Origin of the sequence: Dactylosporangium sp. NPDC006015 (assembly GCF_040614215.1) — a bacterium.
Taxonomy (GTDB): domain Bacteria; phylum Actinomycetota; class Actinomycetes; order Mycobacteriales; family Micromonosporaceae; genus Dactylosporangium; species Dactylosporangium maewongense.
Genome location: NZ_JBEXUD010000050.1, coordinates 1 through 56,164 on the forward strand (window position 1 = coordinate 1; position 56,164 = coordinate 56,164).

The following is a 56,164-nucleotide window of genomic DNA, read 5'->3' on the forward strand; positions in this document are numbered from 1 at the left end:
ACACCAACTACCAGCAGCTGGCCCAGGCGATCGCTACCGCGCTGCTGACCATCGTCGACGGCGGCGCGTACGCACCGCTCGTCGACGCCATCCTCACCGCGCTGCCGAGCTCGTGGTACACCGACGATCCTGACTACGTCGACTCCTGGTACACGCTGTCCACCGCCAGCAGCGGCCGCCTCACCGGCGCGGCCGGCAACGGCTGGATGGACGTCACGCCGTACTTTGTGCAGCCGCTGTAACCACCTGCGCTGCGGTACAGCATCATGCCGACATCGTGACAGGACGTCACGTCCACCCAGGTCAGACACCGTTGCCGAGTACAGACGGCCCACACCAACGCGTCAAAGGGCGCGCTGGTCGGCGGTCTGATCAACAATCGTCGCGTGACCGGCCGGCCCGGGAGTGAGCGGCTCCCGGGCCGGCCGGGCCTCACGTGCCGTACACCTGGAACGTGAACAGCGAGTACCCCGCCTTTCTGGTGCCGCGGGCGGTGCCGTAGACGCGCACGTACTGCGCCGAGGCGTTCAGGCCGGTGTTGTCGTCCTCACCGCCGTTGCTGTTGGTGATGGTCCGGATCGTGGTCCAGGTGTTCCCGTCGGCCGAGGTCTGGATCTGGTAGTTCTTGCCGTACGTGGTCGCCCACACCAGCCGGACCCGGTTGATGGTGTGCGTGGCGCCGAGGTCGACCCGGATCCACTGCGGGTCGGAGAACGCGCTCGACCACCGAGTGGTGGAGGAGGCGTCCACGGCGTTCGAGGCAGGGAAGGAGGCGTTCTCCACGCTGGACGCCGTGGCGGGGTGGTTCAGCGCCAGGTCTGGTGGCGGAGCGCTGACCGAGCAGTCGCCGGTGCCCTGCGCGGCGTAGCGGATGCCGCCGAGCAGGTGCGTGCGGTAGTTCGCCTCGGTGTAGCTGGCCTGGGTGTGGCCCATGCCGGTGTAGAAGGATCGGCCGCCGTCGTAGGCCCGGCACCACGAGATGGGATGGTCGCCGCCCATGGCGCCGCCGCTGTAGGTGGACTCGTCCAGCGTCGCCAGGACGTGCACCTCCGAGCGGGGGTTGGACTGGTAGTTGTACCACTCGTCGGTGCGGCTCCACGCGGCCGGCAAGCCGACCGTCGACGGGTGGGTGGTGTCGGCGATGCGGACCGTCGCGGTCTGGATCGCCGGGTGGCTGGCGAAGTACGCCCCGACGAGGCCGCCGTACCAGGCCCAGCCGTACTCCGTGTCGGCCGCCGCGTGCACGCCGACGTAGCCGCCGCCGGCGCGGATGTAGTTCTCGAACGCGGTCTGCTGGGTCGCGTCGAGTACGTCGCCGGTGGTCGACAGCCAGATGACGGCTTTGAACCGGGCGAGGTTGGTCGCGTTGAACTGGGTGGCGTCCTCGGTGGCCTCGACGGCGAAGTTGTTCGCTGTGCCCAGGTCGCGGATCGCCTGGATGCCCGTGGGGATGGAGTCGTGGCGGAATCCGGCGGTCTTGCTGAAGACGAGCACGGTGAAGTCCGGCGCCGCGTGGGCCGGCACGGCGGTGAGGCCGAGCGCGGCGACCACGATGGCGACGCAGAAAGCGAGTCTGCGCAACATGATCGGTGGTCTCCCTTCTAACCGGTGACGAACGTGAAGCTGTCCAGGTCGAACAGCGCGCGCTTGCCGTTGCCGGCGAACGTGACGTACAGCGAGGTCGTGCCCGCCGGCGCGCCGCTGATCGTGCCGGTGACGGTGGTGAACGTCTCCCACGACCCGGTCACCGGGACGGTGGCCGAGCCGATGATCGTGCCGGTCGCCGAACCCGTCCGGAACTGCAGCCTGCCGCCCGCCCCGGCGGACGACACCCGGGCGGTGAACGAGATGACGTTGTTGAGCTTGTACGGGTCGAACTCGATCCAGTCGCCGTTGTTGATGTCGCCGACGGTCATGCCGCCCTCGGCCGTGGTCCTGCTGAACTTGTTGATGCCCGACGAGGTCTTGTGGTGCTCGGCCTGCCGGTGTTTCGGCTGCAGGATGTTCTGCGCGTGGGTGGTCAGGCCGCCCGTGTCGGTGTACGACGCGTCGAAGATCGGGAAGATGTTCGCCGCGTCATCGTGCTCGCCGTCCACCGGGATCGTGATCGTGCCGGAGCAGCCGTTCTGCGAGGTGATCTGGTGGGCGTGCTGGTCGTGGCCGAGCACGTACGCCATCGTCACCTTGGCGCAGTCGATGGTGCCGTCCTCCGGGTCGGTGACCGTGACGCTCCACGGAACGCTCTCGCCGAAGTCAGCCAGCTGCCCGGAAGCGGGGCTGTTGACGATGACCGTCGGGGCGGTGTTGCCGACACTGATCGGCACGCTGGCCGTGCCGGTGGCGCCCTGCGGGTCGCGCACCGTCAGGGTCGCGACGTAGTTGCCGTTGGCGGTGTACGTGTGTGCCGGGTTGGCGGCGGTCGAGGTACCACCGTCACCGAACGCCCACGAGTAGGTCAGCGCCCCGCCGTCGGGGTCGCTGGAGCCCGCCGACGAGAACGTCACGGCGAGGGGTGCCGCGCCGGATGTCTTGTTGGCGCCGGCCACGGCGATCGGCGCCCGGTTGCCGCCGGTGCCGACGTAGTCGTAGCGGTACACCGCCGAGTTCGCGTCCCCGTTGAAGTAACCGGTGCCGTAGTCCAGGACGTACAGCGACCCGTCCGGGCCGAAGGCCATGTCCATGACCTGCTTGCCGTTCCAAGGGAAGTTGTCGATCGCGCCCGGCGAGCCGTCCGCGTTGACCACGATGGGCTTGATCCAGCCGCGCCCGAACTCGCCGGCGAAGTACTGCCCGTCCAGGCTGGCGGGGAACTTCGTGGTCAATGGGTTTGCGGCGTCGTACCGGTAGACCGGGCCGCCCATCGGCGACTCGGAGCCGCTACCGAAGGCCGCAGGGGAACCGGCGTCGCCGGCGTAGCGGATCCAGGCAGGCTTGGCCGCCGGCAGGGTGGTCAGGCCCGTGTTACGGAAGGAGTTGTTCGTCGGGCCGCCGCCGCAGTTGTACTTAGGGCCAGTGGCGTTGGTCGCGAAGTTCCACTCGTTGTACGTCTCGGTGGTGGTGTTCGTGCCGGTGCAGTACGGCCAGCCGTAGAAGCCGGGCCCCGTGATCCGGTCGAACTCCACCTGACCGGACGGGCCCCGGTTGGCGTCGGTCCTACCCGCGTCCGGCCCGTAGTCGCCGAGGTAGACGATGCCGGTCGCCTTGTCGACGCTCATCCGGAACGGGTTGCGGAAGCCCATGGCGTAGATCTCGGGCCGGGTGTTGGCGGTCCCCGGCGCGAACATGTTGCCGGCCGGGATCGAGTACGTCCCGTTGGCGTTGACCTTGATCCGTAGCACCTTGCCGCGCAGGTCGTTGGTGTTGCCGGCGGAGCGCTGAGCGTCGTAGGCGGGGTTGCGGTTGGTCCGCTCGTCGATCGGCGCGTAGCCGGCCGACTCGAACGGGTTGGAGTCGTCCCCCGTGGACAGATAGAGGTTCCCGGCCGCGTCGAAGTCGATGTCGCCGCCGACATGGCAGCAGATGCCGCGGCTGGTCGTCACCTCCAGGACGGTGACCTGGCTGGCCATGTTCACTGTGTAGTCGGCGTTGAGCGTGAACCGGGAAAGGCGGTTGACCCCGGTCCAGGTGGTCCAGTCGGTGGCGGTACCGGTGGCGGGCGCGTCGCCGGCGGGAGTGCTCAGCGGCGGTGCGTAGTAGAGGTAGATGTAGCGGTTGCTGGCGAAGTTCGGGTCCGCGGCGACGCCCTGCAAGCCTTCCTCGTCGTGCGTGTACACGGCGATGTTCGCGATCACCGATGTGTTGCCGGCGGCGTCGGTGCGGCGCAGGGTGCCGTCGCGTGCGGTGTGCAGGACCGAGCGGTCCGGCAACACCGTGATGGCCATGGGTTCGCCGGTCTCCGCCACGCCCTTGGCGAGCGTGACCTGCTGGAAGTCGGCGGGGTTGATCGCCGCCGCAGCCGGGGTCGCCGCCGCGGCGAGGACGCTGAGTCCCGAGGTGACCAGAAGCAGGGCGGCTGCCATTGGCCGCCATCGAACGATGGGCTGATTTCGTTTCACTTGTGTCCCTTCCTGGCCGAACTAGCCAGGCAGGGCGCGCGCCGACGCGCCGCAGCCGAGGGTGCCGCGATGTCGGCCTATGTCATCGAGCACGCCTTGACGTCCGCGCCGACGGATCATCGAGAGAGCTTTCTCAAGCCGTCCGTCCACATTATGGGACTTTGATCAACGTGTCCAGATGTTTCGATCCAGCTGGCCGAACTTCTGCCGTTTCGGCCCAAAGGTCCAGCCGGGGTTGTGCGCAGCCGGGGACGACGGTTGCGGATCAATCAGGTGTGCTTCGCGCGGCCTTCTCGCGTGCCTTCCCCGGCGGCAGGCCGCGGGAATCCGGACGCGCCGACCGGCGGAAGGTCGTGGCAAGGTGCCGCTCGTAGTTCCGGCGCCGTCACCGCGGGCCGGTCCACTGACTGACGGACACCCACAGCCCGGTCCCGGTTTCGGAGAGGACGACAGTGACCACCATGCTCCGACGAGAGCCGCGCAACAGTGTCGACACCCCGACGTTGTTCGCCACCCCCGATGCGGTCAAGGGGCGCCGGAACTGGCCAAGTTCCAGTTCCGCGCCACCAACCGCTGGATCCGCGGTTCGCACAACCGCAGCACGATCCGCGGCTTCCGCGGCGCCGGCCAGGAGGCCGCGACGCGGACGCAGGACTTCACCTTCGACGCCGACCACCCGGCGGACTTCCCGTACGGCGACGGGCGGTTCGGGGTACCGCTGCGTGACGACCTGGCGTTCGAGACGCTGACGAAGAAGCTCGGCTTACCGGCCTTCCGCGCGGCTTCAGTGGCGTCTCAGCGGGCGCGGCCAACCTCCAGGGACACCAGCCGAGCACGTCGACTCAGACACCCAGGAGACAAGTCATCATGAAAACTCAGCGCAGATTCGGATGGCGGTTCCTTGCCACGCTCGCGGCTGCGGCCGCCATCCTGCTGACCTCGGCCAACGCGGCGTCGGCCGCGACGGCAGGCGGCGCCGACCGAATACCGCTGCTCGCCGCACTGCAGCCGGCGCGGCTCGTGATCGTGTCCCAGGGCGGCGGCCCGCGGCTGCTCGACGCCCACGAGATCTCGTCCATGAGATCGGGAGCAAGGGCCACGTGCTGCACTTGACCGGGCAGGTGAGTGCTCCCGGTTCAACCCGTCCGATGAGTTAGCGGGGCGGGCGATCCTGAGTCGCCGGGTCGGCGGCGATCATCGCCTCCAGAGGTAGCAGCGCGGAGCCGGTCGCCACCGCGTCGCCGCCGAAGGCGGCGTCCAGCAGGCGGAACTGGCCGGCCGGGCGGGACAGGCTGTGCCGGCGGATGGCGGACTCGATGCGATCGCCCAGCGATTCCATCAGCCGGAGGCCTACCCAGCCGCCGATCACGATCCGCTCCGGGCCCGTCAGGTTCACCATGCCGCCCAGTGCCACGCCCAAGCAGTCGACGACGTCGTCGACGATCGCCGCCGCGGACGGGTCGCCGGTGCCGGCGGCCGTGAGCAGCTCACCAATCGCGCGCCAGCCGGTGCCCTCGAACGTGGCGCCGGTGCTGCGCCAGGCGTCGAGGATCGCGTCGGCGCCGAGGTACGCCTCCACGCAGCCGCGGTTGCCGCAGCGGCACAGCCGGCCACCGCGTTCGATGACCGTGTGCCCCCACTCGCCGGCGCTGGAGTGGGAGCCCTGCAGCAACCGGCCTTCGGTGACGACGCCGATGCCGACACCCCGGCCGAACAGCGCGACGAGGGCGTGCGACGCGCCGCGCGCGTTGCCGAACCACAGCTCCGCCCGGGTCTGCATCTTCGCGCCGTTCTCGGCCAGCACCGGCACCCCGACGTCGCACAGCGACGCGACGGGGACCGGCGGCCAGCCGAGGCTCTGCGCGTAGAGCATCTGGCGGCCGTCGGCGCCGACCTCGACCAGACCGGGCAGCCCAAGGCCGATGCCGAGCAGGGTCGGCCACCGGCCGGCGTTGCGGTCGCGCAGCGCCTCGATGGCGTCCTGCAGGTCGACGCCGATCTTTTCCGGCGACTCTTCCTCGGCGCCGCCGCGGAACTCCCGGTCGATGCGGTTCATCGCCAGGTCGAACATCTCCACAGCGACACCGCGCTCGCCGATGTCGGCCCCGATCGTCACGGCGCTCTCGGCGCGCGGGCCGATGAGGGCGATCGGTCGGCCGCCTTTGGACGACACCGAGCCGCGCTCCTCGACCAGGCCGTCGCCGATGAGGTCGGCGACGAGGTTGGCGGCGGAGGCCGTGGACAGCCCGCTGTCCCTGGCGATCGCCGCGCGGGTGGTCTGCTGGGCGAGGATGACGTGCTTGAGCACCAGGGCACGGTTGCGCTGCCGCAGGGTCGTGACCGTAGACACCTCGGGCAGGCTGGTGGTGTGCCGACCGGCGGCGGGCTCGGCGCTCATGGTTGCCCGATCATACTCGGCCTGCATGCGGTCAGTTCGCGGTCAGATCGATCGCCCGCAGCTGCGCGGCGATGTTCGCGCGTGCGATGAGGCGGTCACCGTTCCAGCGGACCTCGAACGCCCCAGGATCGTCGCTGTCCACCCGCCAGCCGGCCGGTCTGCGTTCGAGTGGGAAGTGCAGTTCGTCGCCGGCCTGCACGCTCATCGGCATGATCTCTTCGGCACGGTACGGCTGGCCAGCGTCGTGATGCCAGACGTGCTCGGTGTCGAACCCGGCGAACCGGTCCCGGAACCGCGCCCGCTGGTCGATGAATCCCCACCCGGGCAGGCGCAACGGTGCGCGGCCGAACATGGCGTTGATGACGTCCGGGCGTCGTTCGCAGGCGTGCAGCGCGATCGCGTCGAGGAAGCGCAGCAGGATGCGCCAGGCGGTGTCGGCGTCGACGCCGGCCGACGGGTCGGCGATCAGCGCCCAGTCGTCGGGCACTCGCGCGGAGACCGGCGAGGTGTGAGTGTCGAGCTTCTTCCACGGCCAGAAGTTCCAGCTGATGCCGTGCTGCTCGTAGAGCCGGTGCGCGGTGTAGATCCACTCGGAGGTGTTCTCGCCGCCCTCCCCCATGTAGATCGGCAGCCCGAGCCGATACCGGACGTCGAGGTACTGCTGGATGCTGGAGCGGTCCGGCGGGCACCAGTAGCGGTGGAACTGCAGCGCCGAGTTCGGATCGATGACGTCGGTGAAGATCGACCAGTTCGTAGCCCAGTGCGAGCCCTCGTAGACCAGCAGATGATCGGGGTCGACCGCCCGGATCGCGGCGGTGAGCTCCCGGTACAACTCGACCAGCTCGGCGGGGTACACGTGCTGCCACTCGTTGGGCAAGGGCTCATTGAGCAGGTCGTAGCCGAGCACGACGGTGCTGTGCCGGTAGCGGCGGGCGATCTCCTGCCACAGCGCGACGGTCATCCAGCGGTACCGCTCGTCCATGAACAGCTCCGGCTGCCCGTTGGGTGAGTCGTCGATGTTGGTGCCGGTCTGCCCGCCGGGCGCGCCGTGCAGGTCGAGCAGCACCCACAGGTCGTGCCGCTCGCACCAGTGCAGAAGGTTGTCGATGTGCGCGAAGCCGTCGGGCAGGAATTGTCCGGCGTCGTCGATCAGGCCGCGGGAGTTGAGCGGCAGCCGGACGTGGTCGAAGCCGAGCGCGGCGATCTCGGCGATGTCGGCCTCGGTGATGAACGCGGCCCGGAAGCGGGCCCAGAACTCGGCGGCGCGGTCCGGCCCGACGAGCTTCTCGATGCGGTGCTCGATCTGCCGCGGTGAGCTCATCTCGTCGCCGAATTTCCACATGTACCCTTCGGCGAGCAGCCAGTTGCCGAGGCCGATGCCCCGCAGCAGCAGCGGGTTGCCCGCGCCGTCGAGCAGCCGGGCGCCGTCGGCGTGGACGAAGCCGGTGAGTCGCTTGCGCATAGAGAGACTGCCTTTACTTGAGGCCGGACATGGTGAAGCCCTGCACGATGAAACGCTGGAAGACGACGAACACGGCGAGGATCGGCACGACCATGAGGGTCGCGGCGGCCATCTGCAGGGACGGGTTGGTGGCGATCTGCCGGTTCAGCAGCGACACCCCGACCGAGAGGGTGTAGAGCTTCTCGTCGTTGGCGATGATCAGCGGCCACAGGAAGCTGTTCCACCCGGCGATGAACGTCAGCACGACCTGCACCGCCAGGATCGGCTTGGACAGCGGCAGGATGATGCGGAAGAAGATCCGCGCCTCGCCAGCGCCGTCGATGCGGGCCGCCTCGAGCATCTCGGTGGGAATGGCGGACATGAACTGCCGGAACAGGAACACGCTGAACCCGGAGACCAGGCCGGGCAGCGCGATGCCGACCAGCGTGTTGGTCAGCCGCAGCCCGTTGAGGATCAGGTAGGTGGGGATCATCGTCACCTGGACCGGGATCATCATCGTGACGAGCACCAGGAAGAACAGTGGCTCGCGGCCCCGGAACCGGAACTTCGAGAAGCCGTACCCGGCCATTGCCATCAGGATGACGCCGGCCATGCCGATGAGTACGACGGCGATGGTGTTGGCGAGGTATCGGCCGAAATCGAGCTCGTCGAAGAGCTGCCGGAAGAAGTCCAGCGTGGGCTGCTCCGGAAGGACCCGCGGCGGGTAGGCGACCGACTCGCGGCGCGGCTTCACCGAGCCGAAGACCATCCACGCGAACGGGAACGCGGTCGCCAGCGCGCCGACGCCGAGCACGGCACCGATCGCGAAGGTCAGGCCCCTACGCCTCGGCATCGGCCCTCCCGACCCGCAGCTGGAACAGCGTCACTGCGCCGATGACCGCAAAGAGCACCACCGAGCCGGCGCTGGCGTAGCCGAACTGGCTGGTGGAGAAGCCCTTCTGGTACAGGAACAGAGAGATGCTCGTCGACTCGCCCAGCGGGCCGCCCTTGGTGAGCACGAACGGCTCGTCGAAGAACTGCAGCCAGGCGATGACGGTCGTGATCATGACGAAGAAGATCGCGAAGCGCAGGAGCGGGATGACGATCGAGATTGTTCTGCGCAGCTCACCCGCGCCGTCGAGCGCCGCGGCCTCGAGGTACTCCTTCGGCACGCTCTGCAGCGCCGCCAGGAAGATGATGATGTTCAGCCCGGTACCGCGCCAGACGGCGACCAGCGCGACCGAGAACTTCACCCACACCGGGTCACTGAGCCACCGCACCTCGGGCAGTCCCACCGCCGACAGCAGGTAGTTGAACAACCCGAACTGAGTGTTGTAGAGGTACCCCCAGACGAGCGAGATCGCCACGATGGCGGTGATTGCGGGTACGAAGTAGAACGCGCGCAGTGCCCGGAAGTACCGATTGTCGGCACGGTTCAGCAGCAGCGCGACGATCAGGGACAGGACGATGACCGAGGGCACGCCGACGGCGGCGAAGAGGCCGGTGTTGGTCAGCGACTGCCAGAACTCGTGGTCGGTGAACAGCCGGCGGTAGTTGTCGGCGCCGACGAAGCTGATCCGGGACCAGTCGCCGAGGCCGGCGAGGTTCATGTCGGTGAGGCTGACCAGCAGCGCGACCAGGATCGGCAGCACGCCGAAGGCCAGCAGCAGGACCATCGCCGGTGCGATGAACGCGTACGGTGCGAGACGAGGTTTCAATGCGGGCTCCTGTTGTGGGCGGGACGGCGGGCATCCCGCCCACGGTGGTGGGGTCAGTTGACCGAGGTGCCGTCGGTGGCGCTGTACAGGCCCTTGAGGGTGGTGTCGCGGTTCGCGCCGGTCAGGACGATGGAGTTCAGGGCGTCCAGCAGCGCCTTGCCGGTCTCGTTGTCCCAGTTCGGGACCAGCGGCAGCAGCTTGGCGGTGGACAGCTGTTTGGAGTAGACCGTCACCAGCGGGTCGGCGGTGAGCGCCGGGTCGCTGAGCGCGGCCTTGACGGTCGGCAGATCACCGTTGAGCTTGTACCAGGTGAGCTGGGTCTGCGGCTCCGAAAGGTAGTCGAGCAGCCGCAGAGCGCCGTCACGGTTGCCCGTGTTGCCCCACACGCCGAGGTTCGACCCGGCAAGGAGCGAGGTGTTCGCGGTACCGCTGGGAATCGGGGCGACAGCCCACTTGCCCTTGAGGTCCGGCGCGGCGGCGGTGACCGCGCTGGCGAGATAGGGTCCGGACACGAGCATTGGCGCGGTGCCCGAGGTGAAGCCCTGGACCTGGTCGAAGTCCGCGTTCGTGGGCACGCTCTTGTCCGCGTACAGGCCGGTGTAGATGTCGACGGCCTTGCCGAACTCCGGGGTGTTGAAGCCGATCTTGCCCGCGCCGTCGACGATCTGGCCACCCTCGCCCCAGGTCATGATGACCGGCAGTGCGCTGTCCCACTGCGGGATGTAGTAGCCGTACTGCCCCTTGCCGCGCCCGGCGAGGGTCTTGGCGTCGGCTCGCAGCTCGTCCCAGGTCGCCGGCGGTGCGGTGATGCCCTGCGCGGCGAGGATGTCGGTGCGGTAGAACAGCACCCGCGTGTCGCTGATCCACGGGACGCTGACCACGTCGCCGCCGATCGCGGTGGCCTTGCCCGCAACGCCGTCGAGGAACTTGTCCGCGGCTAGGTTCGGGTGGTCCGCCAGGGTCTTGTCGTCGAACTTGAGCAGGGCGCCGGAGCTCGCGAACGTGCGCAGCTTGGAGATGCCGATCTGCACGATGTCCGGCCCCTTGCCGGACGCGACGGCGGTGGTCATCTTCTGGTCGATCGAGTCCCACGGGATCGCGACCGTGTCCACGGCGATGCCGGACTTGTCGGCGAACGGCTTGACCAGCTCCTCGAAGTGAGCGGAGCTGTCGCCCATGATCCAGACGGTGAGCTTCTTGGGGTCGGCGGCGGCCTCGCCGCCGGAGCCGGAGCAGCCGGCTAGAGCCAGCAGCCCGATCGCCAGGACGGATGCGAGCCAGGGTCGTCTCATCGCGGGGTGTTCCTTTCGGGCGGGAGGAAGCGGGGCGGGCCGGTGTTCGTGCCACGGGCAGCCCGGCGCTCGAGTGAGGGTGATGACATTCGTCCGTTAATCCGGGGCTTAGGCTAAGCCATAGAAAAAGGGTCCGCAAGAGACGCGGAGGCGCCAATGCCCGAGTTTGTCAAGCGGTTCGTGGGGTTTGCCTTGCTGACCGGCGGGTCTACCTGCCCGCGTATGGACCGCCGACGCGGACCGCTGCCGCGACGCTGGCGTGCCCGACGGCATCGGGTTCGCGACCCGGTCCGAACTCGCCGCAGACATGATCACCGCCGCGGTCGCAGCGGACGTCCCGGTCCGCTGAGCCGCCGCGGACGAGGCCTACGGCAACACCACCGCGTTCCGCGCCCGACTGCGCGACCTCGGACTGGGCTACGTCCTGGCAGTCTCCTGCATGGTCATGGTGGCCGGGACCCGTTGGAGCATCGAGGAATCGTTCCAGGCCGGCAAGAGCCAGGTCGGCCTGGACCAGCATCAGGTCCGCCGCTGGAACTCCTGGCACCGGTTCACCACCTGGCCATGGCCGCCCTCGCCGTGCTGACGATCTGCGCCGCCGACGCCGCAACCCGCGCACCCGCTACCGATCTGATCGACCTCACCGTCGACGAGATCCGCCGCCTGCTCAACGCGTTGGCCATCCACCCGACCCGCGACCTCGCCCACCGTCTGCGCTGGTCACAATGGCGACGTCGACACCGAGCCCGAGCCCGACGAGCCCACTACGCACGACGACTCAGTGCCGACCTTCAGCCATGATCCCGATCGGTGGCTGCCGTACTAGGACCTTTCGTCCTTTGTGGAGGATGATCTGTTCTCTCTTGGGCCGTGAGGCGTGGTGAGCAGCTTCCGGGGGTGACGAGTCCGGTTTCGTAGGCGATGACGACGAGCTGGGCGCGGTCGCGGGCGTCCAGCTTAGTCAGCAGGCGGCTCACGTAGGTGCGGGCGGTGTCCGGGCTGAGGTGCAGCGCGGCGCCGATCTCCGCGTTGGACCGTCCGGTGCCGACCTGTGCGAGGACGTCGCGTTCGCGGTCGGTGAGCCCGGCGAGCCGCCGGAGGTCCGGCACGGGGGAGCGGGCCGCGGCGGCCAGGACGCGCCGGGTGACGGCGGGGGAGAGCAGCGCGTCGCCGCCGGCCACGGTGCGCACAGCGGCCCGCAGGGCGTCGGGCGGGGTGTCCTTGAGCAGGAAGCCGGCCGCGCCGGCCCGGATGGCCTCGAAGAGGTACTCGTCGTCGTCGAAGGTGGTCAGCATGACGACCTGGACGTCGGTGAGGCCCGGGTCGGCCAGTATGTGGCGGGTGGCCTCGATGCCGTCCGTGCCGGGCATGCGGACGTCCATGAGCACCACGTCCGGTCGCGCGGCGCGCACGATGCGCAGACCCGCGGCGCCGTCACCGGCCTCGCCGACGACGGTGATGTCCGGTGCGCGGTCGAGCAGCGCGCGCAGCCCGGCGCGGACGAGGTGCTGGTCGTCGACGATGACGACCTGGATGTCCGTCATGCGCCGCTCCCGGCCAGCGGCAGGCGTGCGTGGACCCGGAACCCGCCGCGCTCGCCGTTGCCGGCCTCGACGGTGCCGCCGAGCAGGCAGACCCGCTCGACCATGCCCCGCAGTCCATGGCCGTTGCCGTCCAGCGGTGCGCCGGGCGGTGCGCCGTGGCCGTCGTCGACGACCTCGAGCGACAGCCCGGGTCCTGTCGCCCGCACCGTGACGTGCACCTGGCTGGCGTGTGCGTGGCGCAGGGTGTTGGTGAGCGCCTCCTGGACGATTCGGTAGGCGGTCGTGCCCACGACGGCGGGCAGCGCATCGACCCGGCCGGTGACGGTCAGCTCGACGGGCAGGCCGCTGCGGCGCACCCCGTCGACGAGGGTGTGCAGTCGGTCGAAGCCTGGTGCGGGTTCGCGGGTACCGGAGTCGCGGCGCAGGGTGTGCAAGGTGGCGCGCAGCTCACCCATCGCGCTGCCACCGGCCGAGCTGATCGCGGCGAGCGCGGTCCTGGCCTGGTCCGGTGCGTTGTCGGCGAGAGCCTCCTGCGCCACCGCCGACTGCAGCGTGATGACCGACATCGTGTGGCCGAGGGTGTCGTGCACCTCCCTGGCGATCCGCAGCCGCTCCGCCTCGACCTGCCGGGCGGTCTCCCGGCGGCGGTCCTCGACGGCGGCGACCGCCTGCCGGGCCATCTCGGCGCGCAGCGACCTCCTGCTGCGCACGGCGTCGCCGAGGGCGATGACGGCGAGCATCAGCGCGGCCTCGGAGCCAAGGTCGAAGCCCACGACGATCGAGACGGCGTCGCCCTCCGCCAGCCGCATGGCCACCGACAGCGCCAGCAGCCCGCCGCCGACGAGGGTCGCCGGCACCACCCGGCCGCGCCCCGCCGCCGTGTACAGCACGGCGGCGGTCGGCGCCGCCAGGCCGATCGCCGGGAGGTCCAGCCAGTAGTACACGACGATGCCGGCCGCGGTCGCCAGCAGCGCCGGGACCGGCCACTGCCGGCTGCACAGCAGCAGCCCGCCGAAGCCGACCGCGAAGCCGTAGGCGAGCACCGCCCGGCCGGGTGGCCCGCCGTCGGTGATCACGGCCGCCGCGACCAGGCAGAAGGTGGCGACACCGAGCAGCGCGTCGGTGCGGGTGGGTCGGCAACGCACACCAGCAGCGTAAACGGCATGCCGGGCGGCCGCTGTCGCCGTGGAGCGTCAGGCCCGCGCCGCCGCGTACGTCAGGAAGCGACGCCGGTCCGCTCCCGCAGGCGGCAGACGGCGACGCCGGCGCACCACAGCATGGTGGACGACCACCGGGGACCGCCCGGCAACGGCGCGACGACACAGGAGGACCCGAACGTGTCCCGTACCAAACTGACCTGGATCACACTCGTGGTGCTGGTGTGGACCGCGATGCTGTCGTTCGGTGGCGTGGCCGCCGAGACGGTGATGCTCTACCCGAACATCTTCGGCGACGCCCCGGCGTCGCTGGAACGGGCCCGGGAGTTCATGGTCGCGGGCGGCCCGAGCGACTACTTCCCGCCGCTGGGCGCCACAGTGGTGCTCAGCAGCCTCGCCGCGGTGCTGCTCACCTGGCGCGACCCGCGGTTGCGGTGGTGGATCGCCGGCGCGGCCGGGGCCTTCATCGCCTGCGAGTTCCTGTTCTCCGCGGTGTTTTTCTGGCCCCGCAACGAGATCATGTTCGTCGACCCGGTCGGTACCCACTCCCCGCAGTACCTGCGGCAGGTGGCCGACGAGTTCGTCGCCGGGCACCGGGTCCGTCTCGCCGGCGGCGCGGTCACCGCCGTGCTCGCCTTCACCGCGCTGCTGCGCTTCGCCCGCGACACGGCTCGCGCGAGCGTCGCCGCGGAGACCGCGCGATGAGCCGGCCGCGCCGGATGCTCGGGTTCTCCTGGCCGGTGCTGGTCGGCCTGGCCGCACTGGCCGCGCCCCGGCTCGTGCTGCACGACCTCGGCGTCGTCGAGGAGGACAGCCTCGTCAACGGACTGCTGGTCTTCCTCCCCCCGCTGTGCTGGATCGCAGCGGTGCTGTGGCAGCGGCCGCCGCGCCCGTTCGTGACCGTCCTGGTCATCGGCGCGCTCTACGGCGTGTTCCTCGCCGCCGGCCATCAACTGCTGTGGGACACCGCCTTCGACGGGGTCACCCCGACCCTCGGCGGGAACCTCGCCGACGTGGACCCCACGGTGCAGCGCGGCGTCGTGCGCGGCGCAGCGGCGGTGTCCAGCCTCGTCACCGGGACGATCGTCGGCGCGGTCACCGGCGCCGTCGCGGCGCTGCTGTGCCGGGTCGTGGCGGCCCGCCCGGAACGACCCGACGAAGCCGACAGATAGGAAGCCGGCTCCGGCGACGCAGGCCCTGCTTCGCCACCGAAGCTACGCTTTGTTCCGCCGCACTATCCGGCGACCGCCGGAGATTCCGCCGGTGCCCGAACGTCACAGGTAGTCACCGGGCCAGTGGAACGCCCCCGGCGCGGCGGTCATCGCGGCGAGCAGCTCCGGGGCGGCGTGTAGGGGCCGGAGCATCCCGGTGGTGTCGGTCTCGGTCACCGGGTCGCGCAGCAGCCGGGGCAGCGCCGCGTCGATCGCAGGGTCGGCGGGCAGCCGGGCCGTGCAGCGCTGCACGCCCGCCGCGCGGGCGTGCTCGGCGACGGCGGCGAACAGGGCGCCAAGGGCGTCCTCCCGGCCCGGCCGGCACGCGGTCTCCAGGACTTGTACCTCGCCGGTCGTGCGGCGCAGGACCACGTACCCGCCGAGGCGGCCGCGCCGGTGGGCGACGAGCACCTCGGCCGGCGGCGCGTACCAGACGGGCACCCGGCGGTTCCAGTCGTCGGCGGTCCGGACGGTGGTGAGTGGGCGGTGGGCGTTGAACGCCCGGTGGGCTGCGGCGAGCCTGCTCCATTCGGCCAGCGAGCCGGGACCGATCGTCCAGCCGGAGGACGGTGAGGCCGCTTCGGCGGTGCGACCGGCCGGGGCCGGTGTGCCGGTCGGGTAGCGCAGCGTGAACGGTTCGAAGCCGCTGCCGCGGTAGACGTCCGGGGTGCCGGTGAACAGCAGCGACCAGGAACAGCCGTCCGCCGTCATCGCGGCCAGGGCCAGGTCGAGCAGGCGGCGGGCGTGGCCGCGGCCGCGGGCCGCGGGGAGGGTCGCCACGTTCGCGATCCCGCCGACCAGGTGCACAGCGCCGTCGGCGGCGCGCAGCCGACGAGGAAGGTAGTAGACGGCGGCCAGAACCGTCGCCGCGTCCACCGCGACGAACGTACGGGGGAAGCGCCCCGGGTCGCCGGCCCACAGCGGGAAGACGTCCGTGCCGGGAAAGGCCGTCGACCACAGGGCGCGCAGCGACGGCTCGTCGGAGGGGATGGCCGGGCGGTACATGCTCAGCCCATGCGGGTGAGCAGCTGCGGGGTCACCGCGTGGGCGAGCGGCTGTCCCGCGGCGTACCGGGCGATCTCCTCCACCACGATCTCGCCCTGACGGCGCCGCCCCTGCACCGTGCCGGCGGCCTGGTGCGGGGTGAGCAGCACGTTCGGCAGCGCCCGCAGCGGGTGCCCGGAGGGCAGCGGCTCGTCGTCGAAGACGTCCAGGGCCGCGTCGATGCGGCCGGTGGACAGCTCGGCGACCAGCGCCGCCTCGTCGACCAACCAGGAGCGGGCCGTGTTCACCAGGCCGGCGCCGTCGGGCAGGAGCGCCAGCTCGCGGGCGCCGAGCAGGTGCCGGGTCTCCGGCAGGACCGGCGCGTGCAGCGCGACGATCCGGCTGCCGGCGAGCACCTCGTCGAGCCCGGCCAGCCGCGCACCGAGCGCGGCAGCCTCGGACGCGGAGAGGGTCGGGTCGGCCAGCGTCACCTCGGCGCCCAGGGCGCGCACCAGCGAGACGTAGGCGCGGCCGGTCCGCGACGCGGCGACGACACCGACCGGGCAGCCGAGGATCTCGTCACGCGGCGGCGCCTGCTCGGCGGCGTCCCACGCGGCGCCCGCGTGCAGGGCGTGGTCGAAGCGGGGCAGCCGATGCAGCAGCGCCAGCGTGAAGGCCAGCGCGACCTCCGCGACCGACCGGGCCATGCCCTGCCCCGCCTGCGTGACGGCGATGCCCCGGTCGAACACCCCGTCGGTGACGAACGGCTTGACCGACGCGCCGGTGTGGGCGACGAGCCGCAGCCGCGGGGCCAGGTCGAGCAGCCCGGCGTCCAGCCGTGGGAAGCCCCACGCGGTGACGAGCACCTCGGCGCGGGGCAGCCACTGCGCCGCCGCGGCGTGGTCGTCCACCAGGACGCAATCGGCGACCTCGGCCAGCCGGGCGCCGACCTCGGCCGGGAAGAACTGGCCGCGCAGGGCGGGCGGCACCGACACGACCGTCACCGGCCGCCGTGGCGCGTCACCGGAGCCAGGCATCGCGGTGCTCCTCGACGAAGTCGTCGTCCGTCAGCCACGGGTAGGCGGCCGCGACCCGGGTCAGCTCCTCGGCCTGGCCGGCGGAGAGCCCCTCGCCCGGGTCGAGGCACCACACGCCGGCGAGCAGCCCCTGCCGGCGCAGCACCTCGTGGACGCCGGCGATGCAGCCGCGGAAGGCGTTGGCGGCGTCGAACACGGCGGCGTTGGCGTCCGTGACCGCCGCCGCGCGGTCGGTCAGCTCGGCGAGCGTGACGGCGTCGCCGTCGCGGGCCGCGCGGACCCGGTCGAACATGGCCACCGCGGCGCGGGTCCAGACAGCCCACTGGCCGAGCAGGCCGCCGGCGAAGCGCCGCCCGGCGAACCGGCCGAGCAGGTCGCCGACGATGTGGTCGTCGTTGCCGGTGTAGAGGGCGACCTCTTCGCCCCGGTCGGCGGACACGATCCCGCGGACGGCTTCCAGGGTGCGGTACCGGTCGAACGGCGCGAGCTTGACCGCCACGACCGACGGCAGGTCGGCGAACGCCCGCCAGAACGCCGTGGACAGGCGCGGGCCGCCGATGGCGGGCTGGAGGTAGAAGCCGACCACCGGCAGTACCGTGCCCACCGCCCGGGCGCGCTCCAGCAGGGCGGCCTCGTCGGCGCCCGGCACGACCGGCGACAGCAGCACGGCGTCGTAGCCGAGGCCGGCGGCGAGCTCGGCCTCGGCGACCGCCTGTGCCGTGTCGCCGCACGCCCCGGCGATCTTCACCACCGGACGGCCGGCCTCGGCGTCGACCACCTCGGCGGCGAGCGCCAGCACCGGTGCGAGCAGCCCGGCCTGGCGGATCTCGAACTGGGTGGTGTGCACGCCGACGGCGACGCCGCCCGCGCCCGCGGCCAGGTAGTAGCGGGTGAGCGCGCGCTGCCGCCGCTCGTCGAGGGCCCGGCCAGCGGTGAGGGCGAGGGGGTGCGCCGGGATGACGGTGCCCGACCGGAGCAGATCAAGGCCCACGGTCAGAACCTCCCGTCGCGGACGGCGAACTTGGTCGGCTTGCCCGAGGTGGGCAGGCCGGCGGCGAGCCAGTCGGCCTGCCAGTCGACGAGGGTGCCGAGCGGCACGTCCGGATAGCCGAACAGTGCGTGGCAGCGGGTGGCGTCGTTGAGCAGCGCGGCGGGGGCCTCGGTGCCGGTGATGGTCACCGGCCGGCCGAGCCGTTCGCCGAACCTGGCGGCGAGGCGGCGCACCGGTGCGGTCTCCGGGCCGGTCAGGTTGAGGGTGAACACGCCGGTGCTGGCGTGGCGCAGGGAGCGCAGGGCGACCTCGTTGGCGTAGCCCTGCCAGACCACGTTGACGTGGCCGGTGGTGACGTCGATCGGCGTGCCGGCGAGGACGGCCTGGCCGACGTCGGCGAGCACCCCGTAGCGCAGGTCGACCGCGTAGTTGAGCCGCAGGACCGTCACCGGGGTGCCCCTCGTGGCGGCGGCGTGGGCGAACACCTGCTCCCGGCCGAGGCAGCTCATCGCGTAGTCGCCGACCGGGCCGGTCGGGTCGTCCTCGACGCAGCCGCCGGAGGCGACCGGCACGAGCGGGTAGACGTTGCCGGTGGAGAACGCCGCGATCCGGGCGCCCGCGTAGCGGCGGGCGACGGCGGCGGGCAGCACCGCGTTGACGACCCAGGCCAGGTAGGGGGCGGCCGAGGTGCCGAACTTCGCGCCGACCATGAACACCACGTCGGTCGCGTCGGGCAGCTCCCGCAGGTCGCGGTCGCCGAGCAGGTCGAACGGCACCGGTTCGACGCCGTCGGCGGCCAGCGCCGCGGCGGCCTTCTCGTCGGACCAGCGCGACACGGCGTACACCCGGTCGCCGGTGCGCCCGGCCGCGTCGAGGCCGCGGCGGGCCAGGCGGCACAGCGACGGGCCCATCTTGCCGCCGGCGCCGAGGACGACGAGGTCGCCGGCGCCCTCGGCGAGGTCGGCGACGAGCGCCGGCGACGGCCGGGCGAGCCGGTCCTCCAGTTCGGTTTCGCTGCTGAACACGGGTCTCATCCCTTGATTCCGGACATCGTGACGCCCTCGGTGAAGTACCGCTGGCCGACGAGGTAGGCGGCGAAGATGGGCACGAACGCGATCACCGAGCCGGCGAGCATGACGTTGAGCGGCACCTGCTCCTGCTGGAGCGAGGCGATGCCGACGGTGAGCGTGCGCATGTCCCCGCTCTGCCCGATGATCAGCGGCCAGAGCAGGTCGTTCCAGTGCCACAGGAAGACGAACACGCCCAGCGTGGCGAGGATCGGCTTGCACAACGGCAGCACGATCCGGGTGAACATCCGCCACTCCGACGCACCGTCGATGCGGGCCGCCTCGAACAGCTCATCCGGCAGGCCCTGGATGAACTGGCGCATCAGGAACACGGCCTGGGCGTTGGCGAGGGTGGGCAGGATCAGGCCCCAGTAGGTGTCGACGCCGCCGGCCTTCGCGATGAGGATGAACGTCGGGATGAGCGTCACGTGGTACGGCACCATCACCATCGCCAGGAAGGACCAGAACATCGTCTCCCGGCCGGGGAAGCGTTTCTTCGCGAACGCGTAGCCGGCCATCGCGGCGAGCAGCAGCACCAGCACGACGCTGACGACCGAGTAGATCGCGGTGTTCAGCAGCCAGCGCAGGATGCTCTGGGCCTCCAGGACCTTGCCGTAGGCGCCGGTGTCGATCGGCCACGGCAGCAGGCTGCCCGGGAACTCGACGGCTGCCGCCGGTTTGAGGCTCAGGACCACCATCGCGTAGAAGGGGAACAGCGTGACGACGCTCGCCACGGCCAGCAGCACAGTGCGCAGCACCTTGCCGGCCGGGCCGGGCTGCAGGGCGCGGTAGGCGCGAGGCCGACGGGGCCGACGGGGCGCGGTCGTGACGGTCACTTGTCCCTCCCGAGGGCCAGCCGCTGGATCAGCGCGACGAAGAGCGTGAGCACGAACAACGCGACGCCGATGGCGCTCGCGTAGCCGAGGTCGAAGTACTTGAAGCCCTGCTCGTACAGGGCCATGACGAGGGTGTAGCTGGCCCGCGCCGGGCCGCCGCCGGTCATCGCGTAGACGAGGTCGAAGACCTGGAACGAGGCGGTCGTCTCGATCACCAGCAGGAAGAACAGCACCGGCCGCAGCTGCGGCAGGACGATCCAGCGGAACCGCTGCCACGGCCCGGCCCCGTCGGTGAGCGCCGCCTCCTCCTGCTCGCGCGGCAGGTCCTGCAGGCGGGCCAGGACGATGAGCATGCCGTAGCCGAAGTGCGACCAGACGCCGACGAGGGCGAGCGCCGGCAGGACCAGCGTGGTGGAGGCGAGCCACGAGTCGTCGGGCAGCCCGAACCAGCCGAGGATCCGCGACCACGGGCCGTCGCTCGAGAAGACCCACGCGAAGATCGTGGCCACGAGCACGAGGCTGGTGACGACCGGCAGGAAGAACACCGAGCGGAAGAAGCCGACGCCGCGGAAGCCGCGCCGGACCAGCAGGGCCAGCCCGACCGAGACGGCGACGGTCACCGGCACGTACAGCAGGGTGTAGACGACGGTGACCCGCAGCGCCTGCCAGAAGACCGGGTCCTCGGCGAGGCGGCGGGCGTTGTCCAGCCCGGTCCACTCGGCGTCGGCGCCGATGGAGTACTCCATGAACCCGAGCACCAGCCCCGCGATCGCCGGGCCGAACCGGAACACGAGGAACAGCAGGAACGCGGGAAGGACGAAGAGCAGGCCCCACCGGGCCTCGCGCCGGGCCACAACCCGCCGGGTCCGCCGCGCCGGCACCTGTGCTATTTCGGCCACCTGTGCTGTTTCGGCCATCCGCCGTCCTTTCCGTGAACAAGGGAGCCGGCCCGCCGCGAGGGTGCCGCGGCGGGCCGGACCGGAGGGTCAGAGCAGGGCGTTGGCGGCCTTGGCCGCGTCGGCGAGCGCCTGCTCGGGGGTCTTCTTGCCGATCAGCGCCGCCTGGATCTCGGGCGCGAGCATGCCCATCACCTCGCGGCTCTTCTCGTTCAGCGCGCCGACCGTGGTGCTGGCGAGGGTCTTCTCCATCGCGCTGTTGATCGGGTCCGACGCGTAGAGCGTGCCGGCCGACTTCTTCGCCGGGAAGTAGCCGCTCTTCGTCTCGTAGGCCGAGGTGACCGACGGCTGGCTGGCGAACGTGATCCACTCGCCGGCGGCCTTCTTCGCCGAGCTGCCCTTGAGCATGGCGAGGCTGCCGACGGTGCCGTAGCCGATGCTCTTGACATCCTTCAGCGGCGGGAAGATCTTGATGTTGTCCGCGCCCCAGAACGTCTTGACGTCGGCCGGCACGTGCTGCCAGGTGCAGGCGACCTTGTTCTTGGCGACGTTGGTCTGCTCGAAGGCCGGGATGCTGGTGAGCAGGTCCTTCTGCACGTAGCCGCCGTCGGCGAGCTGCTTGAGGAAGGTCAGGGCCTTGACGCCCTCGGGGCCGTCGAACGCGACCTTCTTGCCGTCCTTGCTGAACACGTCGCCGCCGGCCTGCCACAGCAGCGGGTAGAACGACTGGTTCAGGGTGGCGGCCGGGTCGGCGTAGTAGTTGGTGACGTCGAAGCCCTTGGCCTTGAACTGCGGGGCCAGGGTGAGCAGGTCGTCCCAGGTCTCCGGGTAGTCGGTGATGCCGGCCTCGGCGAACACCTTGGCGTTGCACATCAGCGGGTTGCTGCTGGTCAGGATCGGCGCGCCGAGCATCTTGCCGTCGAGGGTGACGGCGGCCTTGACGTTGTCGAGGTAGTCGGCCTTGGCGTCGGCCGGCAGGTAGCTGTCCAGCGGCTCGATCATCTTGTTGAACTTGCCGAGCTGGTCGGGGATCAGGTACACGACGTCGGGACCCTTGCCGCCGGCGATCGCGGTGGTCAGGGACTCCTCCCGCTTCGCCCACGGGAAGATCTCGACCTTCACGTCGATGTTCGGGTGGCTGGCCTTGAACGCGGTGACCTGCTCGTTCCAGAAGGCGGTGTGGGCCGCCTGGTCGGGGATGACCGGGTAGATCCACATCGTGACCGACGCCTTCTCGTCGGACCCGCCGCCGCTGTCGCCGGACCCGCCGCCGCACGCGGCGAGCAGCCCGGCCACCAGCGCGGCGACCGCGACCGGCGCGAACCTGCGAACTCGCATCAGTAGTTCCTCTCGTGAGTAATGGTTCACTGCGCGGGCACGGTCACGACCGTGCCGGTGTGCCGGGCCGCCTCGGCGGCGAAGACCGCGAGGTGACTGGCGAGCGACTGGTCCGGTCCGGACCGGATGTCCGCGCCGTCGCCGGTGGCGACGGCGCGGATGAAGGCGTCCATCAGCCCGCTGTCGCCGCCGCCGTGGTCGTCGGCGGCGGTGGAACCGCCGACCGGGCCGGTCTCCAGGACCTCGATCCGGTCGGTGCGGAAGTCGTGCACCCGGACCCGCTCGCCGTCGCCGGAGAGCATGCCGTGGGTGCCGAACAGCTGGGTCTGACGGTGGGTCTGCTCCGTGAACGCGGTCATGGTGAACGTGGCGGTGACGCCGCCGGTCAGCTCCATGGCCACGACCTGGTGGTCGACGACGTCGTTGTCGCCGCTGTACACGCAGCGCCCGTACGGTCCGGTCCGCAGCGCGTCGAGAAGCGCGGCCTCGTCGGTGCCGTCGGTGACGACGCTGACCGGCCACACCGCTCCCCGCTCGCGCAGCCGCGGCAGGTACAGCTTCGGTGCCGAGTAAGGACAGGCGGCCTCGACCGGGCAGTCGAGGCACCGCTCAGTGGCACCGGCCGGGCGCTGGTCGGGCCGGAAGTGGCGCAGGCCGCCGAAGCTGGCGACCTGCGCGATGCGCCGGCCGGTGACGTAGCTGATCCAGTCGAGGTCGTGGCTGGACTTCGCCAGCAGCATCGGCGCCGCGAGGTCCTCCCGCCGCCACGGTCCCCGCACATAGGAGTGGGCGTAGTGCCACCAGCCGACCGGCTCCAGGTGCTGGACGCTGACGATCTCGCCGAGCACACCGCTGTCGACGACCCGCTTCACCAGGTCGGTGTAGGGGGTGTACCGCAGCACGTGGCAGACCGCGAACAGCACGCCGGTGGCGCGGACCGCGTTGACGATCTCGCGGCACTCCGCCTCGGTTGGCGCGAGCGGCTTCTCCACCAGCAGGTGGTGGCCGGCCCGCGCGAACGCGACGGCCGGCGCCACGTGCATCCGGTCCTGGGTGGCGATCATCACCGCGTCGGCCTCGACCCCGGCGCCGAGCAGCTCCTCCCAGCCGGTGAACTGGGCGGCGCCGGGGTTGTCGGCCACGACGAGGCCGCGCTGGTGCGGGCGCGGGTCGGCGACCGCGACCAGCCGCGCCCGCTGCGGGTGGTCGGCCACCCAGCGCGCGTACGTCTGACCCCGGTTCCCGGCGCCCACCAGCGCCACCGTCACCTGCTGCTCCACGTCGTCTTCTCCTTGCCGGTCAGTAGTCAGACGCTGAGGTTGCCCGTGTCGCGGACCCGCGGCCCGGCCGGCGGCAACGCCCGGGCGACGCCCTCCTCGACGCACGCGGTGTGCAGCAGGGAGGAGCCGTCGCCGAAGCCCGCGTCGGCCAGCCGCAGCCGGCCACGGGTGAACAGGGCACCGACGGCCGAGTACCGGTTGCGGCCGGACTCGACGGCCACGTGGACGGTGTCGCCGTCGGCGGCGGTGCTCACGTAGGCGCCGAGGTCCCAGGTGACGGCGCCGGTCGCCGCGGCGCGGGACAGGAAGGCCTTGGCCGCGTTGGTACCGCTGAGCACCGCGCCGCCACCGACGGTGATGCGCTGGTCGGCGGCGCCGGCGAGCCGGATCCCGGTGTCGGTGAGCGTGCCGCCGTCGACGCGGACGTCGGCCGACTTGACGGCGATCGGAGCGGCGGTGGCCGCGCCGGTCAGCGTCGTGCCGGTCAGGTACAGCGGTCCCGGCCCGTTGAATGCGTGCCCGTCGAGGCCGGTGATGCTCGTGCGCACCAGGTGTACCGGCGCGGTGACGCTGGCCTGCACCACCTCCGTGCCGGGGGTGGCGAGCCGGAACGCGCAGCCCTCGATGACGTTCGGCCGCCCGGAGCGGCTCGACTGCTGCGAGATGATCAGCGTGTCGTCGGCCGAGCAGCCGCGCAGCTGGACGCCGTCGGCGTTGACCCACAGCATGCCGGAGCCGGCGAGGCCGGCCTTGCGGATCACCTGGACGTCCTCGAGGGTCAGGTCGGTGACCTTCACCCGGGCCACGAACCACGAGCAGACGTGCTTGCGCACGGTGATCCGCTTGGCCGCCGAGCCCCACGCGGCGCCGGAGTTGGCGAACGTCATCAGCCCGGAGTTGCCGGTGTAGACGAGGTCGTGTTCGTACTGGCCGTGGGTGACGAACGGGCCCTGGTCGTCGCCGTCGCCGTGGCAGTTGGTGACGTAGCCGTAGGCGGAGGCGGTCCAGTCGTTGAGGTGCCGGGCGTTGGACGTGCGGCAGTCCTCGACGTGCCCGTACAGGCAGTAGATCTGCTGGGTGAGGTAGCCGGCGCCACCCCAGGTGACCGAGGTCGGGTTCTTCAGCGTGCACCGGGCCGTGTGGAAGTGGGTGCACCAGCGGCGCATGATGACCGGCCAGAACGAGCCGGTGGCGTCGACGTCGGCGACGTCGCAGTGCACGGCGTACTCGTAGGCGATCGGGTGCGATCCGGTGTACTGGTCGCCGCCGTTGCCGGTGAAGACCAGGTTGCGCACGTGGACCCGGCTGACCGGCTCGACCCGCGTCCAGGTCAGCGTCCGGCCGGCGGCGAGCTCCCAGCCGTTCTTGTAGCCGATGCGGATGTGTGTGCCGTCGATGATCTGGGTGACCTGCACGAGCTTCTGCAGCTCGCGTTCCCAGGCGCCGGCGAGCTTGTTTACCTCGACCGCGTACCACTGACCGACCGCGAACGCGGCGGAGTCGCCGACCTGGAAGGAGTCCCAGCCCTCCAGCACGGCCTCGGTGAGGGTGTGGGTGTGGACCTGGTCGGTGACCGTGCCGCGGAAGAACAGTACGGCGGCGAACGGGTCGTCACGGCCGGCGTCCTCGATCCCGTCGGTCGACATGGTGTGCCCGCCGAAGTCGAGCACCAGGTCGCTGCGGGTGAACCGGTGGCGCTTCACGAAGTGCAGGTCGGTGTGCGCCTCGATGCGGTGGATCGACGGGTCGCCGACCATCGCGTCGAGCGCGGCGTCGGCCGGTGTCCTCGCGTCGAAGACGCCGAAGTGCCGGAACTCGACGACGCCGTCGTGGACCTGCAGCCAGCGCCCCGGGCCGGGCCGGTCGCGCTGCGGGTCGAGGACGGTGCCGCCGTTGGCCGGCGCGCTGCTCGCCGGGTCCCAGCGCATCAGCCGGGCGCCGCCGTCGCCGGCCGCGAGGTGGCCGTCGACGTGCACGAGCTGGCCGGGGACAAGGGCGCGGTACTGCAGGGCGAGCAGCGCCGCGACGGAGCCGACGTGGAAGACGGCGTCGCGCATCGGGCTGAGCCGGTCGGCGTCGTCGCCCGGCGAGTAGGGGGTGGCGTGAGCCGCCGAGGCTGGGGAGAGCGCGAGGGCGGTGCCGGCGAGGGCCAGGCCGCCGAGCCCGGAGGCGCGCAGCAGCGCGCGGCGGGTCGTCGATTCGGAGCGATCCATCGGAGGGTCTCCTGCCGGTCAGACGGTGAGGTTGTCGGTGGTGACGATCCGGGCGGAGTCGGCGGGCAGCTCGCGGCCGACCCCGTCCTCGACGCATCCGGTGTGCAGCAGCGTGGAGGTACCGCCGAAGCCCGCCTCGGCGAGCACGAGGCGGCCGCCGGTGAAGCGGGCGCCGACGGCCCGGTACCGGTTGACGCCGGTGTCGACGCGAACGTGCGCGGTGGCCGCGCCCGTGGCGGTGCTGCGGTAGTCGCCGAGCTCGATGCGAACCTGCCCGGTGCCGGCGGCCCGCGTCAGCAGCGCGCCACGGGCGTTGGTGCCGGTGACGGTCGCGCCGCCGCCGACGACCAGGCGCTGGTCCCGCACAGCCGACAGCTCGATGCCGGTATCGGTCAGGCGTCCGCCGTGCACGACGACCTCGGCGGCGCCGATCTGCAGCGGCGCCGCGCCGGGCGAGCCGGTCAGCACGCAGTCGGTGAAGTGCACCGGGCCGGCGCCGCGCAGGATCGCGCCGTTCAGGCCGCGGAACGTGGTCCGGACGAAGTGCACGGGGTTGCTGACCGGCGTCTGGTGGACGACGGTGCCGGCGGGCTGGTCGAACTCGCAGTCGGCGATGATGTTGGGCCGGCGGGATCGGGCCGAGCGCTGCGCGATGCTCAGCGTGCGGGCCGAGCAGCCGCGCATCTGGATGCCGTCGGCGTTGACCTGGAGGGTGCCGGCCGGGTCGAACGTGGAGCGGGCGATGACCCGCACGTCCTCCAGCGTCAGGTCGGTGATCTTGGTGCCGGCGACGAACCAGGAGCAGACGTGCCGGCGGATCGTGATCCGCTTGGCGCTGATGCCCCACTGCCCGCCGCTGTTGGCGATGTCCATCAGGCCGGAGTTGCCGGTGAAGACGAGGTCGTGCTCGTACTGCCCATGGGTGGTGAACGGGTTGCCGCCGGCGTCGTCGCCGTCGCCGTGGCAGTTCTCCACGGTGCAGTACGCCGAGGCGGTGAGGTCGTTGAGGTGCCGGGCGTTGGAGCTGCGGCAGTCGACGACATGGCCGTAAAGGCAGTAGATCTGCTGCGTGAGGTAGCCGGCCCCGCCGTACATGACCGTCGGCGGGTTCTTGAGGGTGCAGTTCGCGGTGGTGAAGTGGGTGCACCAGCGGCGCATGATGACCGGCCACCAGGTTCCGGTGGCGTGGATGCCCTCGACGTCGCAGCGCACCGCGTACTCGTAGGCGACCGGGTGGGAGCCGCTGTACTCCCGGTCGTCCGGGCCGGACCCCGGGTACTCGCCGGTGAACGCGACGAACCCGAGGAAGACCATGTTGCGCACGTGCGCCCGGCGGACCGGCTCGACCCGCTGCCAGGTGACCGTACGCCCGGGGTCGAGCTGCCAGCCGTTGAGGTAGCCGACCCGGATGTGGGTGGCGTCGACGATCTGGGTGACCTGCACCATCTTCTGCAGCTCGCGCTCGTCGGCGCCGGTGAGCGGGTTGCTGGTCGCGGTCCACCACTGGCCGACCGCGAACTGCTTCGCGTCGGGCACCTGGAACACGTCGGACAGCTCCGGCACGGTCTCGGTGAGCGTGTGGACGACGGGGGCACCGGTCGGCGTGCCGCGGAAGTACAGCACCGCGCCGAACGGGTTGTCGTGGGTGTTGCGCTCGATGCCGTCCGTGTGGACGGTGTGGCCGCCGAAGTCGAGCTCGATGTCGCTGCGGCCGAACGTGTGCCGCTTGACGAATCGCAGGTCGGTGTGGGCCTCGACGCGCTGGATCGACGGATCGCCGACCATGGCGTCGAGGGCGTCGTCGGCCGGCGTGTCGCGGCCGAAGACGCCGAACATCCGGAAGTCGCCGACGCCCGCGTGCACGGCCAGCCAGCGGCCGGCCGGGCGGCCGTGAGGACTGTGGACGGTGCCGCCGTTGCCGGCGGCCGTGCTGGCCGGGTCCCAGCGCAGCAGCGTGCCGCCGCCGTCGCCGGGAGTGTGGTAGCCGGCGACACGGACCATGGTGCGGGCGGTCAACAGGGCCGGGTGGATGGCGTTGAGGGCGGCGACCGTGTCCACCGCGAGGATCCGGTCCTCGGGCGTGACGTGGTCGGGTGGGGGCGAGCCGGGTTGACCCATGGAAAGCCTCAACCTTCGCGGTCCAGCCGTGCGGCGACGCCGCCGCACAGCGGTGCGGTTCTTTGGGGGTGAAGGTCGGGCAAACGCGCGAGGCGCGCAGGCGGCGGAGCTGCTGACCGGAACGTCCCGGCACCGGGGCTGCGGCGCGTCGGGAGTCAGCTAGTTCGCCCGAGAGGGTCACGACCTTGGTCGTGACGTTGGCGGGGACTTTAAACAGCCCGTGAACTCGGTGTCAAGCGTTGTCGCGGTGATCGACGTGGCCGAGGCGGGCCGAGATCTCGTCGGCGGCCTGCCGCACCTGCCGGCCCACCTCCTGGTAGCGCCAGGCGGGCAGGCCGAGCTTGAGGCCGGTCACGCTGATCGCGCCGCAGCAGCCGCCGGTGTGGTCGCGCAGCGCGCTGCCGATGCAGAACACGCCGTCGGCGTCCTCCTCGTCGTCCAGGGCGTAACCGGCGGTGCGGACCTCGTCCAGGTGCGCCTGGAGCGAGTCGAGGTCGGTGATCGTGTGGTCGGTGCGTTTCGGCAGCCCGACCCGGCCGATGAGCTCGGCGACCTGCGCGGGGCTCATCTCGGCCAGCAGCGCCTTGCCCAGGCCGGTGCAGTGCGGCAGCTCGCGGGTGCCCATCCGCAGGTCGAGCTGGATCCGCTCGCCGTTGCTGACCTGGTCGATGACGACCGCGTGGGCGCCCTCGGGCACGGCGAGCCGGGAGCTGAGCCCGGTCTGCGCGGTCAGGGTGCTCAACACCGGGCGGGCGATGTCGCGCAGCGAGAGCTGCTCCTGGGCCCGCACGCCGAGCCGGGCGAGGGCCATGCCGAGCCGGTAGCGCCGGTTCAGCCCCTCGCCGTCGGCCGCCGCCAGCCCGTGCTGGCCCAGCGTGTAGAGGGTGGCGAAGACGGTGCTCTTGGACAGGCCGCACGCCTGGGCCACCTCGGTGACGCTCAGCCCGCGACCGGGGGCGGCGGCGGAGAGCGCCTCCAGCACCTCGGCCGCGCGGCTGACGCTGCGGACCAGGTATCTGGCGTTGTCGGATTCGTCGGTGCTCATGGTCCTCATTTCGCGTGCTGCTGTTCGCCCAGGCCGAACAGCGTAACAAAGCTGTTCGAAAACCGCGGCCCCCGTCGTGTTGACCCCGTCGATCAGGCGTGCTTAGGATGCTGAACACTGTTTGGCAGTACCGAACAGCGTTCAGAAATTCTCATGCGGCGGAAGACATCGCGGCGCCATGACCGGGCTGGGCCATGGCACCGCACCGATGAGGAGTTAGGTGTGAAGCCACGATCGGCCCCATCCGGCACCACGCTCGCCGAGCGCGCCCGCCGGGTCATCCCCGGCGGCGTCAACAGCGGGCAGCGCAGCATCCCCGGGCTCACCGAGCTGGTGATCGCCCGGGCCGCGGGTGCGCGTTTCTGGGACACCGACGGCCGCGAGTACACCGACTATCACGCGGCCTTCGGGCCGCCCCTGCTCGGCCACAACGACCCTGACGTCAACGCCGCCGTCACCGAGGCCGGCCAGCGCCTCGACCTGTGCGGCGTGGCCGTCACCGACGGCGAGGTCCAGCTCGCCGAGACCCTCGCCGAGCTGGTGCCCAGCATCGAGCAGGTACTGCTCACCAGCACCGGCAGCGAGGCGACGTTCCACGCGCTGCGGGTCGCCCGCGCCGCCACCGGCCGGCGCCTCGTAGTGAAGTTCCAGGGCTGCTACCACGGCTGGCACGACGCGGTCAGCCTCAACGTCATCTCCGCCCCCGACCGGGTCGGCGTGCAGGACCCGATCTCGACCGGCATCCTGCCCGAGGTCCTGGACGCCACCCTCGTGCTGCGCTTCAACGACGCGCCGGCCGTGCGCGCGGCCTTCGCCGAGCACGGCGAGCAGATCGCCGCGGTCATCGTCGAGCCGGTGCCGCACAACGTCGGCTGCCTGCTGCCCGATCCGGAGTTCCTGCAGGCACTGCGCGACGAGTGCACACGCGCCGGCAGCGTCCTCGTCTTCGACGAGGTGATCACCGGCTTCCGGCACGACCTCGGCGGCTGGCAGCGCATCAGCGGCGTCACCCCAGACCTGACCACGCTCGGCAAGGCCCTCGGCAACGGCTACCCGATCGGCGCGCTGGGCGGCCGGGCCGACCTGATGGACCTGTTCAGCACCCGCCCCGGCGCGCCGGCGTTCTTCGCCGGCACCTACAACGGCCACCCGGCCATGGTCGCCGCCGCGCTCGCCACCCTCGGCAAGCTGCGCACCGAGCCGGTCCACGAGCACGTGTACCGGCTCGGCGAGCGGATCCGCGCCGGCCTCGCCGAGGTCTTCGCCGACCTCGGCGTGCCCGCCGTGGTCACCGGCCACGGGTCGGTCTTTGTCAGCTACTTCATGGACGGGCGGGTTCCCCGCACATACGACGACCTGTTGCGCAACGATGCGGGCATGTTCATCGGCTACCGGCGCCGGATGCCCGAGCACGGCGTCTTCGAACTGCCGCTCAACCTCAAGCGCAACCATGTCTCCTACGCGCACACCGACGCCGACGTCGACCACCTCCTGGAGGCCACCCGGTCGGCGGTCCGCGACACGCTCGCCGCGGGCGGCGTCACCGAGCTGGCCGGCACCGCCACCATGGGTGGCGCCGTGGGGAACGGGTGAGCCGATGCTGACCGTCGACACCACCCGCCCGGTCGGGCCGGCCGGCCGGATCACCCGCGTCGAGACGCTCAGCCTCGGCACCGCCTGGCGCGACTTCTCCTACGTGCGCGTGCACACCGACGCCGGGCTCAGCGGCGTCGGCGAGATCACCCATCCGTACCGGGGACGCGAGACCTGCCAGCTCGCCGAGGCGATGGCCGCCCGCCATCTCATCGGCGCCGACCCGTTCGACGTCGAGGAGATCTGGCTGCGGCTGTACCAGGGCGACTTCCTGCGCGGCGGTGACGTCGGCGGGATCGTGCTCTCCGGCGTCGACCAGGCGCTGTACGACCTGATGGGCAAGGCACTCGGCGTCCCGGCCTACCGGCTGACCGGCGGGGCCTGCCGCAACCGGGTCCGGGTCTACGCCAACGGCTGGTACACCGGCGACCGCGAGCCCGCCGCCTTCGCCGAACGGGCCGTCGCCACCGTGGCCCGCGGCTACACCGCCCTCAAGTTCGACCCGTTCGGCGCCGGGCTCGGCGAGCTGTCCCGTACGGAGCTGCACAGGTCGGTGGCGATCGTCGCCGCGGTCCGCGAGGCGGTCGGCCCCGACGTGGAGCTGTTCGTCGAGGGACACGCCCGCTTCGCCATGCACACCGCCGTGCGGCTCGTCCACGAGCTGGCGCCGTTCGACCTCGGCTGGTTCGAGGAGCCGCTGCCGTGGACCCACATCGAGCGCTACGCCGAGCTGCGGGCCCGGGCGACGATGCCGATCTCCGGCGGCGAGCACTTCCACAACCGCTACGAGTACGCGCGGCTGTTCGCCACCGAGGCGGTCGACATCATCCAGCCGGACCTGTCGATGGCCGGCGGCTTCACCGAGGTCCGCAAGCTCGCCGCCATCGCCGACCAGCACGCGATGGTCGTCGCGCCGCACAACTCCAACTCGCCGCTGTGCACCACCGCCTCCGTGCACGCCGTCCTCGGGATGCCAAACTTCAAGATCCTGGAGACGTTCGACGGCATGCTGGAGGACTACGTGTTCGACGCGGTGCGCGGCGCGCTGCCGATGACCGGCGGGCACATCGAGCTGCCGACCGCGCCCGGACTCGGCATCGAGCTCGACGACGAGGTCTTCGCCGAGCACCCGCCGAGCCACGGCTTCTGGAACATGTTCGCCGAGGGCTGGGAGAAGCGGGACCGCCGATGATCGTCGACGTCCACTCGCACCTGTTCGACTGCCCGGAGCACGTCGGCGACCCGTTCGCCGCCGAGGCCTCCCGGGCCCACGGCGGTCACGTGGACCTGACCGTGCGCTGGGCGGAGTACGCCGCCACCGCGCCGCCCGACACCCGCACGATCGTCGTCGGCGGCAAGGCCCGCCGATCCGGGCTGTGGGTCGACGACGCGGCCGTCGCCGCCTACGTCGCCGCCCGGCCCGAGCGGCTCATCGGCTACCTCGCCCTCGACCCGACCCAGCCCGGCTGGCGCGACGAGCTGGAGCACGGCCACGCCGACCTCGGGCTGCGCGGGATCAAGCTCATGCCGATGTACGCCGGGTTCGACCCCGCCGACCCCGCCTACGACGACCTGTACGCCTACGCGGCCCGGCACGGGCTGCCGCTGCTCGTGCACACCGGGACCACCTTCGTGTCCGCGGCGCCGCTGCGGTACGCGCTGCCGGTACACCTCGACGAGGTCGCGATCCGCCATCCCGAGCTGCGCATGGTCCTCGCCCACCTCGGCCACCCCTACGAAGGGGAGTGCATCGCGGTCATCCGCAAGCACCCGCACGTCTACGCCGACGTGTCCGCGCTGCACTACCGGCCGTTCCAGCTCTGGCACAGCCTCCGGCTGGTCCAGGACTACGGCGTGTGGGACAAGCTGCTGTTCGGCAGCGACTACCCGTTCACCACCGTCGACGCCTCAGTCGAGGGGCTGCGCGCGGTCGGCCGGGTCCCCGGCATCCCGGGGCTCGACCCGCTCGACCCCGAGCAGATCGAACGGCTGATCCACCGCCCGTCGCTGGACCTGCTGGGGCTGTCGTGACCGCGTTTGACCTGACCGGCCGGACCGCCCTGGTGACCGGCGCCGCCCGGGGCCTCGGCGCCGCGTTCGCCGCCGGTCTGGCCGGCGCCGGGGCCGACGTCATCGCGGTCGACCGCCCCGGCGCGGATCTCGGACCGACCGTCGCCGCCGTCACCGCCGCCGGCCGGGCCTGCCACCCACACGCATTCGACCTGGCCGACACCGAGGCGATCGCGCCCTGGGCCGACGAGCTGCGCCGCGCCCACGGCCCGCTGCACATCCTGGTCAACAACGCCGGGGTGGCCGCGCTGGAGCACTTCAACGAGATCACCGTCGCCGGCTGGCGGGCGGTCATGCGGGTCAACGTCGAGGCCGTGTTCTTCCTCGCGCAGCGCGTCGCCGAGCACATGATCGCCGACGGGGTCTCCGGCCGGATCGTGAACATCTCCTCGAAGAACGGCCTTGTCGCCGAGGCCGGGCTGGCCCACTACAACGCCTCGAAGGGCGCCGTCGAGCTGCTCACCCGCTCGCTCGCCGCCGAGCTGGGCCCGCATGGGATCACCGTGAACACGATCGCGCCCGGCATGATCGCCACCCCGATCGACGGCGAGTTCCCGTTCGACCGCGCGGCCTTCGAGGCGGCGTGGGCCGAGCGGATCCCGCTCCGCGGCGGCTACGGGCGCCCGGAGGACTGCGTCGGCGCGCTGCTCCTGCTGGCCTCCGACGCCGGCCGGTACATCACCGGCACCCATCTCGTCGTCGACGGCGGCGTGCTCGCCGACCAGATGCCCCGCCTGCGGTTCATGCCGCCGTACCGCAACACGCTCTGACCCCGGCCGCGCCAAGGCGCGGTGCGGCCCGGACCGCTGCCAAGCAGTTGCCGGAGTTGCAGAAGCAGGTCGAGATCAACGCGGCTCAGGCGAAAGCCGCCGACGAGCAGGTCGTCCTCGCACAGGAAATGCTGAAAGCCGCCACGACGGTCCGGGAGGCGCCAGGACGGACGAGCGGGCTCCCGTCGCCGACTCCCAGAGCACGTCGTGGCGGTCGACGAGGTCCTGCAGGAACGCGAATGCGTCCTCGTTCTGCAGCACCTCGTACTTGCTGCCGACGACGCCGAGCCCGGCGCCGGTGTCGCAGCGTGCGGTGACGAAGTGTTCCGGCAGCGTCCGGTTCGGGCCGTCGACGCTGTTACGGAACTCGACCGGTCGTCGTGCCACGGTGAAGCCGATGCCACCAAGCTTGAGGACGAGATCGACGTCGGTGGTGCCGCCGAGCAGGGGCGACGTTTGCCGGTGCCCGGCAACGGCGCCGGCCCGAGGTTTGCCGACCGCTGGTGGTGTATGCCGCCGGCCGCCGGCGGATGCTGGGGATTCTTCGGTACGGCACCGGCGCCGGATCGTGGAGAGGAGCGGCATGTCGTCTCAGCCGACCGGACACGACGGTCCCGGGCTCGTGGGGCACGCCCCGGACACGGTGGCGGTGATCGGAGCGGGCATCGTCGGCCTGTCCACCGCGTGGTTCCTGCAGGAGGCCGGTGTCCAGGTCACGGTGTACGAGCGTCGCCACGCCGGTGCCGGCGCGTCGTGGGGCAACGCGGGCTGGCTGACGCCAGGGCTGGCGGCGCCGCTGCCCGAGCCGGCGGTGCTGCGCTACGGGCTGCGGGCGGTGCTCAGCGCCCGGTCGCCGGTGTACGTGCCGCTGCGCGCCGACCGGCATCTGCTGCGGTTCCTGACATCGTTCGCCGCACACAGCACCGCGCGGCGATGGCGGCGTGGCATGGCCGCCTATGTACCGCTCAACGAGCGGTCACTGGAGGCGTTCGACGTGCTGACGGCCGGAGGCGTGGCCGCGACGACGACCCAGGCGGCCAACTTCCTGGCCTGCTATGCCCGTGAACGCGACCGGCGAGGGCTGCTGGCCGAGCTGGAGCAGATCCGCGCCGCCGGGCAGGACGTGCGGTTCCATCCGGTGCCGGGCCTGCGGGCGCGGGTCATCGAGCCGGTGCTGACGGACCGCGTCGAGGCCGCCGTCCAGATCTACGGACAGCGGTATCTGGACCCGCCACGGTTCGTCGATGCGCTCGCGGCGGCGGTGCGTGCGCGTGGCGGGCAGGTCGTGGAGGGCTGCGATGTCCTCGATCTGCGGGTGGAACCCGGGGGCGTCGGCGTGGTGTGCCGGTCCGGACATCAGGACCGGCACGACGCCGTCGTGGTCGCCACCGGGGCGGCGTTGGGGGAGTTGACCGCGCGTTTCGGGGTGCGGCGGCCGGTGCAGGCGGGGCGGGGTTACAGCTTCAGTGTGCCGGCGGAGCGGCTGCCGGGTGGACCGTTGTACTTTCCCGCGCAGCGCGTGGCGTGCACGCCGTTGGACGGCCGTCTGCGGGTGGCCGGGATGATGGAGTTCCGGCGCCCCGGCGATCCGCTGGACCCGCGCCGGATCGCGGCCATCGTGGATGCCGTGCGGCCGTTTCTGCACGGGGTACACCTCGACGACCGGCGCGACGAATGGGTCGGTTCGCGCCCGTGCACCCCTGATGGCCTGCCACTGGCCGGGGCGACCGCCGCTCCTCGGGTGTTCGTGGCGGGCGGCCACGGGATGTGGGGCGTCGCACTGGGCCCGGTCACCGGGCAGCTGATGGCCCAGACGATCCTCAAGGGTGAGGCCCCGCCGCAGCTGGCTCCGTTCGACCCGCTGCGGTAGCGGGGTACGGCAGGTGCGGCGGGACGATCCCGGTCGAGTGGCTCGGGGTGCTCCCGCGCGCCCTGCGGGGAAGCAGCGCCAGGGCTGACCACCGTGGGCGGCCACACCGACCGGGATCCGGTCGGTGTGGCCGCCGGGCGGAACACCGCCGGTCGCGGTCAGCGTGCCGGCGCGCCGGCCGCCGGCTTCTGATCGCCGGTGCCGTCGGTGTTGACGATGTCGAAGATGCCGAGCAGGCCGGCCAGGGCGATCGCCTCGTCTCGGTTCAGGGTGAGGCTGCAACTGGCGTCGGGATCGTCGCTGCTGCTGTGGATGAGGTCCCGGCGGCTGCCGGCGTGGTGGGTGATGACTCCCACCCGGCGACCGGTCGCGCTGGTGAAGGTCCGGCAGGTTCCGATGCCGGGTAGCGAGACGCGTTCGATGTCCATGAACAACTCCGAGGGTGTTGGGAAGAGTTCGCGTAGCCGTCTGCTACGTGAGGACGGCTGTCCGGGTCCCGTCAGCCGGTGAGCAGCAGCCGCAGGCCGGTGAGCGTGGCCAGCGACGGATCGGCCGGCATGGTGACCGACCGGCCGGTCAGGCCGGCCAGCTGGCCGGCGATTCCGGGCGTCATGGCCCCACCACCGGTGAGCTGCAACCGGTGCCGCCTGCCGCGTGGACGGTGCAGGCGTCGCACGCAGTCGGCGATCGCCGGGATGAGGTCGACCAGGCCGGTCTCGTCGACATGGTGCGCGGCCACGACACTGCCGTCGGCGATGCGTGCGATCTCGGTCCGTCCCGACCCGATGTCCACCACGACCAGATCGGCGTCGGTGTCCGTGGCGTCTGGCCGGCAGGCCAACGCTGCCGCCAGGGGTTCCTCCACGGCGGTCACGCGCCCCCCGACGCCTTGGCGCGCCGCGGCGACGAGCATGGTCCGCTGGCGCGGGGTGGCGGTGGCCGGTACCCCGGCGAGCACCCGCAACGTGGGATCCGAGGGCAGCCCGAGATCGGCGACCAGCAGCCGCAGCATCTGCACGCAGGCGAAGAAGTCACGCACCACTCCGCCGCGGACCGGCCACGTCACGCTGCTCTCGTCGGCGGGCGAGGCGAGCGCGGCGTGCCCGGCGACGAACCGGTCGCCCTCGAGCCGGGCAAGGACCGTGGGTGCGGTAATCGCCGTGCCGGTCGCCGGTGTCCACAGCCGGACGGTCGACGTTCCCAGGTCGAGAGCGAGACAGCGTTCGGCGTACGCGCCCGGGGTGGGCATGACCATCACCCCAGCGCCGGTAGCGCGATCGGCGACCGCGATCGGCGACCGGACATGGGGGGACGGGGTGCCTGCGGACAGGGTCTATCACGGAACGTGGGCATGGTGCTTCCAGATCACACGGGGCAGCGTCACGCTCGGACGCTGCGCGGCGGGCGGCTTCAGACGGTGACCGCGCGCCGCGGCGGTGCCCGGTCCGCCGACCATGCCGGAACACATCCCGGGACCGCACGCCGGGCCAAGCGGAACACGATGCACAGTCCGATGTCCCGGGCGGCCTCGATCGCGACCAGCAGCACGGCCACCAACGCCAGCATCGACAGGGCGGAGCGCCTGCCGATGCCGCCGAAGCCGCACCCGTCACGCATGCCGGTCACCATAGCCGTTCGCCGCGGCCCCGACCATCGCCTGCACGGTCGCGTCCGGTGCCGGACTCCGTCGGGCGGGATCAGGCCCCGGACCTGGCGGGCAGCTGGTGCAGGGCGTCGACCAGCGGTCCGAGCTCGGGCAGTTGTCCGGCCTCGGCCAGGGTGGTGGCGAGGACTTCGTCGTGGGCGGGGCGGGCCTGCTCGTACAAGGCCCGGCCCGCGGCGGTGAGCTCGGTGTAGATGCCGCGGCGGTCGTCCTGGCACAGCACGCGGGTGAGCAGGCCGCGGTCTTCCAGGCGGTTGACCAGGCGGGTGGTGGCGCTGCTGGACAGCGCGGCCGCCCGGGCCAGCTGCTGCATGCGCATGTGCCAGCCGTCCTGGCGGGAGAGGGCGTCGAGCACCGTGTACTCCACGACGGACAGCTGGTGCTCCGTCTGCAGCGCCTTCTCCAGCGCCGCGTCGATGAGGCCGTGCAGCGCGGCGAGGGTCCGCCAGCCCTGGGCGCGGATCTCGACCGCGTCGTCGCCGATGCCCATGTCGCCTCCCGAGTCCTACGGCGATTCTAGACGCGTACGCCGATAGTTGCAGACGCTTGGTTTGTGGGCTACGGCACGCTTGCGCCGATATACGGCGCGTGCAAGTGTTGAGTTGCACGCGCCGGTAGTTGCAAGCGCGCTGTATCTATCGCTACCTGGAGGGCCTTCATGTCTGCTCCGACGCAGCGCCTGCCCCTGGGGCTTCTCGCCCTGGCGATCGGAGGCTTCGGCATCGGCCTCACCGAGTTCGTGATCATGGGCCTGCTCCCGGAAGTCGCCACCGACTTCGGGGTCACCGAGTCCGCCGCCGGCTGGCTGATCTCCGGCTACGCCCTGGCGGTCTCCGCCGGCGCGATCGGCCTGACCGCCGCGGTCACGCGGTTCAACCGCAAACATGTGCTCACCGGGCTCATGGTGCTGTTCATCGCCGGGAACCTGACGTCCGCGCTGGCCGGCACCTACTCGGTGATGATGGCCGGGCGCGTCGTCGCCGCCCTGTCCCACGGGGCGTTCTTCGGCATCGGCGCCGTCGTCGCGGCCGGTCTCGTCGCGCCGGCCCGGCGGGCCGCCGCCATCGCCATGATGTTCACCGGTCTGACCGCCGCCAACGTGCTCGGCGTCCCGTTCGGCACGTTCCTGGGCCAGCAGCTCGGCTGGCGCTCCACGTTCTGGGCCATCACCGGCATCGGCGTCGTCGCCCTGATCGGCATGGCCACCCTCGTCCCGGCCGGCACGAGCACCGCCGCCGCACCGGTGAGCCTGCGCCACGAGATCCGCGCCTTCGCACACCCGCAGGTCTGGTTCTCGTTGCTGATCACCGTCCTCGGCTTCGGCGGCATGTTCGGTGCGTTCACCTACATCGCGTACACGCTCACCAAGGTCAGCGGGTTCGCCGTCGGCACCGTGCCGTGGCTGCTGGTCCTCTTCGGCGCCGGCCTGTTCATCGGCAACAGCCTGGGCGGCAAGGCCGCCGACCGGTCCGTGACCAGGACGCTGACGGTCGTCCTCGCCGCGCTCACCGCCGTCCTGGTCCTCTTCGCGCTCACCGCGTCCAACCAGGTGCTGACCATCGTCTCGCTCGCGCTCATGGGCGCGTTCGGCTTCGCCACCGTCCCCGGCCTGCAGATGCGCATCATGCAGTACGCCGGGCAGGCACCGACCCTGGCCTCGGGAGCCAACATCGCCGCCTTCAACGTCGGCAACGCGCTCGGCGCCTGGGTCGGCGGCGTCACCATCGGCGCCGGACTCGGGTACACCTCGACGCTGTGGGCCGGAGCGGCGCTCAGCTTCCTCGGGCTGCTCGTGCTGCTCGCCGCCACCCGGCACGCCACGTGGGGCCGTTCGCCCGTGCAGCCCCAGCCGGTCCCGTCGAGCGTCGGCCCCGGGCCGGGCATCGATCAGGCCGCGGGTCGCCGATCCTAGTTCCGCTGTCCCGGCGGTGGATCGGTCGGCTCGGCATGCTGCGCGCGGCGGCGTGACGCCTCGACGGCGGCGACCGCGGCCGCCACGGTCGAGACCAGCCGGGGATCGAAGGGGTCGGGCAGCAGGCGGTGCGGCCCGAGGATGTCCTCGCCGACCCAACCGGCGAGGACGTCGGCCGCGGCGAGGAGCATCGTCGTGGTGATCCGCGGTGCGCCGGCGTTGAGCAGCCCGCGGACGATGCCGGGGAAGGCCGGCAGGCCGGTGACCTGGTTCGGGTGGTCAGGGTGACAGCTCGCGGTCACCGCCGTCGATCCAGTCGTGGGCGGCGGCCCGGCCAGCGCGAACACCACCGGCGGCGCCTGCATCGTGTCCACCAGCCGCCGGTCCAGCTGCCCGTCGGTGTCCAGGCCGATGACGGCGTCGGCGCCGGCGACGGCCTGTGCCGGGCCGCCGTGCAGTCGTCGCGGGCTGGTGCGGTCCGCCGGCCAGGCGGCGTGCTCCGGCAACGCGTCGACATCGGGGCCGGCGATCGCCTGCCCGGTGCAGACGGTCACGTCGCGGGCGCCGGCGTACAACAGCAGCCGGGTCACCGCATCGCCGGTCACGCCCGCGCCCAGCACGGCGATGCGGGCGGTGCGCAGGTCCTTGCCGGCGACCCGCAGCGCGTTGCGCAGCGCGGCCAGCACCACGACCGGGGTCGCGTGCTGCTCGTCGTGGAAGACCGGGACCTCGAGCGCGATCCGCAGCCGGCGCTCGAGGTCCCGGCATCCGGGTGCGGCGAAGCCGGTGAGATCGATGGCCCCGAACGTGGGCGCGATCGCCCGGATGGTGGCGACCAGGCTGTCGGTGCTGGGGGCGTCGCCGGTGCTGACGCAGATCGGCACGGCGTCGATGTCAGCGATGCCGGCGTACAGGGCGGCCTTGGCCTCCAGCAGCGGCAGTGCCGCGACCGGCCCGACGTCGCCGACGCCGGGCAGGGCGCTGCCGTCGCTGATCACCGCGATGCGGTTGGGGCGGCCGGTCACCTCGGCGGCGGTGTCCGGCCGCGCGGCGATCGCCGCCGCGAGACAGGCCGCCCCGCGCGTGTACAGCGATGCGAGGTCCTCGGCCGAGCGGGCCGGGTCACGCGGCCGATCCCCATCTGAGGCCTTCATGAATTGCAGAGTTTATCAATTCTGCGACTCCAGTGGATCGGCAGCACGATCCACCGCGCCCGTGGGGTCCGCGGGCGAGTGTGCGTGCTGCTCTTGCAGGTGCACCCGGGCATGCGCGATGGCGGCCGGGGTGTCGGGGAAGCGGGGCAGCTCGTCGGCGACGCCGAGGGCGGTGAGCACCTGGTCGTGGTGCGGGGCGATGCCGGACAGCAGCACGGTGATGCCTCGGCGGCGCAGCCGGGCGATGGCGTCGCCCAGCACGTGCGCGCCGGTCGCGTCGACGGTCGTGACCCGTGACATGCGCAGGATCACCACCCGGACGTCGGCGACGTCGGACAGCTCGATCAGGAAATGGTGGGCGGCGGCGAAGAACAGCGGGCCGTCGAGCCGGTACGCGACGATGTGTTCGGTCAGCAGCTGATGTTCTTCGTCGCTGTGATCGGTGGTGTCGAGCGGGACCTGTTCCAGCCGCACGCTGCGGGCCACGGCCCGCAGTGCCAGCACCACGGCGGCGCCGAGTCCGACCACGACCGCGGCGACGAGGTCGACGGCGACGGTGACCGTGAAAGTGAGGGCGAGCACGACCGCGTCGCCGCGGGTCGACCGGGCCAGTGCCAGCAGCGCGCTGGCCTCGACCATCCGGACCGTGGTGGCGAGCAGGACCCCGGCGAGGGCGGCCAGCGGAATGCCGGCGACGAGCGGGGCGGCGACGAAGATGATCGCGGCCAGGACCGCGGCGTGGGTCAGGGCGGCGAGCCTCGAGCCGGCGCCGGCCCGGACGTTGACGGCGGTCCGCGCGATGGCCGCGGTGGCCGGAATGCCGCCGAAGACCGGGCTGACGAGATTGGCCAGGCCCTGACCGAACAGTTCCCGGTCGGGGTCGTGATGCTGGTCGACGCTCATGGCGTCGGCGACCGTGGCGCAGAGCAGGCTCTCCAGCGCGGCGAGGGCGGCCACGGCCAGCGCGGAAGGCAGCAGCCGGGCGACGGCGTGCGGGTCGAGGAAGTCCAGCGACGGGGCGGGCAGGCCGGCGGGCAGCGTGCCGATCCGGGCCATGTCGACGTGCAGGACCACGGCGAGGACGGTCGCGGCGGCGACCGCGATGAGCGACCACGGCAGCTGCGGGCGCCACCGACCCCCGGCCAGCATCGCGGCGGCGACGCCGAGCGCCGTCAGCACCGGCGCCGGCGCGGGATCGGCGACGAAGCGCAGCACGGCGTCGGCGGCGACGGCCCACACCTTCGCGCCGTGCGCGTCGGCGACGCCCAGCGCGGCGGGCACCTGCTGGAGCGCGATCACCACGGCGATCCCGGCGGTGAACCCCTCGATCACCGGGGTCGGCAGGTACCGCACATACCGCCCGAGCCGGGCCGCCGCCAGGGCGATCAGGATCGCGCCGGCCATCGCCCCGACCATCAACACCCCAGCCGGCCCGAAGGCCGCGACGACCGGCACCAGCACCACGGTCATCGCCCCGGTGGGCCCCGACACCTGCAGGTTCGAACCGCCGAACACGGCGGCCACCGCCCCGGCGACGACAGCGGTCACGAGCCCGGCCCCGGCGCCGAGCCCGGAGGAGACACCGAAGGCCAGGGCCAGCGGCAGCGCCACCACGGCGACGGTCAGTCCCGCCAGCAGGTCCCGCCGCGGGCCGCGGCGCGCCGCCGTCCAGTCCGACCGCCGGGGCAACAGGCCGGCCACCCGTGTGGCGACGCGACGGGCAGCCTCTGCGTGGACCGTCATCCCGCCACCTCCGTCAAGACCACGCCGCCGATTCGCAGACTTTATCAGTTCATAAAGTCTTCAAGTCGACGGTGATGCCGCACCGCCCCGGGCGCATCCGCCCCCGCCGGTGGAGCCAACCTGCGACGGCGTTGCCCGTCCCCAGCGGCTGATAGCCTTGCTGCCATGGCACAGGGCGGAGGTGGGCGCAGCATGTCGGTGCCGCTGTACCAGGCGAAAGCGGAGATGTTTCGCACGCTCGGCCACCCCGTGCGCATCCGCGTGCTGGAGCTGCTGCAGGACGGGCCACGCCCGGTCCGCGACCTCCTGGACGAGATCGAGGTCGAGGCATCGAACCTCTCCCAGCAGCTGTCCGTGCTCCGGCGCGCCGGGTTCGTCGCTTCGTACCGTGAAGGCCCCCTGGTGATGTACGCGCTGAGCACCCCCGACCTGGCGGAGCTCCTCGCCGTCGGGCGGAGGATCCTCGGCGCCGTGCTCAGTGATCGCGACGGCCTGCTCGACGAGCTGCGCGCGCACTCGCAAGAGACGTCCGGGTAGCCACCGCACATCCGCACACCTCTGCGTGGCTGTCGGCTGCCCGCCGTCATGAAGGTGTGATAAATTGAAGAAGTCTTCAATTCGCCCGGCTGGCATCCCCGCGGATGGACGAGGTTCAGGCCGACTCGCCGGGGCAACGACGCGCACCAGGGAGGTCGGCGGCCAGCATGCCGGCAGCGCAGCGGACAGCCTGGGACGCCTACCTCACCGTGACCGGCGGGCTGCTACCGGCCGTGGGCGAGGAGCCGATTCGCGGGGCGACCACCGGCTGTGAGCTGCGCGGGTTCGTCGTGCGGATCGAACGGTACGCACCGCTGTGGGGCGCGGACGGCCCGATGCTGCTCGCCGCGGTGCGCGCGGCGCAGGCGCTGCACCAGCGCGGCGATCGGACCGCCCTCGCCGATCTGCTGCGGGCCATGGCCGATCGGCTGTACCTGATCTCGGCCCGCCCCCGCCCGTCACGATGCGAACCCCGCGCACGCGGCCTCCGCAACGAGGGCGTGTACGGTACAGCGCCACCGCACCGGAGAGGAGAGGCCCATGGGTGACAGCACCACGGGCCGCCCGAGACACGCCTGCGGCAGACCCGATGCGGCGCGCATGCCGTCCCATACTCCATGACCAGCGACCGCCGGCCGACGAAAGAACGACGCACATGCCCCACGACCAGGATCTCGCCGCGGCCTACGAGCTCATCTACACCGTCGCCGCGGGCAAGGACTACCAACGCGAGGCCTACGACATCACCGACCTGATCCGGCGGCGCAACCCCGCGGCGGACAGCCTCCTCGACGTCGCGTGCGGCACCGGGCTGCACCTGTCCCACTTCCGCCACAGCTTCGCGCACGTCGAGGGACTGGAACTCGCCGAACCGATGCGCAAGGCCGCCGTCGATCGTCTCGACGGGGTCGCGGTGCACGTCGGCGACATGCGCGACTTCCGGCTCACCCGGACGTTCGGCGCGGTCACCTGCCTGTTCTCCTCCATCGGCTACGCGCGGTCGGTGGGGGAGCTCAACCAGACGCTGACCTGCCTCGCCGCACATCTGGAACCCGGCGGCGTCCTGGTGCTCGAGCCATGGTTCACCCCGAGTCAATGGATCTCCGGACCTGTCGACACCGGCACGGCCGCCGACGGCCGGCGCCATCTCACCAGGATGTGCGTGTCCCACAACGCCGGCACGACGTCGACGCTGACCATGCACTACCTGCTCGGCGAGCCGGACACCGGCATCCGGCACTGGAGCGAGGAGCACACCCTGACGCTGTTCACCGACGAGCAGTACCGCTCCGCGATCCGCCAGGCCGGCCTCCGCGACGTGCAGTGGATTCCCGGTACGCACGACCGGCGACCACGCATCAGCGCGGTCAAGCGCCGCTGGGCACGGCCGTCCATTCCGCGGCCCGCAACGTAGACGCTTGACGGGACGCTCTGGAGCGCATGCCGGCACCGCCGCTGATCTGCGCTTCGGCAAGATCGTGCGCCGGGTGAAGGACTGCGGCGGCGTTGACATGGGTCGGCGCATCGGGGCAATATGGCCGTACAAATGCCTAGCTTGTCCGATGGAGGCGACATGAAGGTTCCGACGGGCCGGCCGGGCGTTTGCTGGCCGACACGGTGATAGGCCCGCTAGAAGGCATCACCGTCGTCTCGCTCGAGCAGGCCGTGGCGGCGCCGTTCGCCACGCGGCAGCTGGCCGACCTCGGCGCGAGAGTGATCAAGGTCGAGCGGCCCGGCTCGGGCGACTTCGCCCGGCAGTACGACGAGACCGTGCGCGGCATGTCGTCACACTTCGTCTGGCTCAACCGCTCCAAGGAGTCCATCGGACTGGACCTGAAGTCCGAGCACGGGCGCCGCGTGATCCATGCGCTGGTCGACCGGGCCGACGTGTTCGTGCAGAACCTCGCCCCGGGAGCCGCCGACCGGCTCGGGCTCGGCGCCGCGCAACTGCGCGCCCGGCACCCCGGCCTGGTCCACGCGTCGATCTCCGGCTACGGCGCCGGAGGGCCGTACACCGAGAAGAAGGCCTACGACCTGTTGGTGCAGTGCGAGGCCGGCCTCGTGTCCGTCACCGGCACGCCGGAGGACCCCGCCAAGGTCGGCATCTCCGTGGCCGACATCGCCGCCGGGATGTACACCTACACCGGCGTGCTGACCGCGCTGATCCGCAAGGGCCGCACCGGCGAAGGCGCCACGCTGGAGATCTCCATGCTGGAGGCGCTGGCGGAGTGGATGGGTTTCCCCATGTACTACGCCCGGTACGGCGGCACGCCACCCGTGCGCAGCGGCGCCTCGCACGCGGCCATCGCACCCTACGGGCCCTTCGACTGCGCCGGCGGCGAGCGGGTGTTCCTCGGCATCCAGAACGAGCGGGAGTGGGTGGTCTTCTGCGAGAAGATCCTCGGCCGGCCGGAGCTGGCCACCGACGAGCGGTTCGCCACCAACAGCCTGCGCGTGGCCCACTCCGGTGCGCTCCGCGCGGAGATCGTCCGGGTGTTCCGGGACCTGGCCGCCGCCGAGGTCATCGACCGCCTGGAGGATGCCGGGATCGCCAACGCCCGGCTGCGTGACATGGCCGGTCTGGTGGAGCACGAGCAGCTGGCGGCGCGCGACCGCTGGCGGCAGGTCGGGTCCCCGGTCGGCCCGCTCATGGCGCTGGTGCCACCGGTCACCATGGACGGCCACGAACCGGTGATGGCACCCATTCCGGCCCCGGGCGAGCACACCGAGCGGATCCTGGCCGAACTGGGCCTGGAGGGGACGGGGGCGCCGGCGTGAGCCACGGCGAGATGATGACGACCCGGTCCGGTGCCGCGCACGCCCTGGCCTGCTGGGCGGCGGCGCTGGACCCGAGCGCCGAGGAGCTGGCGCTGGCCGATCGGTCCCTTGTGGACACCGTGGCCGTCGGCCTGGCGGCGCACCGGGAGCCGGTCATCGGCATCACCGCGGACCTGCCGGAGGAGGCCCGCTGGGCGTTCGCCTGCCACATCCTCGACTTCGACGACCTGCACATGCCGTCGACCTCACACATCAGCACCGTCTGCGTCCCGGTCGCGCTCGCGCTCGGCGGCGGTGCCCGGACCTATCTGGCCGGCGCGGGGGTGATGGCCCGGCTCGGGATCGCCCTCGGCTGGCCGCACTACTCGGCGGGCTGGCACGCGACCACGACGTGCGGCGCCCTGGGGGCGGCGGCCGGGGCCGCGGTCGCCCTGGGGCTGGACGCCGGCGGCATCGCCCGGGCCATGGCACTGGCGGTGCCGGCCGCCGGGGGCGTCCAGCGCAGCTTCGGCACCGACGGCAAGCCGCTGCAGGTCGGGTTCGCCACCCACGCCGGGGTGCGGGCGGCGCGGCTGGCCGCCGCCGGGGCCAGCGCGGACCCGCGGGCCGTCGACGACTGGCTGGCGCTGCTGGGCGGCTCGCCGGACCGCTTGACCATCGACGGGCCGACCGTGCCCGGCGGGCTCGCCGTCAAGCTCCATCCCTGCTGCTACGCACTGCAGCGCCCGATCGGTGCCGCGGCCACGCTGCGCCCGGCCATGCCGGATCCGGCGGCGATCCGGCGCATCGTCGTGCGCACTCCTCGGGCGACCGTCCAGCCACTGATCCACCACCGGCCGGACACCGGCCTGCAGGCCAAGTTCAGTCTCGAGTACGCGGTGTCCGCCGCGCTGCTCGACGAGCACGTCGGCTTCGCCGCGTTCACCGACGACGCGGTACACCGGCCGCCGGCGCGGCGCCTGGTCGACCTCGTCGAGACCGAACTGACCGACGGCGGGGACCACCTGCTCGCCGGCGAGGTGGCGGTCGAGGTGCACACCGACGCGGAGGTGCACCGCGCCACGCTGGCCCACCCGCCCGGGTCGCCGCAGCACCCGCCGCTCGACGGCGCCTTCGCCGGCAAGGTCGCCGACTGCCTGGCCGGCCTGCCCGTAACGGCCGCCGACATCGCCTGGGACCGTGCCGCGGATCTGCTCCGCGCGCACCTGGGCGTCTGAGAAGGGCTGTCCGGATCTCGGCGGGACGTCCGCCTACCGTCTCGTCGCGCCGAAGATCAGAACGCGGCGATCTCAACGTGCGGTGCGGCGCAGCCGGACCCGGTACGTGTAGTGCCGCGGCAGGAAGTAGCTGATCGCCAGCTCGACCGGCGAACCGTTGGCTGTCGAATACACGCGGTCGACCCTGAGCAGCGGCTCGCCGACCCCGCAGTTGAGCACCTTCGCCAGGTCCGCGTCCGCGGCGACCGCCGTGATGCTCTGGTCGGCCTCGACGACCGGATCGTCGAACAGCGTGTCGATCAGCCCGACCACGGTCAGCGTGCTGGTGCGCCCCGCCGCCGGGAGCTCGGTCGACTGGAGCAGGCGCTTGCCGATGGTCGGGGGGACGTACACGGTCGTCACGCAGAACGGTGTCTCGTGGTGGCGGCGCAGGAACGTCATCGAGTAGACGAAGTCGCTCGTCAGCTGCAGGCGGCCGGCCGCGTCGATGTCCGCCTGATGCCCGAGCGGATGCACGATCTCCATCTCGGTGTCGATCGACAGCGCCATCAGGTCCTCGATCGACCCGACCTGGCGGAGGTACTTCTCGTCGGGGTCGCTGACGAAGGTCCCGCGGCCGGGCACGCGGGTGACCAGACCCTCGTTGACGAGTTCGAGGAACGCGCGCCGGACCGTCTGGCGGCTGACGCTGTAGGTGGAGGCGAGCTCGGCCTCGGTCGGGAGTGGGCGTCCGTCCTTGAACTCGTCGCGCAGGATCGCGTCGCGCAGCTCGCGTGCGAGCGTGCCATACGCCGCTTCGTTGCCGCCTGTGCGTCGAGCCAAGCGAGGATGCCAATCTGCTCGGGGCCGTCCCTGGCTTGGCGGGGACGGCTGGTGGCTGCGCTGACCGTGAACTCAAGGCCACATGGCTGAGTGCCTTGCTTCGCCCGCGTGGCACACAGCCTAGCGCAATTTGTACGGCCATATCGCAGCGGGGCCCCGAGCGTGCGGGTCAGGTGGCTGGATGGGAGTCGAGGGGGTTGGTGGCGATCCGGGTGGCGACGTCGGTGCGGACGGAGGCGCCGGCGGGGCTGTCCGGCTTGCGGGCGGCCTGGTCCTGGAAGCAGGCGAGGAACTCCGCGCCGAAGCCCAGGCGCGGGTAGCGGGCGAGCAGGTCCGCCCGGGAGTCGGGCGGGAACGCGTCGGCGTGCCGGCCGGCGACCTCCCAGCTGCTGGCGACCTGGAGCAGGTGGGACTCTGGGTCTGCGGTGGGCGAGACGTCGCTGTGCATGTGCTGGACGATGATCTCGGCGGCCCTGGCGGCGCGGTGGGGCGGCCAGCCGGACGCCACGGCGAAGGTCCAGGCCATGTGCCCGCCCGCCTCCTCGAAGGGCAGGTGGTGGCTGTCGAACGGCTCGGTGAGGCCGATGTCGTGCAGCAGCGCCGCGACGTACAGCAACTCGTCGTCGAAGGCGATCCCGTGGGCGGTGCCGTACGTCGCCGCCCAGAGGTAGGAACGGACGCAGTGGTTGAGCAGGGCGGGCGAGTAGTAGCGGGTGGCGACGGACAGCGCGGCCGCGGTCGTGGGTGTCTCCGGCGTCATGCGCTCAGCTCTACCGCGGGGACGGCGGCGGGTCGTCGTCCTGCCAGGGTGAAGGGCGCCGGGCAGCGCCGTCGAAGTCGGATGGGGCCGTGTACCCGCGGACGTCCCGCGGCGCGCCGCGTGCGATGAGCAGCCGCGACCGGATGATCCGGATCGCCTCCGCCTTGCGGTGCCGGGCGCGGCGGTCGTAGGGGAGGCCCACCCCGATCCCGGTCGGCAGGTGTCTGATGTGGAGCGTCGACCGGGTGTCGCCGGCGCGGCTCGGGCCGCGGACGCAGTACAGGTCGACGCGGAGGTCCTCGTCGGCGAGCTCGACTGGGTCGTCGTCCTGCGCGAGGGGCGACACCTCGACGAGGGCGTGGCCGGTCCGCGTCCGTCCGTGGTCGAACGGGTCGGCGGCGGTCATCGCGTGCCGGCCGTCCTCGCCGCGCAGCAGGCCGTACGCGTACGGCGCGGCGAGCACCAGCGTCGCCTCCCGCAGCCCCGCGACGGACGCGTGGTGCTCCGTCACGACCTCGGTGGGCAGGCCGTGCAGGTCCGCCCACTGCCGGTACATCCGCAGCAGCGCCTCGGCGAGGACGGTCGAGGCCGGGTCGTCGGGTGCCGCGGCCCGGACGAGCACAACGGCGCCGTGCGTGTCGTAGGCGCCGTCGAGCCGCATGCGGACCTGCACGGCGGCGACGGCGTCCTCGAGGGCGGCCAGCTCGCCGGCGAGGTCCGCGAGGACCGCCGTGTCGTCCTCCGCCAGGGCCATCGCCAGCAGCGCGGCGGCGTCGGCGAGCCGGTCCCGCACGGCGGCGGCCCGCCGCAGCTCACCGGCGACGAACGCGAGCCGGGCCGTGACGCTCCGGCCCCGGCCGGGATCCCTTCACAGGTCGGGCGCGGCGGCCTCGTCCTGCAGGTCACGCTCGAGCCGGCGGAGGCGGTCGAGGCCGGGCTCGGCCGAGGCGAGAGCCGCGTCGAGGCGGCGCACCTGCCCGGCCAGGTCATCGGCGGTCATGGCGTCCAGCGTACGGCGCGGCCGCACAAATCGGTTGCCACCGGGCGCCCGGCTTGTGATGTTGAGGCGTGACAACCGACCCGGAAGGCGTCGTCCCGATGCCGGACCGGCGGCTCGTCGACGCGGGTGTCGTGCGGCGGCTGGTCGCCGCGCAGTTCCCGCAGTGGGCCGGCCTGCCCGTGCGGCCCGTCGCGGTCAGCGGCTGGGACAACCAGACCTTCCGCCTCGGCGACCGCATGTCGGTGCGGCTGCCGACCGCGGCGGAGTACGAGCTGGCGGTACAGAAGGAACACCGCTGGCTGCGAAGGCTCGCCCCGCACCTGCCCTTGCCCGTCCCCGCGCCGCTGGCGATGGGCGAGCCGGGTGAGGGGTTCCGCTTCCACTGGTCGGTGTACGGGTGGATCGACGGCGACCCGGTCGGCGCCGACACCGTCACCGACCTGACCGGGTTCGCGGCCGACCTGGGCGCCTTCCTGGTCGCGCTGCGGCACGCCGACCCGGCCGGTGGCCCCGAACCCGGGCTGCACAACTGGTTCCGCGGAGGTCCGCTGCGGGTGTACGACGCGCAGACCCGGCGCGCGGTCGAGGCGCTCGGCGACCTGGTGCCCCGCGACGCCGTCACCGCGATCTGGCAGGAGGCGCTGCGAGCGCACTGGGACGGCGCCCCGGTGTGGTTCCACGGCGACATCGCCCCCGGCAACCTGCTGGTGCGCGACGGCGCGCTGGCCGCCGTCATCGACTTCGGCACCTGCGGCGTCGGCGACCCCGCCTGCGACACGGCGATCGCCTGGACGGTGCTGTCCGGCGCGAGCCGCGCAGCGTTCCGCTCGGCGCTCGGAACCGACGACGGCACGTGGGCCCGCGGCCGGGGCTGGGCGCTGTGGAAGGCGCTGATCGTCTACGCCGGCGCCCTCGACGCCGACCCCGCGACCGCCGCCGAGGCCAGTCGCGTCATCGGCGAGGTGGTCACCGAGCACGCGGAGTCAGGCCGCTGACCGGCGCGCCGAGACCTTAGTGATCTCCCTACCGGATCTGCCGGAGTGTTGCCGGTGATCTCCGGCGGCGCGCGGTGCACCGGCCGGGGCGCGGAAGGGACGGGTCCGATGACGACGCACAGCATGCGCCTGCCCGACGGCAGGACGGTCTGGAGCCTCAACCGGAGCGAGACCGAGTACCTGTACCGGGAGATCTTCGTGGACAGGGTGTACCTGCCCCCTGACGGTCTCGACCTGCCGGACTCGCCCGTCGTCGTGGACGCCGGCGCGAACATCGGGCTGTTCAGCCTGTTCGCCGCGGCGCAGTGGCCGGGCGCGACCGTCCACGCGTTCGAGCCGGTGCCGGAGGTGTTCGACGTGCTGTGCCGCAACGCGTCCGGGACCCCCGGCATCCAGACCCACCAGCTCGCGCTCGGCGAGCACCCGCGGCACACCAGGATCCGCCACTACCCGCAGTACACCATGATGTCCGGCATCGACGCCGAGCCCGAGGCCGACCGGGCCCTGGTCCGCGCCTACATCGAGAACACGGCCGCGGACCTGGACGAGGAGCTGCGCCAGGTGGTCCTGGGCCGCCTCGACGAGATGCTCGACGGCCGGTTCGAGCAGCGGCTCGTCGACTGCCGGGTCGACACGCTGCCCAACGTCGCCGCGCGGGCCGGCCTCACCCGCATCGACCTGCTGAAGATCGACGTGGAGGGCGCCGAGCTGGCCGTGCTGCGCGGCCTGGACGAGGCGACCTGGGACCTGGTGCGGCACGCCGTCGTCGAGGTCGCGTCGCCCGGCGGTGAGCTGGCCGAGGCGGAGAAGCTGTTCGCCGCGCACGGCCTGCGGACCAGCACGGTGCAGCTGCCCGAGTACCGGGGGACCGCGCTGTACTTCCTGTACGCGAGCCGCTGAGGTCAGCTTTTGCAGCCCGAGGAGCCGGTCGGCTCGCCGTACTTGACGACCTCCATGACGACCTGGGTGTCCTTCGCGGCGGCCGTGCCCGGCTTCGGGGACTGCGCCACGACCAGCCAGTTGCGGTCCAGGACCTGTCGCCGGCCCTGGGTGGTGTGGTCCTTGGAGGTGGTGCGGTAGCCGGCGTCGCGCAGCTTGTCCTGCGCCTCCTGCAGGTTCATGCACATGACGTCGGGCACGGCGCCGGCGGCGCCGGAGCCGCCCTCACCGTCGGACGGCTTGCGCACGCGCAGGGTGAGCTCGGTGTTGGCGTGCACGGTCGTGCCCTCGGCCGGGGACTGCGCGGCGACCACCCAGTTCTTCGGGTCCAGCACCGTGCGGTCCTTGCCGGTGTCGTCGACGAGGTGGACGTTGCGCAGGCCGAGCTGGTTGAGCGTGCGCTGGGCGTCCGGCAGGCGGTCGCCCTTCAGCTTCGGCATCTTCGCGTCGAACGCCGAGGCCTTCGGCGCGGCCTTGTTGCTCCAGTCGTGCTCCAGCGGATGCAGGGCGCAGGACGCGAACGTGCTCAGGGTCAGGCAGCCGTTCGAGTCGAACTTGACCACGCCCCAGGTGATCGCGGCGATCGCCGCCCACTCGAAGATCCCGCCGAGGAGCTGGGCGCCGACGAGCCGGCCGCCGGCGCCGAGCATGAACGGCGGGTCGGCGACGACGGGGTACGCGACGCCGGCCGTTCGGTGCTCCACGACCAGGCGGACGGTGTTGCCGTGCACCTCGTAGTGCGACGGCACCAGCTTGCCGTCGGCGTCGTACGCCCACGACGGGGGGATCGCGCCGACGGTCGCGTCCTTGGACTTCAGCACGATGCCGGCTCCGGCCGGCACCGGGGTGGCCCCCGACACGGCGGTGTCGAACGACACCGGCGCGGCGGCGCTCTTGACGACGTAGAAGATGCGGGCCGCCTCCGGGGCGAGCACCTGCTCGGCGACGTCGGTGCCGTCGACGGCGTCGCGGAAGACGACGACACCCTTGGCGGCGGAGCCGCCGCTGCCCTTGCCGGTGCTGCGCGCGGTGAGCTCGACGGCGCCGTCGCGCAGGACGATGCCCTGGCCGAGGTCGTCGGTGACGCGCGAGGACACGGCGCTGCGCGAGACGGACAGGCTGTGCTGGTCGGCCTTGACCGGCCGGTCGCCGGACTGGTCGAGCACGTCGGCGAAGCTGCGGGGCGGCTTCGCGTAGGCGGGCACCGAGTTCGCGCCGTCCCGGCCCTGCTCGGGTGTGCAGGCGCTGGTGGTGACGAGCGCCAGGCACACGGCGACGATCAGGAATCGACGTCGTTCGCTACGACCCATGGACGCAGTGTGCCTGACGCCCGCCACGCGAAGCTACCGCCCGCGCACGGACGGGTGTGAATGACTGGTGAATGCACCAGTCAGGGGAGGTCGACCACCAGCGCCGCGTAGGACAACCCGGCGCCGAACCCGGTCAGCAGCGCCGGTCCGCTCGGCGCCGGTCCGCCGCCGGTGAGCATGGTGTGCAGCGCGAGCGGGATCGACGCCGCCGACGTGTTGCCGGTGTCCACGATGTCCCGGGAGACCCGCACCGTGTCCGGCAGCCGCAGCGCCGCCGCGAGCTTGTCGATGATGCGCAGGTTCGCCTGGTGCGGCACGAACGCGGCCAGGTCGGCCACGTCGAGCCCGGCCGCGCCCACGGCGGCGAGGGCGGTCGGCGCGACCTGCTGGATCGCCCAGCGGAACACCTCCTGACCGGCCATCCGCATGGTCGGCCAGAACTCGGGCTTGTCGCGGACCGCGAGCCAGGAGTCACTGTGCGCGATGAGACCGCTGCGGGCGCCGTCGGAGCCCCACACCACCGGCCCGATCCCCGGCAGCGCCGCCGGGCCGACCAGCACGGCACCGGCGCCGTCACCGAACAGGAAGGCGGTGGAGCGGTCCTTGGGGTCGATGATGTCGGTCATCCGCTCGGCGCCGATGACCAGCGTGTACCCGGCGGTCCCGGCCCGCACGAGCGCGTCGGCGACGGCGAGACCGTGGCAGAACCCGGAGCAGGCGGCGCCGACGTCCAGCGCCGCGGCGGACCCGGCGCCGGCGCGATGCGCGATCTCCGGCGCGATCGGCGGCGACTGCTGCAGGTTGGACATGGACGCGACGATCACCGTGTCGACCCGCTCGGCCGGCACCCCCGCGAACGCGAGCGCGTCGCGGGCGGCGGCGGCCGCCATGCTCGCGACGGTCTCGTCGGGCCGCGCGTGGCGGCGCGTCACGATTCCTGACCGTTGCCGGATCCACTCGTCGGAGGAGTCGATCGGCCCGCAGACCTCGTCGTTGGTCACGATCCGGTCGGGCCGGTACGCGCCGACGCCGAGAAGACGAGTGCCACCTGGCGGGCGGCTGGTCAGGACGGCAGGCATGTAGCTCCTCGGTCGAATGCGGCCGTCCGGGTGGCGGATCGGCCGACGGTCAGGCCCGCGCGGTCGCGCGGCTACCCGGCGTGCGGCGTCGCGGGCGCGCGGCGAGTGCGCCGTCCGGTGACGGTGGCGCCTCGTCGACGTCTGCAGGTGGGAATGGCAGCAGGTCGGTGTCGTGCACGCCCATCCCGTCCTCGATACGGTCGGCGATCTCCACGCACCAGTCGGCTTCACACTCGAACCAACGCAGGGCCCGCTCCAGCTGCCATTCTACGTGCTCCGGCCGATCGACGGTGCGATCGTCGAGGTCCCGGCGTTGCTGCTCGGCGAAGGACCACAAAATGCCTGCTCGGGTGCGCAGCGCCGTCACCGCCTCGGCCCGTGACAGCGACGGCAGGAAGGACAGCGCGGACAGGAACGGGTCGCTCGGCAGCTGGTACTGCCACCAGTACCGCCGCAGCAGCACCCGGAACTCGCGGACACCCGCGGGCGTGGTCCGGTAGGTGGTGCGCTCGGGCCGGGCGCCGCTGCGCTCCGTCTCCACCGGCTCCAGCAGGCCCTCGGCGGTGAGCTTGCGCAGCGCGTGGTAGACCGAACCAGCGGGGACGCTCATCGCCGGTCTTCCGTCGTACGCCAACAGACCGCGGCGGATGTCATGGCCGTGCACGGGCTGGAGCGACGACACCAGCCCGAGCACCATCAGTCGCATGGTTGACACCGGCGGAGCATAGCCAGCACGGCGTGACGTGAGAGCGGATCACGAAAGGTGTGGCGTGACGCCAGAACCTGATCATCGACTCGCCGCGGCCCGCAGCGGGGTGAGGAGCCCGGCGGCGACGATCGCCAGGAACGATACTCCTACCGCGATCAGCGGCCCGTGCACCCCCGCGTGCGCCACCGCCGACGTCAGCACCAGCGCGCCGACCGGCCCGAACGCGTGATGCACCATCCAGAAGGCGGCCGTGACCCGGCCGAGCAGGTGGTCGGGGGTCACCGTCTGGCGCAGGGAGGCGGAGCTGATCCCCGCCATCGTCTCGCCGAACGCGAACACCACCGCCGCGACCAGCACCACCACCAGGTGGTACACCAGGCCGGCGGCGGCGATCGCAACCCCGCAGGCGAGGTACGCCGCCAGCCACGCCGGACCGAAGCCGACCCGGCGGCGGACCGCGGGGGTGATCACCGCGGCCACGATCGAGCCGACGCTGGCGGCGCCGAGCAGGCCGCCGACGACCCGGTCCCCCTGACCGAGGTCGTGCCGCACGTAGTAGATGAAGACGTCCACCAGGCCGAGGCTGAGGAACGTGACCGGGGTGTACAGCAGGGTGATCGCCCGCAGCACCGGCGTGCGCCACAGGAACCGGACCCCGACGGCGAGGTCCCGCCACACGGCCGTCGGCCGCCCGGCGATCGGGTCCATGGCGGGCCCGCCGGTGGCCGGACGGAGCCGGATCAGCAGCAACCCCACCACCGAGACGCCGAACGTCACCGCGTCCACGGCGACCGCGGTCACCGGGCCGGCCAGCGCGGCGACCAGCCCGGCGGCCATCGGCCCGAGCACGAACCCCGCGCCGTAGGTGGCCTGCAGCCGGCTGTTGGCGGCGGTGATCTGCTCCCGCGCGACGATGTTCGGCACCGCCGCGGAACAGGCGACGTCGAACACCATCTGGAACACGGCGGCGACACCGATGACCGGGTACAGCAGCCACACGTGCTCGCCGGCGGTCCACCACACCGCCGGGACCGCCGCGTAGAGCAGCAGCCGGGTCAGGTCGCACCAGATCATCAGCAGCCGCCGGTCGGCCCGGTCGACGAGGACACCGGCGAACAGCCCGCTCGCGACGGTGCCGGCCCCGGCGATGCCGGTGATGAGACCCATCTGCGCCACCGAACCGGTCGCGTGCAGCACCAGCAGCGGGATCGCGACGAGGGAGAACGAGCTGCCCAGCGTCGACAGCGCCTGCACGGCCCAGAAGATCCCGAAGTCGCGGTTGTGCCGCAACGGCACCGGCGTGTGCGTGTCGCTTCCAGACAGCGTCATCAGCCCTGTTCCGTTCGGTAACCGTTCGGTGGCCGACGATACCGGCGCGGCGCGGCGGGCGGGCTAGCGATTCGCCCAGTGTTGCCGCCGGCGACTTGAGCGGGGTCGGCGCCTGGGGTCTGATGACGGCATCGCGACCCGCCGGGCCAGGGTGACGCTCCGGCGGGCCGCGAGGTGCCAGGCCGGTCACCTGCCACGGGCGGTGGCCGGCCGAGCCAATCGCCCCTCCGCCGCGGAGGCCACCCACGGAGAGGTCCGGACACTGTGGACGATCGCCAGCCGCAGACGGCGCAGACCGACCCGGTCCTGCGGATGCTCGAGGTCCACTCGCGGGTGATGAGCCAGGCCCACGCCCTGCTCACCGGCGCCTACCCGGTGCCCGCTCCCACCCTTGTACCGCCTGCGCCCGCCCTTGTACCGCCGTTGCCCCAGCCCGCGCCTGTACCGGTGCCGGCACCGCCTGTGCCCGTGCCGGCCGGTGGGCCGTATGCGCTCAGCGCGGCGCAGCGGGACATCTGGTTCCTCGACCAGATGGGCGCGGACCACTCGCGTGCCTACAACGAGTCCGTGATGATCGTGATGCGCGGCCCGCTGGACGTGGCCGCGCTGCGCCGCGCGCTCGCCGACGTCGTCGCCCGCCACGACAGCCTCCGCACGGTCTTCGCCACCGACGGCGGCAGCCAGCGCGCCCTGCCGCCGTCCGCCACCGACCTGCCGCTGGTCGACCTCACCGCCGACCCGCAGGGCATCGACGCGTGGCTGCACGAGCGGGCCGGCGACGCCTACGACCTCGCCGCGGGCCCCCTGCTCAGGGCGCACCTGCTGCGGCTCGCCCCGCAGCTGCACCACCTGCACCTCGCCGTGCACCACAGCGTCATCGACGGCTGGTCCTTCGGCGTGCTCATCGACGAGCTGCTCGCCCTGTACCGCGACGGCGCCGGCGCCGCCCTGCCCCCGGCCCCCAGGTTCCGTGACTACGTCGAGCACCTGGAGCACCGCCCGGCCGACACCGCGTACTGGGACGAGCGGTTCGCCGGCGGGTTCCCGGTGCTGCGGCTGCCGTCCGACCGGTCCCGCACCGCGAGGACCGCCCGCGCCGGCGGCCGCGTCGAGCACACCGTGTCCGCGGAGGTGTCGCAGCTCGTCGCGACGGTCGGGCCGAAGCTCGGCTGCACCCCGTTCACCGTGCTCTTCGCCGCCTACGCCGGGCTGCTGCACCAGCTCAGCGGCCAGGACGCGCTCGTCGTCGGGGTGCCGCTGGCGCAGCGGGACCTGCCCGGCGGCACCCACCTC

53 protein-coding genes and 1 pseudogene (1 of these 54 cut by a window edge) are annotated in these 56,164 nt (G+C 72.1%); 19 read left to right on the top strand and 35 right to left on the bottom strand.

Features of this window, described 5'->3' with window-relative positions:
* A partial coding sequence (locus ABZ321_RS48370; protein ID WP_354903137.1) for a DUF3103 family protein occupies window positions 1–242 on the top strand: 242 nt, incomplete at its 5' end.
* A 190-nt stretch (window positions 243–432) separates the two neighbouring features.
* Here the strand turns inward: ABZ321_RS48370 and ABZ321_RS48375 are convergent.
* Window positions 433–1,584 (bottom strand): ThuA domain-containing protein, encoded by a 1,152-nt coding sequence (locus ABZ321_RS48375; RefSeq protein WP_354903138.1) that lies wholly within the window; start codon window positions 1,582–1,584, stop codon window positions 433–435.
* 17 nt (window positions 1,585–1,601) lie between these two features.
* On the bottom strand, window positions 1,602–4,019 hold the full coding sequence (locus ABZ321_RS48380; RefSeq protein ID WP_354903139.1) for a PQQ-dependent sugar dehydrogenase: 2,418 nt from the start codon (window positions 4,017–4,019) through the stop codon (window positions 1,602–1,604).
* Window positions 4,020–4,922: 903 nt separating this feature from the next.
* Between ABZ321_RS48380 and ABZ321_RS48385 the strand changes: the two genes are divergently transcribed.
* Complete coding sequence (locus tag ABZ321_RS48385; RefSeq protein WP_354903140.1) at window positions 4,923–5,168, top strand: hypothetical protein; 246 nt, start codon at window positions 4,923–4,925, stop codon at window positions 5,166–5,168.
* 40 nt (window positions 5,169–5,208) lie between these two features.
* Here ABZ321_RS48385 and ABZ321_RS48390 read toward each other — a convergent pair whose 3' ends face one another.
* From ABZ321_RS48390 to ABZ321_RS48410, 5 genes are read right to left on the bottom strand one after another with little or no spacing between them, the layout of a single operon-like run.
* Window positions 5,209–6,453 carry an ROK family protein gene (locus ABZ321_RS48390; RefSeq protein WP_354903141.1) on the bottom strand — a complete coding sequence of 415 codons (1,245 nt, stop codon included), beginning with the start codon at window positions 6,451–6,453 and terminating at the stop codon, window positions 5,209–5,211.
* A 31-nt stretch (window positions 6,454–6,484) separates the two neighbouring features.
* A complete protein-coding gene (locus tag ABZ321_RS48395; RefSeq protein ID WP_354903143.1) occupies window positions 6,485–7,915 on the bottom strand; it encodes a cellulase family glycosylhydrolase in 1,431 nt (476 codons plus the stop codon).
* 13 nt (window positions 7,916–7,928) lie between these two features.
* Window positions 7,929–8,747, bottom strand: a complete 819-nt coding sequence (locus tag ABZ321_RS48400) for a carbohydrate ABC transporter permease (protein WP_354903144.1) — start codon at window positions 8,745–8,747, stop codon at window positions 7,929–7,931.
* Window positions 8,734–9,612 (bottom strand): sugar ABC transporter permease, encoded by an 879-nt coding sequence (locus tag ABZ321_RS48405; RefSeq protein ID WP_354903146.1) that lies wholly within the window; start codon window positions 9,610–9,612, stop codon window positions 8,734–8,736. Before ABZ321_RS48405 ends, ABZ321_RS48400 begins: the two co-directional genes overlap by 14 nt.
* Before the next feature lie 53 nt (window positions 9,613–9,665).
* Window positions 9,666–10,904 (bottom strand): extracellular solute-binding protein, encoded by a 1,239-nt coding sequence (locus ABZ321_RS48410; RefSeq protein WP_354903148.1) that lies wholly within the window; start codon window positions 10,902–10,904, stop codon window positions 9,666–9,668.
* A gap of 564 nt (window positions 10,905–11,468) precedes the next feature.
* On the opposite strand from ABZ321_RS48410, the gene ABZ321_RS48415 reads away from it, so the two are divergent.
* The gene (locus ABZ321_RS48415; RefSeq protein WP_354903149.1) at window positions 11,469–11,705 is read left to right on the top strand and encodes a hypothetical protein; all 237 of its coding nucleotides are present in this window, start codon (window positions 11,469–11,471) and stop codon (window positions 11,703–11,705) included.
* On the opposite strand, the gene ABZ321_RS48420 is transcribed toward ABZ321_RS48415, so the two are convergent.
* Window positions 11,696–12,448, bottom strand: coding sequence for a response regulator transcription factor (locus ABZ321_RS48420; RefSeq protein ID WP_354903150.1), 753 nt, complete (start codon window positions 12,446–12,448; stop codon window positions 11,696–11,698). The two genes, ABZ321_RS48415 and ABZ321_RS48420, sit on opposite strands and share 10 nt — an antisense overlap.
* Window positions 12,445–13,593, bottom strand: a complete 1,149-nt coding sequence (locus tag ABZ321_RS48425) for a sensor histidine kinase (protein WP_354903151.1) — start codon at window positions 13,591–13,593, stop codon at window positions 12,445–12,447. The genes ABZ321_RS48420 and ABZ321_RS48425 overlap by 4 nt, the downstream gene beginning before the upstream one ends.
* A 192-nt stretch (window positions 13,594–13,785) precedes the next feature.
* On the opposite strand from ABZ321_RS48425, the gene ABZ321_RS48430 reads away from it, so the two are divergent.
* Together ABZ321_RS48430 and ABZ321_RS48435 are read left to right on the top strand one after the other, a co-directional pair.
* On the top strand, window positions 13,786–14,310 hold the full coding sequence (locus tag ABZ321_RS48430) for a DUF1772 domain-containing protein (protein WP_354903153.1): 525 nt from the start codon (window positions 13,786–13,788) through the stop codon (window positions 14,308–14,310).
* The gene (locus tag ABZ321_RS48435) at window positions 14,307–14,777 is read left to right on the top strand and encodes a hypothetical protein (RefSeq protein WP_354903154.1); all 471 of its coding nucleotides are present in this window, start codon (window positions 14,307–14,309) and stop codon (window positions 14,775–14,777) included. The genes ABZ321_RS48430 and ABZ321_RS48435 overlap by 4 nt, the downstream gene beginning before the upstream one ends.
* Window positions 14,778–14,879: 102 nt before the next feature.
* On the opposite strand, the gene ABZ321_RS48440 is transcribed toward ABZ321_RS48435, so the two are convergent.
* From ABZ321_RS48440 to ABZ321_RS48490, 11 genes are all read right to left on the bottom strand, one after another.
* The gene (locus ABZ321_RS48440; RefSeq protein WP_354903155.1) at window positions 14,880–15,821 is read right to left on the bottom strand and encodes a GNAT family N-acetyltransferase; all 942 of its coding nucleotides are present in this window, start codon (window positions 15,819–15,821) and stop codon (window positions 14,880–14,882) included.
* 2 nt (window positions 15,822–15,823) lie between these two features.
* Complete coding sequence (locus tag ABZ321_RS48445) at window positions 15,824–16,837, bottom strand: hydroxyacid dehydrogenase (protein ID WP_354903157.1); 1,014 nt, start codon at window positions 16,835–16,837, stop codon at window positions 15,824–15,826.
* Complete coding sequence (locus ABZ321_RS48450) at window positions 16,821–17,828, bottom strand: hypothetical protein (RefSeq protein ID WP_354903158.1); 1,008 nt, start codon at window positions 17,826–17,828, stop codon at window positions 16,821–16,823. Before ABZ321_RS48450 ends, ABZ321_RS48445 begins: the two co-directional genes overlap by 17 nt.
* Window positions 17,829–17,830: 2 nt before the next feature.
* The gene (locus ABZ321_RS48455) at window positions 17,831–18,853 is read right to left on the bottom strand and encodes an NAD-dependent epimerase/dehydratase family protein (RefSeq protein WP_354903159.1); all 1,023 of its coding nucleotides are present in this window, start codon (window positions 18,851–18,853) and stop codon (window positions 17,831–17,833) included.
* Between the two features lie 5 nt (window positions 18,854–18,858).
* Complete coding sequence (locus ABZ321_RS48460) at window positions 18,859–19,731, bottom strand: carbohydrate ABC transporter permease (RefSeq protein WP_354903160.1); 873 nt, start codon at window positions 19,729–19,731, stop codon at window positions 18,859–18,861.
* Window positions 19,728–20,648: a sugar ABC transporter permease gene (locus ABZ321_RS48465; RefSeq protein ID WP_354903161.1), complete on the bottom strand. Its 921-nt coding sequence runs from the start codon at window positions 20,646–20,648 to the stop codon at window positions 19,728–19,730. Before ABZ321_RS48465 ends, ABZ321_RS48460 begins: the two co-directional genes overlap by 4 nt.
* A 69-nt stretch (window positions 20,649–20,717) precedes the next feature.
* Complete coding sequence (locus ABZ321_RS48470) at window positions 20,718–21,965, bottom strand: sugar ABC transporter substrate-binding protein (RefSeq protein ID WP_354903162.1); 1,248 nt, start codon at window positions 21,963–21,965, stop codon at window positions 20,718–20,720.
* A 26-nt stretch (window positions 21,966–21,991) separates the two neighbouring features.
* Window positions 21,992–23,245 (bottom strand): Gfo/Idh/MocA family oxidoreductase, encoded by a 1,254-nt coding sequence (locus ABZ321_RS48475; RefSeq protein ID WP_354903164.1) that lies wholly within the window; start codon window positions 23,243–23,245, stop codon window positions 21,992–21,994.
* Between the two features lie 26 nt (window positions 23,246–23,271).
* Complete coding sequence (locus ABZ321_RS48480) at window positions 23,272–25,458, bottom strand: hypothetical protein (RefSeq protein WP_354903165.1); 2,187 nt, start codon at window positions 25,456–25,458, stop codon at window positions 23,272–23,274.
* Window positions 25,459–25,476: 18 nt separating this feature from the next.
* Window positions 25,477–27,576, bottom strand: coding sequence for a hypothetical protein (locus tag ABZ321_RS48485; RefSeq protein ID WP_354903167.1), 2,100 nt, complete (start codon window positions 27,574–27,576; stop codon window positions 25,477–25,479).
* A 232-nt stretch (window positions 27,577–27,808) separates the two neighbouring features.
* Window positions 27,809–28,621: an IclR family transcriptional regulator gene (locus ABZ321_RS48490; RefSeq protein ID WP_354903169.1), complete on the bottom strand. Its 813-nt coding sequence runs from the start codon at window positions 28,619–28,621 to the stop codon at window positions 27,809–27,811.
* 222 nt (window positions 28,622–28,843) lie between these two features.
* Here ABZ321_RS48490 and ABZ321_RS48495 point away from each other — a divergent pair, with 222 nt between their 5' ends.
* The 4 genes from ABZ321_RS48495 to ABZ321_RS48510 are packed head-to-tail and all read left to right on the top strand — an operon-like array spanning window position 28,844 to window position 33,054.
* Window positions 28,844–30,214 (top strand): aspartate aminotransferase family protein, encoded by a 1,371-nt coding sequence (locus ABZ321_RS48495; RefSeq protein WP_354903170.1) that lies wholly within the window; start codon window positions 28,844–28,846, stop codon window positions 30,212–30,214.
* 4 nt (window positions 30,215–30,218) lie between these two features.
* The gene (locus ABZ321_RS48500; protein ID WP_354903172.1) at window positions 30,219–31,406 is read left to right on the top strand and encodes a mandelate racemase/muconate lactonizing enzyme family protein; all 1,188 of its coding nucleotides are present in this window, start codon (window positions 30,219–30,221) and stop codon (window positions 31,404–31,406) included.
* Window positions 31,403–32,245: an amidohydrolase family protein gene (locus tag ABZ321_RS48505; protein ID WP_354903174.1), complete on the top strand. Its 843-nt coding sequence runs from the start codon at window positions 31,403–31,405 to the stop codon at window positions 32,243–32,245. The genes ABZ321_RS48500 and ABZ321_RS48505 overlap by 4 nt, the downstream gene beginning before the upstream one ends.
* Entirely contained in the window at window positions 32,242–33,054 is an 813-nt protein-coding gene (locus ABZ321_RS48510; protein WP_354903176.1) for an SDR family oxidoreductase, read from the top strand. Before ABZ321_RS48505 ends, ABZ321_RS48510 begins: the two co-directional genes overlap by 4 nt.
* A gap of 75 nt (window positions 33,055–33,129) precedes the next feature.
* Here the strand turns inward: ABZ321_RS48510 and ABZ321_RS48515 are convergent, their stop codons facing one another.
* The gene (locus ABZ321_RS48515) at window positions 33,130–33,639 is read right to left on the bottom strand and encodes a DUF932 domain-containing protein (RefSeq protein ID WP_354903177.1); all 510 of its coding nucleotides are present in this window, start codon (window positions 33,637–33,639) and stop codon (window positions 33,130–33,132) included.
* Between ABZ321_RS48515 and ABZ321_RS48520 the strand changes: the two genes are divergently transcribed.
* The gene (locus tag ABZ321_RS48520; RefSeq protein WP_354903178.1) at window positions 33,638–34,924 is read left to right on the top strand and encodes an FAD-dependent oxidoreductase; all 1,287 of its coding nucleotides are present in this window, start codon (window positions 33,638–33,640) and stop codon (window positions 34,922–34,924) included. The two genes, ABZ321_RS48515 and ABZ321_RS48520, sit on opposite strands and share 2 nt — an antisense overlap.
* 158 nt (window positions 34,925–35,082) lie before the next feature.
* Here ABZ321_RS48520 and ABZ321_RS48525 read toward each other — a convergent pair whose 3' ends face one another.
* The 4 genes from ABZ321_RS48525 to ABZ321_RS48540 form a co-directional block, all read right to left on the bottom strand.
* Window positions 35,083–35,352 (bottom strand): potassium transporter TrkA, encoded by a 270-nt coding sequence (locus tag ABZ321_RS48525; RefSeq protein WP_354903179.1) that lies wholly within the window; start codon window positions 35,350–35,352, stop codon window positions 35,083–35,085.
* A gap of 71 nt (window positions 35,353–35,423) precedes the next feature.
* A complete protein-coding gene (locus ABZ321_RS48530) occupies window positions 35,424–36,173 on the bottom strand; it encodes a rod shape-determining protein (protein ID WP_354903180.1) in 750 nt (249 codons plus the stop codon).
* A gap of 161 nt (window positions 36,174–36,334) precedes the next feature.
* Entirely contained in the window at window positions 36,335–36,541 is a 207-nt protein-coding gene (locus ABZ321_RS48535) for a hypothetical protein (protein WP_344506676.1), read from the bottom strand.
* Window positions 36,542–36,621: 80 nt separating this feature from the next.
* The gene (locus tag ABZ321_RS48540) at window positions 36,622–37,077 is read right to left on the bottom strand and encodes a MarR family transcriptional regulator (protein WP_354903182.1); all 456 of its coding nucleotides are present in this window, start codon (window positions 37,075–37,077) and stop codon (window positions 36,622–36,624) included.
* A gap of 168 nt (window positions 37,078–37,245) precedes the next feature.
* On the opposite strand from ABZ321_RS48540, the gene ABZ321_RS48545 reads away from it, so the two are divergent.
* Window positions 37,246–38,499, top strand: a complete 1,254-nt coding sequence (locus ABZ321_RS48545) for an MFS transporter (protein WP_354903183.1) — start codon at window positions 37,246–37,248, stop codon at window positions 38,497–38,499.
* Here the strand turns inward: ABZ321_RS48545 and ABZ321_RS48550 are convergent.
* Both ABZ321_RS48550 and ABZ321_RS48555 read right to left on the bottom strand, forming a co-directional pair.
* Window positions 38,496–39,653, bottom strand: a complete 1,158-nt coding sequence (locus tag ABZ321_RS48550; protein WP_354903185.1) for a malic enzyme-like NAD(P)-binding protein — start codon at window positions 39,651–39,653, stop codon at window positions 38,496–38,498. The two genes, ABZ321_RS48545 and ABZ321_RS48550, sit on opposite strands and share 4 nt — an antisense overlap.
* Window positions 39,654–39,668: 15 nt before the next feature.
* Complete coding sequence (locus tag ABZ321_RS48555; protein WP_354903186.1) at window positions 39,669–41,396, bottom strand: SulP family inorganic anion transporter; 1,728 nt, start codon at window positions 41,394–41,396, stop codon at window positions 39,669–39,671.
* Window positions 41,397–41,588: 192 nt separating this feature from the next.
* Between ABZ321_RS48555 and ABZ321_RS48560 the strand changes: the two genes are divergently transcribed.
* From ABZ321_RS48560 to ABZ321_RS48580, 5 genes are all read left to right on the top strand, one after another.
* The gene (locus ABZ321_RS48560) at window positions 41,589–41,933 is read left to right on the top strand and encodes a metalloregulator ArsR/SmtB family transcription factor (RefSeq protein ID WP_344506671.1); all 345 of its coding nucleotides are present in this window, start codon (window positions 41,589–41,591) and stop codon (window positions 41,931–41,933) included.
* A gap of 167 nt (window positions 41,934–42,100) precedes the next feature.
* Window positions 42,101–42,481, top strand: a complete 381-nt coding sequence (locus ABZ321_RS48565; RefSeq protein WP_354903188.1) for a hypothetical protein — start codon at window positions 42,101–42,103, stop codon at window positions 42,479–42,481.
* Between the two features lie 107 nt (window positions 42,482–42,588).
* On the top strand, window positions 42,589–43,347 hold the full coding sequence (locus ABZ321_RS48570; RefSeq protein WP_344506667.1) for a class I SAM-dependent methyltransferase: 759 nt from the start codon (window positions 42,589–42,591) through the stop codon (window positions 43,345–43,347).
* Window positions 43,348–43,550: 203 nt separating this feature from the next.
* Window positions 43,551–44,711 carry a CaiB/BaiF CoA-transferase family protein gene (locus ABZ321_RS48575; RefSeq protein WP_354903190.1) on the top strand — a complete coding sequence of 387 codons (1,161 nt, stop codon included), beginning with the start codon at window positions 43,551–43,553 and terminating at the stop codon, window positions 44,709–44,711.
* Complete coding sequence (locus ABZ321_RS48580; RefSeq protein WP_354903192.1) at window positions 44,708–45,928, top strand: MmgE/PrpD family protein; 1,221 nt, start codon at window positions 44,708–44,710, stop codon at window positions 45,926–45,928. Before ABZ321_RS48575 ends, ABZ321_RS48580 begins: the two co-directional genes overlap by 4 nt.
* 72 nt (window positions 45,929–46,000) lie before the next feature.
* On the opposite strand, the gene ABZ321_RS48585 is transcribed toward ABZ321_RS48580, so the two are convergent.
* The 4 genes and pseudogenes from ABZ321_RS48585 to ABZ321_RS48600 form a co-directional block, all read right to left on the bottom strand.
* Window positions 46,001–46,750, bottom strand: coding sequence for a GntR family transcriptional regulator (locus tag ABZ321_RS48585; protein ID WP_354903194.1), 750 nt, complete (start codon window positions 46,748–46,750; stop codon window positions 46,001–46,003).
* 169 nt (window positions 46,751–46,919) lie between these two features.
* Complete coding sequence (locus tag ABZ321_RS48590; RefSeq protein ID WP_354903196.1) at window positions 46,920–47,510, bottom strand: HD domain-containing protein; 591 nt, start codon at window positions 47,508–47,510, stop codon at window positions 46,920–46,922.
* 10 nt (window positions 47,511–47,520) lie between these two features.
* A pseudogene (locus ABZ321_RS48595) lies at window positions 47,521–48,336 on the bottom strand (PCRF domain-containing protein); the annotation flags it as partial.
* A gap of 42 nt (window positions 48,337–48,378) precedes the next feature.
* Entirely contained in the window at window positions 48,379–48,510 is a 132-nt protein-coding gene (locus ABZ321_RS48600; protein WP_344506659.1) for a hypothetical protein, read from the bottom strand.
* 68 nt (window positions 48,511–48,578) lie between these two features.
* Between ABZ321_RS48600 and ABZ321_RS48605 the strand changes: the two genes are divergently transcribed.
* Window positions 48,579–49,505, top strand: coding sequence for an aminoglycoside phosphotransferase family protein (locus ABZ321_RS48605; protein WP_354903198.1), 927 nt, complete (start codon window positions 48,579–48,581; stop codon window positions 49,503–49,505).
* A 108-nt stretch (window positions 49,506–49,613) separates the two neighbouring features.
* Entirely contained in the window at window positions 49,614–50,405 is a 792-nt protein-coding gene (locus ABZ321_RS48610) for an FkbM family methyltransferase (RefSeq protein WP_354903199.1), read from the top strand.
* 2 nt (window positions 50,406–50,407) lie between these two features.
* Here the strand turns inward: ABZ321_RS48610 and ABZ321_RS48615 are convergent, their stop codons facing one another.
* The 4 genes from ABZ321_RS48615 to ABZ321_RS48630 form a co-directional block, all read right to left on the bottom strand.
* Window positions 50,408–51,754 carry a PASTA domain-containing protein gene (locus tag ABZ321_RS48615; RefSeq protein WP_354903200.1) on the bottom strand — a complete coding sequence of 449 codons (1,347 nt, stop codon included), beginning with the start codon at window positions 51,752–51,754 and terminating at the stop codon, window positions 50,408–50,410.
* Between the two features lie 80 nt (window positions 51,755–51,834).
* Window positions 51,835–52,833, bottom strand: coding sequence for a beta-ketoacyl-ACP synthase 3 (locus ABZ321_RS48620; protein ID WP_344506651.1), 999 nt, complete (start codon window positions 52,831–52,833; stop codon window positions 51,835–51,837).
* A 49-nt stretch (window positions 52,834–52,882) separates the two neighbouring features.
* Window positions 52,883–53,539: a PadR family transcriptional regulator gene (locus ABZ321_RS48625; RefSeq protein ID WP_344506689.1), complete on the bottom strand. Its 657-nt coding sequence runs from the start codon at window positions 53,537–53,539 to the stop codon at window positions 52,883–52,885.
* Window positions 53,540–53,620: 81 nt separating this feature from the next.
* Window positions 53,621–54,871, bottom strand: a complete 1,251-nt coding sequence (locus ABZ321_RS48630) for an MFS transporter (protein WP_354903201.1) — start codon at window positions 54,869–54,871, stop codon at window positions 53,621–53,623.
* 264 nt (window positions 54,872–55,135) lie between these two features.
* Between ABZ321_RS48630 and ABZ321_RS48635 the strand changes: the two genes are divergently transcribed.
* On the top strand, window positions 55,136–56,164 hold the 5' end (the start) of the coding sequence (locus ABZ321_RS48635) for an amino acid adenylation domain-containing protein (protein ID WP_354903202.1). 5,556 nt of this gene lie beyond the right edge of the window; the window shows 1,029 of its 6,585 coding nt (coding positions 1–1,029); the start codon lies at window positions 55,136–55,138; its stop codon lies beyond the right edge, outside the window.

Coding starts and splice junctions, on each gene's coding strand:
- ABZ321_RS48530 (WP_354903180.1), bottom strand. CDS start 36,173: ATGCCCACCCCGGGCGCGTACGCCGAACGCTGTCTCGCTCTCGACCTG.
- ABZ321_RS48590 (WP_354903196.1), bottom strand. CDS start 47,510: ATGACGCCGGAGACACCCACGACCGCGGCCGCGCTGTCCGTCGCCACC.
- ABZ321_RS48540 (WP_354903182.1), bottom strand. CDS start 37,077: ATGGGCATCGGCGACGACGCGGTCGAGATCCGCGCCCAGGGCTGGCGG.
- ABZ321_RS48560 (WP_344506671.1), top strand. CDS start 41,589: ATGTCGGTGCCGCTGTACCAGGCGAAAGCGGAGATGTTTCGCACGCTC.
- ABZ321_RS48525 (WP_354903179.1), bottom strand. CDS start 35,352: ATGGACATCGAACGCGTCTCGCTACCCGGCATCGGAACCTGCCGGACC.
- ABZ321_RS48420 (WP_354903150.1), bottom strand. CDS start 12,448: ATGACGGACATCCAGGTCGTCATCGTCGACGACCAGCACCTCGTCCGC.
- ABZ321_RS48445 (WP_354903157.1), bottom strand. CDS start 16,837: ATGCCTGGCTCCGGTGACGCGCCACGGCGGCCGGTGACGGTCGTGTCG.
- ABZ321_RS48515 (WP_354903177.1), bottom strand. CDS start 33,639: ATGCCGCTCCTCTCCACGATCCGGCGCCGGTGCCGTACCGAAGAATCC.
- ABZ321_RS48500 (WP_354903172.1), top strand. CDS start 30,219: ATGCTGACCGTCGACACCACCCGCCCGGTCGGGCCGGCCGGCCGGATC.
- ABZ321_RS48380 (WP_354903139.1), bottom strand. CDS start 4,019: ATGGCAGCCGCCCTGCTTCTGGTCACCTCGGGACTCAGCGTCCTCGCC.
- ABZ321_RS48625 (WP_344506689.1), bottom strand. CDS start 53,539: ATGCGACTGATGGTGCTCGGGCTGGTGTCGTCGCTCCAGCCCGTGCAC.
- ABZ321_RS48520 (WP_354903178.1), top strand. CDS start 33,638: ATGTCGTCTCAGCCGACCGGACACGACGGTCCCGGGCTCGTGGGGCAC.
- ABZ321_RS48390 (WP_354903141.1), bottom strand. CDS start 6,453: ATGAGCGCCGAGCCCGCCGCCGGTCGGCACACCACCAGCCTGCCCGAG.
- ABZ321_RS48570 (WP_344506667.1), top strand. CDS start 42,589: ATGCCCCACGACCAGGATCTCGCCGCGGCCTACGAGCTCATCTACACC.
- ABZ321_RS48485 (WP_354903167.1), bottom strand. CDS start 27,576: ATGGGTCAACCCGGCTCGCCCCCACCCGACCACGTCACGCCCGAGGAC.
- ABZ321_RS48565 (WP_354903188.1), top strand. CDS start 42,101: ATGCCGGCAGCGCAGCGGACAGCCTGGGACGCCTACCTCACCGTGACC.
- ABZ321_RS48505 (WP_354903174.1), top strand. CDS start 31,403: ATGATCGTCGACGTCCACTCGCACCTGTTCGACTGCCCGGAGCACGTC.
- ABZ321_RS48535 (WP_344506676.1), bottom strand. CDS start 36,541: ATGCGTGACGGGTGCGGCTTCGGCGGCATCGGCAGGCGCTCCGCCCTG.
- ABZ321_RS48440 (WP_354903155.1), bottom strand. CDS start 15,821: ATGTACCGCCCGGCCATCCCCTCCGACGAGCCGTCGCTGCGCGCCCTG.
- ABZ321_RS48555 (WP_354903186.1), bottom strand. CDS start 41,396: ATGACGGTCCACGCAGAGGCTGCCCGTCGCGTCGCCACACGGGTGGCC.
- ABZ321_RS48385 (WP_354903140.1), top strand. CDS start 4,923: ATGAAAACTCAGCGCAGATTCGGATGGCGGTTCCTTGCCACGCTCGCG.
- ABZ321_RS48545 (WP_354903183.1), top strand. CDS start 37,246: ATGTCTGCTCCGACGCAGCGCCTGCCCCTGGGGCTTCTCGCCCTGGCG.
- ABZ321_RS48600 (WP_344506659.1), bottom strand. CDS start 48,510: ATGACCGCCGATGACCTGGCCGGGCAGGTGCGCCGCCTCGACGCGGCT.
- ABZ321_RS48615 (WP_354903200.1), bottom strand. CDS start 51,754: ATGGGTCGTAGCGAACGACGTCGATTCCTGATCGTCGCCGTGTGCCTG.
- ABZ321_RS48630 (WP_354903201.1), bottom strand. CDS start 54,871: ATGACGCTGTCTGGAAGCGACACGCACACGCCGGTGCCGTTGCGGCAC.
- ABZ321_RS48395 (WP_354903143.1), bottom strand. CDS start 7,915: ATGCGCAAGCGACTCACCGGCTTCGTCCACGCCGACGGCGCCCGGCTG.
- ABZ321_RS48550 (WP_354903185.1), bottom strand. CDS start 39,653: ATGAAGGCCTCAGATGGGGATCGGCCGCGTGACCCGGCCCGCTCGGCC.
- ABZ321_RS48375 (WP_354903138.1), bottom strand. CDS start 1,584: ATGTTGCGCAGACTCGCTTTCTGCGTCGCCATCGTGGTCGCCGCGCTC.
- ABZ321_RS48415 (WP_354903149.1), top strand. CDS start 11,469: ATGGCCGCCCTCGCCGTGCTGACGATCTGCGCCGCCGACGCCGCAACC.
- ABZ321_RS48470 (WP_354903162.1), bottom strand. CDS start 21,965: ATGCGAGTTCGCAGGTTCGCGCCGGTCGCGGTCGCCGCGCTGGTGGCC.
- ABZ321_RS48490 (WP_354903169.1), bottom strand. CDS start 28,621: ATGAGCACCGACGAATCCGACAACGCCAGATACCTGGTCCGCAGCGTC.
- ABZ321_RS48465 (WP_354903161.1), bottom strand. CDS start 20,648: ATGGCCGAAACAGCACAGGTGGCCGAAATAGCACAGGTGCCGGCGCGG.
- ABZ321_RS48410 (WP_354903148.1), bottom strand. CDS start 10,904: ATGAGACGACCCTGGCTCGCATCCGTCCTGGCGATCGGGCTGCTGGCT.
- ABZ321_RS48400 (WP_354903144.1), bottom strand. CDS start 8,747: ATGCCGAGGCGTAGGGGCCTGACCTTCGCGATCGGTGCCGTGCTCGGC.
- ABZ321_RS48480 (WP_354903165.1), bottom strand. CDS start 25,458: ATGGATCGCTCCGAATCGACGACCCGCCGCGCGCTGCTGCGCGCCTCC.
- ABZ321_RS48610 (WP_354903199.1), top strand. CDS start 49,614: ATGACGACGCACAGCATGCGCCTGCCCGACGGCAGGACGGTCTGGAGC.
- ABZ321_RS48620 (WP_344506651.1), bottom strand. CDS start 52,833: ATGCCTGCCGTCCTGACCAGCCGCCCGCCAGGTGGCACTCGTCTTCTC.
- ABZ321_RS48435 (WP_354903154.1), top strand. CDS start 14,307: ATGAGCCGGCCGCGCCGGATGCTCGGGTTCTCCTGGCCGGTGCTGGTC.